Genomic DNA, 45,227 nt, shown 5'->3' with positions numbered 1-45,227 from the left:
TAGCGGTGGTTACCGCAAACACTACTTTGCCTGACACACCGCCATCGCGGGGCAAGCCCGCTCCCACAGGTTTTGTGTTGGCAAAGTCCTGAGGACAATTCATGAGCCTACTGACACGCCTGCTGGCGCGCGGCACTGTCGTGCTCGCCAATTCGGCATCCAAGCTGCAATCGCTGCAAATGCGCCTCACCGCCGGTGAAGTGAACGACGACATGGAGCACTTCGAACCCTACGGCTTCACCAGCCATCCGCTGGCCGGTGCCGAAGGTGTCGTCACGTTTCTCGGCGGTGACCGTTCTCACGCCATCGCTCTGGTGGTCGCCGACCGCCGTTACCGCCTGCAATCGCTGGCGGCCGGCGAGGTGGCGATCTACACCGACGAGGGCGACAAGATTCACTTCAAGCGCGGGCGGATCATCGACATCGAAACCGCCACGCTCAATATCCGCGCCAGCACCGCCGTGAACTTCGAGACGCCGGTGATCAACCAGACCGGCAAGATCGTTTCCAAGGGCGATCAAGTGGCCGGCGGTATCAGCCAGATCAAGCACGTGCACGTTGGCGTGCAGGCGGGCAGTGGCCAGACCGGCGCGCCGGCGGGAGGTCAGTGATGCTCTTCAGTCAGAACCTCCACGCCGCGCTGACCCGTGCGGTGCTGATCAGCCTGTTCACCTGGCGCCGTGCCGCCGACGACGATGCCCTCGACGACGAGGAGCGTTTCGGCTGGTGGGGCGACACCTTTCCCACCGTGGCCGACGATCGCATCGGCTCACGACTGTGGCTGTTGCGCCGGGTCAAGCTGACCCGCCAGACGCAGATGGACGCCGAGTTCTATGCCCGCGAAGCCTTGCAGTGGCTGATCGATGACGGCCATTGCCGCGCCATCGACATCATCAGCGAACGCCTCGACGCCCAGCGCCTGAACCTGCGCACGGTCCTGACCCTGGCCGACGGCGAACGCCTGGACATCAACCCCGATAACAGTTGGCAGGTGATCTATGCCGTTTGAAACCCCTTCGCTGCCGGTGCTGATCAAGCGCACCCAAAGCGACCTGGCCGGCGATTCGCTGCGCCAGTCCGATGCGCAAGTCCTGGCCCGTACACTCGGTGGTGCCGCTTACGGTTTGTATGGCTACCTTGACTGGATTGCCGAGCAGATCCTGCCCGACACCGCCGATGAATCGACCCTGGAACGCATCGCCGCACTGCGCCTGAACCAACCGCGCAAACCGGCGCAGGTTGCCACCGGTACGGTCAGCTTCAACGCCACGGCGGGCGCTGTGCTGGACGCCGATACGTTGCTGCAGGCGAGTGACGGTCGCACCTTCAAAGTCACTGCCGCGCGCACCACCGTCAATGGCGTCAACAGCACCAGCATCGCCGCCCTGGATGCCGGCAGTCTGGGTAACGCCGAGGCCGGGCTGGCGTTGACGCCGGTGCAGCCGATCGCCGGTGTGGTCAGCAACAGTTTTGTGGTGTTGGCGCCGGGGCTCAATGGCGGCGTGGCGCGGGAAAGCCTGGAGTCATTGCGCTCGCGGGTGATCCGCTCCTATCGCGTGATCCCCCACGGCGGTTCGGCCAGCGACTATGAAACCTGGGCGCTGGAAGTACCGGGTGTGACCCGCGCGTGGTGCCGTGGCGGCTTCCTCGGGCCGGGCACCGTCGGCGTGTACATCATGCGCGACGACGATCCGCAACCGGTGCCGAATGCCGATCAACTGGCCGAAGTGCAGGCTTATATCGAGCCGTTGCGCCCGGTGACTGCCGAAGTGCATGTACGCCCGCCGGTGCAGAAGCCGGTGACTTATCAACTGAAGCTGATCCCCGACACCACTGCCGTGCGCGCCGCCGTCGAAACCCAGTTGCGCGATCTGCATAACCGTGAAGCCGACCTGGGCGAGGATCTGTTGATCAGCCATATCCGCGAAGCGATCAGCAGCGCGGCAGGTGAAACCGATCACGTGCTGTCAGCCCCGGTGGCGAACGTGGCCGCGGGTGACAGCGAACTGCTCACCTTCGGGGGGTGCGTATGGCTGCCATAAGAACCGCCGCGCAATACCAGGCGCAACTGCGCGCCTTGCTGCCGAGCGGTCCGGCATGGGATCCGGAGCGCGTGCCGGAGCTTGAGGAAGTGCTGCAAGGCGTCGCCGTCGAACTGGCGCGCCTCGACGCTCGCGCCGCCGACCTGCTCAACGAGATGGACCCGGCCGGCGTCAGCGAACTGGTGCCGGACTGGGAACAGGTGATGAACCTGCCCGACCCGTGCCTCGGCGCCACGCCGCTGTTCGACGACCGTCGCCTCGCCGTGCGCCGCCGCTTGCTCGCAGTCGGCAGCCAGGCCGTCGGCTATTACCTGGAAATCGCCAAAAGCCAGGGTTACCCCAACGCCACCATCACCGAACTCGAAGCCCCGCGTATGGGCCGTTCGCGTTTCGGCGCAGCGCACTGGGGCACCTGGGAAGCGCAGTTCATGTGGACGCTCAATACCGGCGGCCGCTTGCTGCTCGGCCGGCGTTTTGGCGCGAGCTACTGGGGCGAGCGCTTCGGCGTGAATCCGGGCTCGGCGCTGGAATGCCTGATCCACCGGGCGGCACCGGCGCATACCAAGGTGCATATCAACTATGACTAGGGAATAACGCAATGGATTATCCGAAGAGTGTCCCCAGCGTCGGCCTGGTCGATGGCCGGTTCGTCGATGAAAATCCGGTGGCCGGAACGCCCGGCTCCTTGATTCCGGCGGTGTGGGGCAACAGCGTTACACAAGAGATTCTCAACGTGATTACTGGCGCCGGGCTGGCAGCCGCCGAGGCCGATACCGGTCAGTTGCTCAGAGCCATTCAATCGATTGTCGGCAATGCCAGTCCTATGCGCTCAGTGGTGACACGGCTGACGGCTTCCAAGGCGCTGACCGACCCGGAGCTGGGCCTGGTGCTGATCGATGGCGGATCCAGTGCCGTGACGGTGACGTTGCCGCCGGCAAACGCAGCGCTGGGTGTGCGCGATGTAATTGTTCGGCGCATGGATAACAGCGGCAACCGTCTGATCGTTCAGGCGTCAGGTTCCGACCGCATTCGTTTTCATACGCACCTGTCACCCAGCGGTTATCCGTTTCTGGTGTTGATGGGCGGCGGGGATTGGTGGCAGTTGCGCAGCGATGCTGCGGGTAGCTGGTGGCCAGTCGGTCGGTTCGACAACACTCCACTCGGCCGACCGTTTTTTGAAACGACCATCCTGCTCAGTCCCGGTGGCTACGGTGCGCTCAACGGTACAGTCATGAAGCGTGCCGAGTGGCCCTGGTTGTGGGACCACGCGCAGCTATCCGGAATGTTGGGTACCGAAGCCGCGCGTGCGGGCAACGAAGGTAAATGGACGTCGGGTGACGGTGCCGCAACCTTCCGAGGCCCTGAAGGGCGCGGTGAGTTTCTGCGAGTGCTGGACGAGGGGCGGGGCGTGGATGCGGCACGTGCGATGGGTTCTTTTCAGGTGGGCTCGACGCATTCGTATGCCATGGGCGCCAATGGTGCCGGAGCGGTCGGCGCGTGGTGGTCGGACAGCCTGACGAGTTTCGGTGCCGATACTCGTGAAGAACCGCAATACGTGTCCGGGCTGTACAACGGTGGCCCGGTCTTCCCTGCCGGTACGAGTTATCAGCGGGATGCCGCCAACGCCCTGCTGCTGGCGTTCAAGTCCCGCCCTCGCAACATCGCCTATCCCGGCCGTATCAAGCTCATCTGAGGTGCCTATGTTCAACTATCTGTTTGACGGCTCGGGCGCCTTGTCCGGGCCTGTCGAGTTTTTTGTGACCCCGGGCATCGGTATTCAACTGCCCAGCAATGCGGTGGAGTTGTCCTTCGAGTTGCCCGCGCCAGAAGCCGGTCGTACCTGGGCCCTGATCAACGGTGTACCGCGAGAGGTGATTGACCGGCGCGGTCCGGTTTTCCGCAAGGATGGCGGCGGGCAGCAGATCTGGAGTGAGTTGGGGGAGTTGCCCGATACCCTCACAACGCAGCCCTGGCCGGGGGAATTTCATGTGTGGCGCGGCGACGCCTGGCAAGTGGATGAACAGGCCCGATTGCTCAGCATCAGCCAGCAGATGCTGGAACAGCGCGACACGCTGCTGCGCGATGCCGTCCTGCGCATCGCCCCCCTGCAATACGCCGAAGACATCGGCGACGCCAGCCACGAAGAGCAACTGCAATTGCTCGAATGGAAGCTCTATAGCGTGGAGCTGAATCGCATAGAAAAGCAGGCCGGTTTCCCCACTGAAATCACTTGGCCGGCAGTGCCCGGCGCAAGCGTAACCAACTGACCGCAGCACAGGGAACCGTGCAATGGATTATCCAAACAGCATCCCCGGCGTCGGCCTGGTCAACGGCGGTTTTGTCGATGAAAACCCGGTTGCCGGCACGCCCGGATCATTGATCCCCGCCGCCTGGGGCAACAGTGTCACGCAAGAAATTCTCAACGCCATCAAGGCCGCCGGACTGACGCCGGACGAGAGCAAGACCAATCAGTTGGCAACGGCCATTGGCGCTCTCGTCGACTTCACCAAAATGAAAAACACCCCGACCACGCTGGCGGGCTACGGCATCACCGATGCGGTGGGGCGGTTGTTGGCGGTCAGGCAGATCGAGACGGTCGGGATCACGGTTTACCGCCCCAACCCCAATGCGAAAAGGATTCGCGTCCGGCTGGTCGGCGCGGGAGGTTCTGGGGGGGGATGTGCACCTGTCGAGGTGAGCACTCTGCGAATTGGCGGAGGCGGTGGCGCCGGTGCCTATGCGGAAGGTCTGTACGACGTGACAACGGACATGCTCGCCGGCGTGCCGGTCACGCTGGGCGCCGGTGGCGCGTCCCGCACTGTGGCTGGCTTGGCGGGGGGCGGCGCTTCGTTCGGTTCTTTGATGAGTGCTGCCGGTGGCGCTGGCGGATCGGTTCTGGCTGTCGCCGTGGGACCCACGGCGAACGGCTTCGTCCAGGGCGGTCCGGGTGGTCAGGTGGTCACGGGCGGCAATCTGACCAACGCCCGCGGCATGAGCGGTGGGTTCGCGATGTTCAACAACAATTGGGGCGTGCTTTCCGGTACCGGAGGGGCCAGCCCGTTTGATGGCGGTGCGTCGTCCACCGGTATCAACGGCAATGGCTATGCGGGGGTTCGTGGTTCCGGAGGTGGAGGTACCTGCTCCAACAACACGTCTGTGTCGTTTCTGAGCGGTGCCGGCGGCAACGCTTTCTGTGAAATCTGGGAGTACGCGTAATGGTCATGTATGCACGCATTGAAAACGGTGTCGCGGTCGAAGTGATCGACACCGGTGACTACGCGATCGACCAACTCTTCGCGCCTGCTTTTGTCGCTGCGATGGTGCAGGTGCCCGAGGGTGTGAGCGTCGAAATCGGCGCGCCGATGGCCGATGCGACTCCCGCGATCGAACCTTCGTGCGAACCGCAAATTCCTGTCATCGCTCAGGTCGCAATGGTCGACGACAACGAGCCTCTGGCAGCAGAGCGCGCCTGGCGCCAGTCCGCACTCGCAGCCACCGAATGGCAAGTCACCCGCCACCGCGACGAGCAGGAACTGGGACGCGGAACAACGCTCAAGGCCCAGCAATATCTGGAGCTGCTCGAGTACCGCCAGGCCTTGCGCGACTGGCCAGGTGCCGGCGCATTTTCGTCCTCCGTTTTACGGCCGTCAGCGCCCCAATGGCTGGCTACGGACATTGGCTGAAGCCCTCACACAACCCATGAATTCAGATAAGGAGATAAACCGTGGACTACCCCAATAGTGTTCCCAGCGCAGGTCTGGTGAACGGCAAGTTTGTCGATGAAGACCCGGTCACCGGCAAGCCGGGATCCTTGATCCCGGCCAGCTGGGGCAACGGCATCACTCAGGAGCTGCTGACCGTCATCCAGACCGCTGGCCTCACCCCGTCCGAGACTCGAACCGACCAAGTGCTGACGGCATTGCGCAGCAACAAACTGTTTGCGACCGCGCCGCAGTTCGACAACAGTCAGTCGGTCGCCACTACCGCTTTCGTGAGCCGCAGCGGTCTGCAGTTTTCCGGTTTCGCCTCCTATCCCACGAGTACGACTTTGACAGCGGCCAGCGTGGGCGGCGTGGCCAGTTTTTCCAGCGCCACGCCGATTACGGCGACCCTGCCTTCCGTTGCCAATATTCCTCATGCCGGGACTCTGCATATCCTCAACGCCGGGAATGGCGTTCTGACGATCAGTCCCACCGGCAATGAAGCCATTGAAACCTGCAACGGCACGTTCGGGGCTCTCAGTCTCGGTCTCGGTGATTCGGCACAACTGGTCAAACTGAGCGGGCAATGGCGCCTGTATGGGGGCTCGATCAGTGACCGATATGCGGCTGCTCATTCCGGCGTCTATGGCAATGTCGGCTACCAGCGCTTTCCCAGTGGCAACATCGATCAATGGGGAGTAGGCACGACCGATGCCAACGGTGATGTTTACGTCACCTTTCCCATCGCATTCCCGACAACATTTTCATCGATTGTCGCCATGCATTCGGGGGGCGATGCAGCCATGGTCATTCAGTACGCAGGATCTGGAAGCAGAACCGGATGCCGTTTGAGGGTCCGTAGCTACAACGGAGCCGTCTCGCCAAACTGGGGCATCAATTATTTTGCAAAGGGCTACTGAATGAACCCGTTCAATGTGTTTTTCAGCGCAACTACCCGGGCCGTTTATGTACCCGGTATCAACACCTCGGACATTCCCGAGGATGTGATCGAAATTCCTCAGGCGTACTGGATCTCCCTGTTGCAGCAATTGGCCGTCTCGCCAAAGGTGATTGGCGTCAACAACGACAACGGGTTTCCGATTCTGGTGGATCCGCCGCCACCGAGTCCCGAAGAAGCAGCCGATATCGAACGCCATTGGCGCACGGCGCAACTGGCCGCGACCGATGGCCTGGTGGCGCGTGATCGCGATGAGCTGGAGGACGGCGGCGGCACCACGCTGACCACCGAGCAATATGCCGAACTGCAAACCTATCGGCGCGAGTTGCGCGGCTGGCCCCAGGCGTCGTTTTTCCCGTTCAGCGAGCATCGTCCGGTAGCGCCGCGCTGGTTGGCTTCGGCGCTCTAGCAGATAAAGGAAACGGAAATGGATTACCCGAAAAGCGTTCCCGGCATCGGGCTGGTGAACGGCAAGTTCGTCAATGAAGACGTCGTCGGTGGATTGCCGGGATCGTTGATTCCCGCGACCTGGGGCAACGGTGTCACCGATGAGTTGTTGAATGTCGTCAAGTCTGCGGGCCTTGAGCCGAGCGAAAACGATGCGACGCAGTTGCTCCTGGCAATCAAAAAGATAAGCCAGGTCGGTGAAGATAAACACGCCGCGGATATCGGCGCTGCCAATCTGTACATGGCCAACTACGTGCCGGCCATCACGACGTTGAAGGACGGGCTGGCGCTGCGCTTCATGGCAGGCAATGCCAATACCGGAGCGAGTACCTTTGCGCCGAATGGCTTGCTGCCCAAGCCGCTCTTGAGTCTGGCGCAGAGTGCATTGCGCCCAGCGGAGATTGTCGCAGGCAGTGTTTGCTCTGTGGTTTACAGCGCTTTGCTGGACTGTTGGCTGCTGGTTTACGCCAGTGGCGGCAACGCCAACAGCGGTCGATTGCTGGGGATCAAGACGTTCACCTCGTCGGGAATTTATGTACCGACGACGGGGATGAAAAATGTGCTGGTCAAGGTGCTGGGTGGCGGCGGTGGCAGTGGTGGAATAGCCGCGACCAACGGCAGCCAGGTTTCACTTGCCGGTGGCGGTGCTTCCGGAAGCTATGCCGAAGCATGGATTTCTTCAGCCGTCATAGGTGCGAACCAAGTCATTACCGTGGGTGCAAAAGGTGCGGCCGGAGCTGTTGCAGCAAGTGCCGGTCCAGGTGGGACCAGCTCCTTCGGCTCCTTGGTGTCTGCACCGGGCGGCGGCGGATCTCCCTCTCTCGGAGTCATCAATGTCACCGATTTTGGCTTGTTCGTCGGTGGCTTTCCGAGCACGAGCGCTACCGGCGGCAATATTGTTAGCAGTTCGGGTGCGGCCGGCAGTCCGGGGATCAACGTCACTGGCTCAATTCTGGCCGGGCATGGCGGGAACTCTCCGTTGGGTGGCGGTGGCTCTGGTAGCAGCGTGGCCCTGAGTCTTGCAGCACCAGGAACCGGCTACGGGGCAGGCGCCGGCGGCATTGCCAACGCCCTCAACCAACCGGGCAGACCCGGCGGTTCTGGCGCCCCCGGCGTCGTGATCATTTACGAGTACGCCTGATGAAAACCTACGCACGCGTTGTTGAAAACACGGTGGTCGAGCTGTTCTCGACCGATGGAAACATGGTCGAGATGTTTCACCCGGATCTGCTCTGGGTCGACATCACCGATATCACGCCCGCGCCGCAAATCGACTGGTCGGCAAACTTCGGCACCCTTGGCTGGGTGTTTTCGTCGCCGGAGGAAAGTGCCCCGGAGGGAACCCTGAAAACCCTGGCAAAGAAATGGCTGACGGGTCTCGGCCGCCAGTCGTGATTCAATCGGAGCATCCAGGGAGGAACGAGCATCATGCAAATCACTGAAGACAATCTACTCACCATCATGCCCAACGCCCGCCGCCAAGCGGGCGTTTTTGTTTCACCGCTCAACGATGCGATGGGGCGCCATCGCATCGACACGCCCAAACGCATTGCCGCGTTTCTCGCCCAGATCGGACACGAGTCGGGGCAGTTGCAGTACGTGCGCGAACTGGGCAACAACCAATACCTGAGCAAATACGACACCGGTACGCTGGCCTTGCGTCTGGGCAACACGCCGGAGGCCGATGGCGACGGGCAGAAGTATCGCGGGCGCGGGCTGATCCAGATTACCGGCCGCACCAACTATCGACAGTGCAGCCTTGGGCTGTTCGGCGATGAGCGACTGCTGGCGTTGCCGGAGCTGCTGGAGCAACCGCAATGGGCGGCCGAATCCGCGGCGTGGTTCTGGGCGCAGAACGGCCTGAACGCGCTGGCCGACCGTGATGAGTTCAACAGCATTACCCGGCGGATCAACGGCGGGTTGAACGGCTTGCAGGATCGCCTGGAACTCTGGGGGCGGGCGAGGGCGGTGTTATGCCAGCCTTCAGTCTGAGCGTCTGGCGGCTGATTGGCCTGGTGCTGTTGGCCGCAGGATCGGCGGCGCTGGCCTGGCAGTTTCAGGACTGGCGCTACGGTCGTCAATTGGCCGAACAGGCCCGGCTGCAGGCCGAGACCCTCAATCAACTGACTTCGGCCGCTGCCGCCGCGCAACAGGCCGAGCAGGACAAGCGTCTGGCCCTGGAGCAAAGGCTCGCGGCCGGCGAACAAACCCATTACCGAGCACTGAACGATGCCCAACGTGATCAGGATCGCCTGCGCGATCGCCTTGCCACTGCTGATCTGCGCCTGTCAGTCCTCATCGACGCAGGCGACGCTGCCCAAGGCTGTGGTGTGCCAGCCGCCTCCGGCGCCGGCGGCGTGGATCATGCAGCCGTACGCGCCCGACTTGACCCGGCGCATGCTCGACGAATTGTCGCCATCACCGGTGAAGGCGACCGCGGACTGATCGCCTTGCAGGCTTGTCAGGCCTATATCAGAGCGCTGGCGCCTGCACATTTTGAATAAGCTTGTGTATTGAAAGCGCAACCGGCTCGTGTACGGTGGTACCCATTCCATCCGATCCGGAGCGCGCCGTGAAAGAAATCACCCAACTGGCGGCCGAACTTGGCCGACGTCTGCAATTGCTCAATTCTCACGTCACTACGGCCGAGTCCTGTACCGGTGGCGGGATTGCCGAAGCCATCACCCGCATTCCGGGAAGTTCGGCATGGTTCGAGGCGGGTTACGTGACCTACTCCAACCGCCAGAAAACCCAGCAGCTGAATGTACCGACCGAGCTGTTCGGCACCGTGGGTGCGGTCAGTCGCGAGGTGGTCGAGGCCATGGTGCGCGGCGCCCAGGAAAAAAGCCTGGCGCGGTTTGCCGTGGCGGTCAGCGGCGTGGCCGGGCCGGACGGTGGTTCGCCGAACAAACCGGTGGGCACCGTATGGCTGGCGTGGGGCGTAGGCGACCAGATTTCCAGTGAGGTCCAGCACTTCGCCGGCAACCGCGACGAAGTCCGCCGACAAACGGTGAAGGCCGCGCTAGAGGGCTTGCTGCGACTAGCGGCACGAGAAATCGAAAATCAGGGGTAGGCGATCCGTGAACGCTGTGGAATAATACTGGCTACTTATACAGGTGTTGGCCGTCAGGCCTTATTGATTACGTGAGGACTTTAATGGACGACAACAAGAAGAAAGCCTTGGCTGCGGCCCTGGGTCAGATCGAACGTCAATTCGGCAAGGGTGCCGTAATGCGTATGGGCGATCAGGACCGTCAGGCGATCCCGGCCATTTCCACCGGCTCTCTGGGTCTGGACATCGCACTCGGCATCGGCGGCCTGCCAAAAGGCCGTATCGTTGAAATCTACGGTCCTGAATCTTCCGGTAAAACCACACTGACGCTGTCCGTGATCGCCCAGGCTCAAAAAGCCGGTGCGACCTGCGCCTTCGTCGACGCCGAACACGCCCTCGACCCAGAGTACGCCGGCAAGCTGGGCGTCAACGTCGACGACCTGCTGGTTTCCCAGCCGGACACCGGCGAACAGGCCCTGGAAATCACCGACATGCTGGTGCGCTCCAACGCCGTTGACGTGATCATCGTCGACTCCGTGGCCGCTCTGGTACCGAAGGCAGAAATCGAAGGCGAAATGGGTGACATGCACGTGGGCCTGCAAGCCCGTCTGATGTCTCAGGCGCTGCGTAAAATCACCGGTAACATCAAGAACGCCAACTGCCTGGTGATCTTCATCAACCAGATCCGCATGAAGATCGGCGTGATGTTCGGCAGCCCGGAAACCACCACCGGTGGTAACGCGCTGAAGTTCTACGCCTCGGTTCGTCTCGACATCCGCCGTACCGGCGCGGTGAAGGAAGGCGACGAAGTGGTCGGCAGCGAAACCCGCGTCAAGGTTGTGAAGAACAAGGTGGCTTCGCCGTTCCGTCAGGCCGAGTTCCAGATTCTCTACGGCAAGGGTATCTACCTGAACGGCGAGATGATCGACCTGGGCGTACTGCACGGTTTCGTCGAGAAGTCCGGCGCCTGGTATGCCTATGAAGGCACCAAGATCGGTCAGGGCAAGGCCAACTCGGCCAAGTTCCTGGCGGACAACCCGGAAGTCGCGGCCAAGCTCGAGAAGCAACTGCGTGACAAACTGCTGTCGCCAGCTGTGATTGCTGATTCCAAGGCTTCTGCGGTCAAAGAGACCGAAGACGACCTGGCTGACGCTGATATCTGATTGCACCGATGACAACCGCCGTACTCGATACCCTCGTCGCGGTGCGGCGAACCGCCATGGACCTGCTCGCACGCCGCGAGCACGGTCGAATCGAGCTGACGCGCAAACTGCGTCAGCGTGGCGCTCCCCCCGAGATGATCGAAACAGCCCTCGACCGTTTGACGGAAGAAGGGCTGCTTTCCGAAGCCCGTTATCTTGAAAGCTTTGTTTCCTATCGCGCCCGCTCCGGTTACGGCCCTCTGCGGATTCGCGAAGAACTGAGCCAGCGCGGTTTGCAACGCGCCGATATCGAACTCGCCTTGCGTGAGAGCGGTATCAACTGGCAGGAGCAGCTAACGGACACGTGGCAACGGAAGTTCTCCGGACAGCTTCCCGGCGATGCCAAGGAACGCGCCAGACAAGGTCGATTCCTGGCGTACCGGGGATTCTCGATGGAGATGATCAACCGCTTGTTCAGCGGCAGAGGGATGGACGATTAAATCGCTCCAGCCCAACGGAAAAATCAAAAACGGCCCGCTATTTCGATAGCGGGCCGTTTTTTTTGCCTTCACGTAACCTTCGACGGTTCGCGGGTGCGTTGCGCGGTCTGGGGTTTTGACTGGGCCCAGTTTTCCGGCAGGTTGATGTAGTCCACCAGTTCCCGCAGACGCCCGTGGTTTCGGGCATTGAACGCGAATGCCAGGCGCGTCAGGTGACTGAATTGAGCCTCGTCGTGTTCTTCGCCAGCGTAGGCGTGTTGATGGAACTGATCGCTCAGGCACAGATCGGCAAAAGCCTCCTGCATATGGTCGAGGGCCTGATCGCTAAGTTTGTGATTCATGCGAATGACAAACTGGCGCTTGAGCCAGCGGCTGGAGTGGAAGTTGCCATAGAACTGGTTGATCTGCTCCACCGCCTCTTCAACGTTGTAGACCAGGCGCATCAGCTTCATGTCGGTCGGCAGGATGTAGCGGTTTTCCTCCAGTTGCTGGCGGATGAAGTCCAGCGCGCCTTGCCAGAAAGTCCCTCCCGGTGCGTCCAGCAGCACCACCGGCACCAGAGGGCTTTTGCCGGTCTGGATCAGCGTGAGCACTTCCAGCGCTTCGTCCAGGGTGCCGAACCCGCCTGGGCACAAGACCAGCGCATCGGCTTCCTTGACGAAGAACAGCTTGCGGGTGAAGAAGAAATGGAACGGCAGCAGGTTATTGGTGCCGTCCACGGTGGGGTTGGCATGTTGTTCGAAGGGCAGGGTGATGTTGAAGCCCAGGCTGTGATCGCGACCGGCCCCTTCATGGGCGGCGGCCATGATTCCGCCGCCGGCACCGGTGATGACCATCATGTTCGAGCGGGCCAGTGACGCCCCGAGTTCCCGAGCCATGGCGTAAAGGGGATGTTCGACCGGGGTTCGAGCCGAACCGAATACCGTGACCTTGCGTCGCCCCTTGAACTGTTCAAGGGTGCGAAAGGCCTGCTCCAGTTCGCGCAGGGCTTGCAGGGTGATCTTGGCGTTCCAGCGGTTGTGGTCTTCCTGGGCCATGCGCAGCACGGTCAGGATCATGTCTCGGTAAATGGGGGAATTCGGGCTGTTGGGTGACACCAGGTTGAGTTGTTCTTCGACCTTGCTGATGAGGTCGTGGCCGCTTTCCTGAAAATGACGGCTGAGCAGGTCATTCGGTTGGTAAGGCATGCAACTTCTCCTTCTGCACAGAGCTTCCGGCCCTGACGTGCGGCGTCAGTGCCGCGCTGCAAGAAAACAAACAGCCGGCAGCTCCTTTCCTGCCGTTAATAAAAGATCGGGAATACGTTGAATCTAGACCCTCAATGCATTTTTCGCTCATTGAACATCGCGCCGCAAAGTCTTTCCTGGCAACTGGTTATTGCCGCTTTTCGAAGTGTTTTCACCGCTCGTCCGATGCCACGTCGAGGGCTGAATGCTCTGATTTACTAGGTTAAAGGCACCGTGCGACAACTTTGCGTCAACGAGCGTACGCCAGGTGCACGCTATTCAAGGATTTGCGGGTGGCAAGGAGGCGGGACACATGACCAGAGTCATTCTGGAGATCGATGCGCAGCTGTATCGATTGTTGAAAGCATCAGCCGAGACCAATCATGTGAGTCTCGAAGAGGAGTGCTGCCGACGCCTGGCGGGAGGGGAGCGCCGCTCGCGTTACTTGCAGGCCTTGCTGGCCGAACTGCGCGCCGAGGATGAACAGCGGCGCGCCACGTCGAGATGATTACTTCTTCTTCGCTGGAGCCGCTTTCGGGCAATCCGATTCCTGGTAGCTGGCGGAGCCGATCGCCTTGTTGGTTTTCACTTCGGTGAATTCATAACGCATGATCGCGCCCTTGGCCATCAGCTTACGGTACGACGGGTTGTTGCAGACCGAGGCGCCCAGCTGGAAATACACGGCTTTGGGATCGGCGCGCATTTTGTCGGCGTGGCTCTTTTGCACGCTCAGGTGATTGACCAGCGTGGTGCCTTCGACGGTGTAGCCCTGATCAAGAATGTCTTCGTTGATCGCCCGTGGCGTGCCGACGCTGCTTTGTGCGGCGACATTGCGCAGCTCTCGGTTCAGATTCTGCTCACTCAGGGATGCAGCCTGAGCGCTGAAGGACGAGGCCAGCAGAATGGCAGCGGTGGGAACGATAAGGCGCAGCATGAAACTCTCCTGGTTCAGTGACTGGTGGTTCGACCAGCCACGTGACTGTGCGTTCAGTGGCGGCGAATTATAGGGGAGCCGGTCGGGAGGGTACAGGCTTGTGCCCGTCGCTCTGGTAAACTGCCGGCCTTTATTGCCCTGCCGAGTGTCGTTCGTGTCGAGTTTCCCTGCCTGCCGGTGCCGTCTGCGATGAATCATGCCCCCAACGCCGTGGCCCGCCTGCGCGATCAGCGCGAGGACGAAGGCATCAAGCCGATCCAGGCCCGTGGTTTTCGCTCCCCGCGCTGCCGCGATTGCCGCGTGATCATCAGCCATTGCCTGTGCGCCTGGCGGCCGACCGTCGATACGCGTTCGGGTGTTTGCCTGATCATGACCGGCAAGGAAGTGTTCAAACCCAGCAATACCGGCTGGTTGATCGCAGACATCGTGCGCGACAATCATGCTTTCATCTGGTCGCGGACCGAGCCCGACGAGCAACTGCTGGCGCTGCTGAACGACCCGCAATGGCAGCCGTATCTGGTGTTCCCCGGCGAGTACGTCGAACCCTCGCGGGTGACCAATACCGTGGATCTCGATAGCAGCAAGCGTCCGCTGTTCATCCTGCTGGACGCGACCTGGACCGAAGCCCGGAAGATTTTCCGCAAGAGCCCGTATTTCGACCGTTTGCCGATCCTCAGCCTGTTGCCCGACAAGCTGTCGCGCTATCGCCTGCGCCGCTCGACCCGCAGCGAGCACCTGTGCACCGCCGAAGTGGCGGCGCTGTGCCTGGAACTGGCCGGCGATTCGGACGCCGCGTCGGCGCTGGATGCCTATTTCGATGTGTTCAGCCAGCATTACCTGGGCGCCAAGCAGCAACTGGACGTCAATGTGTCGACGCCGGCCCACGCTGAATTGCTGCCCTATATCCGAAACGCGGCGCCATTACCGGCCTGATCCTGGCCCATACTGCTAAAGCAGTGGCCGCGTGGCTTGACCACCCCGGCCTGGCTGGTCATGCTTGGCGCCGATTGGGGTGCGGCCAAGGTTTGAAACGCCGTTTTTTGTTCGTGATTGGCGTTGAACGTGCCCCTGTGGATACCGCCGCCGGGCGGTGTCTCGAGTTGCTTTGGCAAGGCCCGAATGCCCGGGCCCGCCATCAAAAACAGGATCATTTGAAAAATGGCCACATACGACATCCTGATTGCCGATGATCACCCTCTCTTTCGTAGCGCGCTGCATCAAGCAGTCACGATGGGCCTTGGCCCGGATGTACGCATGGTGGAGGTGGCGAGCATCGCCGAGCTGGAAACCCGCCTGACCGAGAAGGCTGACTGGGATCTGGTGCTGCTGGACCTGAACATGCCGGGCGCTTTCGGATTTTCCGGGCTGGTGATGCTGCGCGGTCAGTACCCGCAGATTCCGGTGGTGATGGTTTCGGCCCAGGAAGAAGCCTCGGTGATGGTCAAGTCCCGGGAATTCGGTGCCAGTGGTTTCATTCCCAAGTCCAGCGACCTGAGCGTGATTCAGGAAGCGGTGCGTAAAGTGTTGGACGGGGACGTGTTCTGGCCACCCCAGGCGTTCGAAGCGGTCAGCGTTTCGGATGAAGCCAAGGCTGCCAGCGATGGCCTCGCCAGCCTGACGCCACAGCAGTTCCGGGTGTTGACCATGGTCTGCGAGGGTTTGCTGAACAAGCAGATTGCCTACGAGCTGAATGTGTCCGAAGCGACCATCAAGGCCCACGTCACGGCGATTTTTCGCAAGTTGAACGTGCGGACCCGGACCCAGGCCGCTTTACTGCTGCAACAACTTGAGTCAATTCCGAGCCAGTAAGTACTGGCGTCTTCACGCTTTTTTGACTTTCGTTGATCTAGCTTCCCCACTTCCTTTCGGTCGGTTATCTACTTTATGTCACCTTTCAAGGGCCAGACGGGCCTGAAACGCATCCTCAACGCTTCCGGATACTCGCTGGACGGCTTGCGCGCCGCCTTCACCGGCGAAGCGGCTTTCCGCCAATTGGTGCTGCTTAACGTGGTTCTGATTCCACTGACGTTTTTCCTCAATGTCAGCCGGGTCGAGCAGGCGCTGCTGATCGCCGTGTGCCTGCTGGCGCTGATCGTCGAGCTGTTGAATTCGGCGGTGGAGGCGGCCATCGACCGCATCTCGCTGGAGTTGCACCCGCTGTCCAAGAACGCCAAGGACATGGGCAGTGCCGCGCAATTCGTGGCACTGAGCATGATCGCCCTGGTGTGGGCGGTGATTCTGCTTTAAGCGATGCTCGGCAGAACGATCTCGTCGCTGCGCTGGACCCCGGCGGTGAAGGCGCGGCACAGATCGAGGAATTCACGCATGGCGGAGGTCTGGTACTTCTGTTTGTGCCAGATGAAATAGAACTGCCGCGCCAGATCCAGATCCGGCGTCTCCACCGGCACCAGGCTGCCGCGCCGGAAGGCGTCCCGCAGCGCCAGCCGCGAAATGCAGCCAATACCCAGACCTGATTCCACGGCGCGCTTGATCGCTTCGGTGTGTTCCAGCTCGAGCCGGATGTTCAGCGCGCTGCGGTGATGCCGCATCGCCTGATCGAAGGTCAGGCGCGTGCCCGAACCCTGTTCCCGCAGAATCCACGCTTCATGGGTCAGTTCCTCCATGGTCGCGCTGCCGCGTTTGGCCAACGGATGCTGCGGGGCGCAGAACACCACCAGTTCATCCTCGACCCAGCTCTGCACTTCGATATCCGGATGGCTGCAATCGCCTTCGATTAGACCCAGATCAATTTCGTAGTGAGCAACCTGTTGCACGATATTGGCAGTGTTCTGCACGTGCAGCTTCACCTGGCTTTCCGGGTGGCGCTGCATGAAACCGCCGATCAGCAGCGTCGCCAGGTAATTGCCGATGGTCAAGGTCGCGCCCACCGACAGCGAGCCGAAACCGGATTTGCCGTTGAGCAGGTCTTCGATTTCCTTGGCCTGATCGAGCAGGGCCACCGCTTGCGGCAACAATTGTTTGCCGAGGGCGTTGAGGCTCAGGCGTTTGCCGGCGCGATCGAACAGCTGGCAGCTGGACTGGCGCTCCAGTTCAGTGATGGAAGTGCTGGCGGCCGATTGCGACAGGTTGAGCAGCCCCGCAGCTCGGGACACGCTTTCCTGCTGGGCGACGGCGACGAAGACTTGCAGTTGACGAAGAGTAAATCGCATATCGATATAACCGATAACCCTTATCTTAATAATCCAGTTAACAGATATTGTCGGCGCTATTAGAATGCGATGCAATTGCGCACCGTCGGCATTCTTCAACACGAGCCGGGCAGGCGCAGATCAATCTCCAGGAGTCCCACGTACATGAGCAACATGAACCACGAGCGTGTCCTCAGTGTTCATCACTGGAACGACACTCTGTTCAGCTTCAAGTGCACCCGCGATCCGGGCCTGCGCTTCGAGAACGGTCAGTTCGTGATGATCGGCCTGCAACAGCCCAACGGCCGCCCGCTTATGCGCGCTTACTCGATCGCCAGCCCGAACTGGGAAGAGCATCTCGAGTTCTTCAGCATCAAGGTGCCGGACGGTCCGCTGACCTCCCAGTTGCAGCACCTGAAGGAAGGCGACGAGATCATCATCTCGAAAAAACCGACCGGCACCCTGGTGCTGGACGACCTGAATCCGGGCAAGCACCTGTACCTGCTGAGCACCGGCACCGGTCTGGCGCCGTTCATGAGCGTGATCCAGGACCCGGAAACCTACGAGCGCTTCGAGAAAGTGATCCTGGTTCACGGTGTTCGTTACGTCAACGAAGTCGCCTACCGCGAGTTCATCACCGAGCACCTGCCGCAGAACGAATTCTTCGGCGAAGCGCTGCGTGACAAGCTGATCTACTACCCGACCGTGACTCGCGAACCGTTCGAGAATCAGGGTCGCCTGACCGACCTGATGCGCAGCGGCAAGCTGTTCAGCGACATCGGCCTGCCACCGATCAACCCGCAAGACGACCGCGCGATGATCTGCGGCAGCCCGAGCATGCTCGACGAGACCAGCGAAGTGCTCGACAGCTTCGGCCTGAAGATCTCGGCGCGGATGCGCGAGCCGGGTGACTACCTGATCGAGCGCGCATTCGTCGAGAAGTAAGCTGTTTATAGGTGACGCAGAGCGTCACTGGATGCATTACCACGCAGAGCGTGGGAACGATCAGCCCGCGTTGCCTGAGAAGGCAGCGCGGGCTTTTTCGTTTTCGCGATTCAGTCAGCGGCGGGAATCACTTCCAGGACGCGGATCTGCTCAGGCACAGGGTAATGCCAGCGCACATCCAGATCCCAGAACTGCGCGCCGTATTCGCGCTCTGGCGCGGGCGTCTGGTACGCCGGGCGCGGATCCTGGGCCAGGCATTGCTCGATCAGCTCGACCAGCGGCTCGGCCAGGCGCTGAGCGTGCGTGTGCGCCTGTTGCAGCGCCGTGTCCGTCCACTGCACGTCGATCAGGTGCGGCGCGGCACTGGCGATGCTGTTGGAGGCGTCAGTGATGATGTCGGCGTAGGGCACGTAGGGTTTGATGTCGAGAATCGGCGTGCCGTCCAGCAGGTCGATACCGGAGATGAACAGGCGATTGGCCTCGACCTTGTCCAGCTTCACCACCGACTGACCAATGCCGTTCGGCCGATGGGTGGCTCGGGTGGCGAACACGCCCATGGACTTGTTGCCACCCAGGCGCGGAGGGCGGACCTTGAGGCGCGGCTTGTCTTCCAGGGCCAGATGGAACAGGAACAGCAGCCAGACATGACTGACCTGCTCCAGCCCCTGCACCGCATCGCCCTGATCGAACGGCGCCACCAGCTCCAGCACGCCGCGGGCGGCAGGGGCCAGTTGCGGCTGGCGCGGGATGGCGAACTTCTCCTTGAAGCAGGAGCGGACAAAGCCGATGGGGGAGACGCTGTAAGTCATGGTTTGCATTCGAAGCGGAGCAGGGCGGGCATGATAACCCGGCAGGCTTCAAGTCTGGTGCTGACAGGGCTGACGCTATCGCTGCGATGCGGCGGGCCGACAAGCCAGCTCCCACAGGTTTTGTGGTGTACACAAATCCTGCTGACACTCGAGATCTCTGTGGGAGCTGGCTTGCCAGCGATAGCCGCACCGCCGATATCAGAGGCTGAACCCACCATCCAGCGGAATGATATTCCCGGTCATGTAGGCCCCGGCTGTACTCGCCAGGCTGATCGCCAGCGCCGCCATCTCTTCCTCGCGGCCCCAGCGTTTCATCGGAATCAGCGCGGTGTCTTCGGCAAGCGCCTGTTGATCACTGCCGATGTGCTGGGTCATCTTGCTCGGAAAGCGCCCCGGTGCGATGACGTTGACGTTGATGTGCTGGCTCACCAGTTCCCGGGCGAGGATCCGCGACAGCTGATGAAGGGCGGCCTTGCTCGGCCCGTAGGCGTAGGCCTGTTCACCAAAGGAAGAAATCCCCGCCACCGAACCGATGTTGATGATCCGCGCCGGATTGGCCGCCGACCCGGATTTGCGCAGCAACGGCAGAAACTGCTGGATGCAGCTGAACACCGACGTCACGTTGAGTTGCATGACCTTTTCCCAGCCCTTGACCGGGTAACTCTCCAGCGGCGCGCCCCAGGTGGTGCCGGCGTTGTTCACCAGAATGTCCAGATGAGTGATCTGTTCGCCCAGTCGCTCGGCCAGCTCTTTCACGCCTTCTTCGGTCGCCAGGTTCGCCGCCATGCCCAGACAAGTGCCCAGAGCACTGAGTTCTTCAGCGGTTTGATGACAGGCTTCCGCGTCACGGGAACAGACGTACACGCGGGCGCCGGCCTCGACAAAGGCCTTGGCGATCATTTTGCCGATACCACGGGTGCCGCCGGTCACCAGGGCGGTGCGGCCTTGCAGGGAGAAATACGGGTGCATGGCGATTCCTGAGGGCTAGGGTTCAGTACACCCTAGTCGCCGGCCGCAAAAAGCGGAGCCACTATTTTTCGAGGGAATGGGAGGCCATAGGGCCAGCTTCAAGTTGCGAGCGTCGAGCTACGAGTAAAAGCTTGCAGCTCGACGCTTGTCGCTGCTTTACGCTCTCACGCGGAGCGTGAGCCCCTTGAGGAAATTGCGCAGCAACTGATCGCCACACGGGCGGTAGTTGGTGTGGCCGACCTTGCGGAACAGCGCACTCAGCTCAGGCTTGGACACCGGGAAGTCGGCAGCCTTGAGGATCGCGTGCATGTCGTCTTCCTTCAATTCGAAGGCCACGCGCAGCTTTTTCAGGATGATGTTGTTGGTCACCGGCACTTCGATCGGCAGCGGCGGACGACTTTCGTCCTTGCCGCGCTTGAAGATCACCAGACCGTCGAGGAAGTGCGCGATGACTTCGTCCGGGCAGCGCACGAAGCCTTCTTCGTCTTCTTCTTTTTTGTCGAGCCAGGTGATCACGTCGGCGAGCGTTACATCCATGCCGCCGAGTTTGATGATCTCGACCACTTTCTTGTCGCTGATGTCGAGCATGTAGCGCACGCTGCGCAGAACGTCGTTGTGAACCATGTGTGCAATCCTGATTGTTCGCTGTGGGCACCGAGCGGGGCGCGATGCCGGAAATATTGGGTGGCTTGCGAGCCTTAGAATTTCTCTTTGCCGGACAGGTAGCGCCATTGGCCGACCGGCACCTTGCCGATGGACACGCCGCCGATGCGGATCCGGCGTATGCCGATGACCTTCAGGCCGACCGCTTCGCAGAACTGGGCGATGATCCCCGGCTGCGGGTTCTTCATGGCGAAGCGCAGGCGGTTTTCGTTCTGCCAGCTGGCCTTGACCGGCGGCAGCTCCTTGCCCTTGTGGGTGAGGCCGTGCTGCAGGCGATTGAGGCCGTGGGCAACCATGTCGCCTTCGACTTCGACCACGTATTCCTGCTCGATCTTGGCCGCGTCGGCGGTGAGCTTGCGCAACACCTTCCAGTCCTGGGTGAACACCAGCAGGCCGCTGGCCTTGGGTTGCAGGTCGGCGCTGGCGGTCAGGCGCAGGAAGTGTCCGCGCAGCGGACGTTTGCCGTAGCGGTGTTCTTCGCTGAGGGTTTCGGCGTTCAGCGACTGCATGGCGCTGTCGACATCCATGCCCGCCGGCACGTTGAGCAGGATAGTCACCGGCTCCGGCGCGGTGGCCTTGGCGTCCTTGTCGAGCTCGACTTTCTGGTCGCCGACCTTGAACTGCGGCTCGTCGATGACTTCGCCGTCCACGGTGACCCAGCCGCCCTCGATGAACAGCTCGGCCTCCCGGCGGGAGCAACCGACCAGCTCGATGAGGCGTTTGGAGAGGCGAATCGGGTCAGTCATGACAGGGGCCGTAACAAAAAAGGGGTGGGCATTGTACCTGCCTGGGGCCGGTTAAGCCCGATTGCATTTACAGAGTGTTCGCTTGACCTGTGGGAGCTGGCTTGCCAGCGATGTTATCACCGCGGTGTTCTGTCAGACCGAGGCGCCTGCATCGCTGGCAAGTCGAAACGTCGCACCGAAGCTCCCACAGGGTTCTATGCTTGATCAGGCATGGTTCGAGCGTTGCTGATTCTGGCGCAGACGCATATGCAACAACGGATACGGCTGGCCCATGCCATCGACCTCCGAGCGGCCGATCACCTCGAACCCTTGCTTGAAGTAAAACCCCAGCGCCTGCGGGTTCTGTTCGTTGACGTCCAGTTCGTCGGCGTTCAGGTGTTCCATGGCGTACTTCAGCAGTTTCTTGCCAAGGCCCTGGCCGCGATGGGCCGGGTCGATGAACAGCATTTCGATCTTGCCCGCCGCGACCCCGGCAAACCCGGTGATGCGCTGGTGGCTGTCGCGGGTGCAGATCAGCATCACCGCATCGAGGTAGCGGGTCAGCACCAGATTCTTCAGCAGCTCGATGTAGGATTCCGGCAGGAAATCGTGGGTCGCGCGGACCGAGGCCTCCCAGACCCGGGTCAGTTCCTGATAATCGCTGAGTTTCGGCGTGTGGATGACCGAATGCTGACGCATGCCCGATAGCCTCTTTGTCATGGATGAGGGAGTCCTTCCCCTCACAAACTCTAGCCGTAAAAAAGCCCCGCATCTCGTAAAAGAGAGCGGGGCTTTCTGTATTTTTCGCGCTTAGATCTGTTCGGCCCAGAGGTCGTATTCGTCGGCGTCGGTCACCTTGCACCAGACCTTGTCGCCCGGCTTCAGGTTGCTGCCGTTGTCGATGAACACGTTGCCGTCGATTTCCGGGGCATCGAAGAAGCAGCGGCCGACCGCGCCCTGCTCGTCGACTTCGTCCACCAGCACTTCGATTTCACGGCCGATGCGCAGTTGCAGGCGCGCCGAACTGATGGCCTGCTGGTGCGCCATGAAGCGTTCCCAGCGGTCTTGCTTGACGTCGTCCGGAACCACTTCCAGATCCAGATCGTTGGCTGGAGCGCCTTCGACCGGCGAATACTGGAAGCAGCCGACGCGGTCGAGCTGGGCTTCGGTCAGCCAGTCCAGCAGGTACTGAAAGTCTTCTTCGGTTTCGCCGGGGAAGCCGACGATGAAGGTCGAACGGATGATCAGGTCCGGGCAGATCTCGCGCCAGTTCTTGATCCGCGCCAGGGTCTTGTCTTCGAACGCCGGGCGTTTCATCGACTTCAGGACTTTCGGGCTGGCGTGCTGGAACGGGATGTCCAGGTACGGCAGGATCTTGCCGGCGGCCATCAGCGGGATCAGTTCGTCGACGTGCGGGTACGGGTAAACGTAGTGCAGACGGACCCAGACGCCGAGGGTGCTCAGCGCTTCGCACAGTTCGGTCATGCGGGTTTTCACCGGCGCGCCGTTCCAGAAACCGGTTCGGTACTTGACGTCAACGCCGTAGGCGCTGGTGTCCTGGGAAATCACCAGCAGTTCCTTCACGCCGGATTTGACCAGACGCTGGGCTTCGTCGAGCACGTCGCCGACCGGACGGCTGACCAGTTTGCCGCGCATCGACGGGATGATGCAGAAACTGCAGCTGTGGTTGCAGCCTTCGGAAATCTTCAGGTACGCGTAGTGGCGCGGGGTCAGCTTGATGCCTTGCGGCGGCACCAGGTCGATCAGCGGGTTGTGATCCTGCTTCGGCGGCACGACTTCGTGCACGGCGTTGACCACTTGCTCGTACTGCTGCGGACCGGTGACGGCCAGCACGCTCGGGTGCACGTCACGGATATTGCCTTCTTCCACGCCCATGCAGCCGGTCACGATGACCTTGCCGTTTTCCTTGATCGCTTCGCCGATGACTTCCAGCGATTCGGCCTTGGCCGAGTCGATGAAGCCGCAGGTGTTGACCACGACCACGTCGGCGTCCTGATAGGTGGACACCACGTCATAGCCTTCCATGCGCAGCTGGGTCAGGATGCGCTCGGAGTCGACCAGTGCTTTCGGGCAACCCAGAGAAACGAAGCCAACCTTTGGATTGGCCGGCGCAGGAGTGGTGGACATGTCTAACCTCGGTGTTTTGTGACGTCGCTGGCCTGATTCAGGAACCGACGGATGGGCGCTTAAGGCGCGCCTCTGATCAAAAAGTGCGCAATTCTAGCGGTGAGCAACGCACTTGACCAGCTTTATGCAGGGAAATACGACGAGTGCTGCGCTATGCTTCGCGCCGTTGCGCTTTACTGAATTTTTACAGTCAACAAAACGTCTGTTACAGGGCGTAAAAACGCGCATGCTGCACACAAAGCATAGTGCTTCATATAAGAAGCCGGTCTGGGAATCAGGAGTGTTGGATGGGTCAGGCAAGTAGTCACGCGGCAGGCGCCGAAGGTTCGGCCACCAAGCCGCTGAGCATGCTGGTCGCGGCGGTCGGGGTAGTTTACGGCGACATCGGCACGAGCCCGTTGTACACCCTCAAAGAAGTGTTTTCCGGCGCTTATGGCGTTCCGGTGAACCACGACGGGGTGCTGGGCATTCTGTCGTTGATCTTCTGGTCGCTGATCTGGGTCGTGTCGATCAAATACATGATGTTCGTGCTGCGTGCCGACAACCAGGGCGAGGGCGGCATCATGGCGCTCACCGCGCTGGCACGGCGGGCAGCGGGGGAACGCAGGAAATTGCGTTCGCTGCTGGTGGTCTGCGGCTTGATCGGCGCAGCGCTGTTCTATGGCGACAGCATGATCACCCCGGCGATCTCTGTGCTGTCGGCCATCGAAGGTCTGGGCCTGGCATTTGACGGGATCGACCATTGGGTCGTGCCGTTGTCGTTGGTGGTGCTGGTCGGGTTGTTTCTGATCCAGAGCCATGGCACAGCACGGATCGGCATTCTCTTCGGGCCGATCATGGTCACCTGGTTCCTCGTTCTCGGCGCTCTCGGCGTGTACGGCATCAGCCATTCCCCGGAAGTGCTGAAGGCGCTGAACCCGATCTGGGCCGTGCGCTTTTTCATGGTGCATACCGGCATGGGCGTGGCGATCCTCGGCGCCGTGGTGCTGGCGTTGACCGGTGCCGAAGCGCTGTACGCTGACATGGGCCACTTCGGTCGCAAGCCGATTGCCCGCGCGTGGTTCCTGCTGGTGCTGCCGGCGCTGGTGCTCAACTACTTCGGTCAGGGCGCCTTGTTGCTGGACAACCCGGAAGCGGCGCGCAACCCGTTCTACCTGCTGGCGCCGAGCTGGGCACTGATTCCGCTGGTCGGTCTGTCGACCCTGGCCACGGTGATTGCGTCCCAAGCGGTGATTTCCGGCGCGTTCTCCCTGACTCGTCAGGCGATTCAGCTTGGTTACATTCCGCGTATGTACATCCAGCACACGTCCAGCGACGAGCAGGGCCAGATTTATATTGGCGCGGTGAACTGGGCGCTGATGGTCGGCGTTGTCTTGTTGGTGCTGGGCTTCGAATCCTCCGGCGCACTGGCCTCGGCCTATGGTGTGGCGGTAACCGGCACTATGCTGATGACCACGATTCTGGTGTCGGCAGTCATGCTGCTGCTATGGAAATGGCCACCGATTCTGGCGGTGCCGGTACTGATCGGCTTCCTGCTGGTGGACGGCCTGTACTTCGCCGCCAACGTGCCGAAGATCGTCCAGGGTGGCGCCTTCCCGGTGATCGCCGGTATCGCGCTGTTCGTGCTGATGACCACCTGGAAACGCGGCAAGCAACTGCTGGTCGAGCGCCTCGACGAAGGCGCGCTGCCGCTGCCGATCTTTATCAGCAGCATCCGCGTCCAGCCACCACACCGCGTGCAGGGCACCGCCGTGTTCCTCACCGCCCGTTCCGACGCGGTGCCGCACGCGCTGTTGCACAACCTGCTGCACAACCAGGTGCTGCACGAGCAAGTGGTGCTGCTGACCGTGGTCTACGAAGACATCCCGCGCGTCCCGCCATCCCGGCGCTTCGAAGTCGAAGCCCACGGCGAAGGCTTCTTCCGGGTGATCCTGCACTTCGGCTTCACCGACGAACCGGACGTGCCGCAGGCGCTGAAGCTGTGCCACCTGGATGATCTGGACTTCAGCCCGATGCGCACCACCTACTTCCTCAGCCGCGAAACGGTCATCGCCTCGAAACTCGAAGGCATGGCCCGTTGGCGAGAGGCGCTGTTTGCATTCATGTTGAAGAATGCCAACGGCAACCTGCGATTCTTCAATCTGCCGCTGAACCGGGTGATTGAGTTGGGGACGCAGGTGGAGATGTAGGCCTCGTCGCAACTGAAAAGCCCCCGTCAGCTTTGCGGCTGGCGGGGGCTTTTTTGTGTTTGTGGACTTATCAGAATCCAGTGGAGATCCCTGTGGGAGCGGGCTTGCCCGCGAATGCGGTGTATCAGTTTACAAATCAGCTGCCTGACCCATCGCCATCGCGGGCAAGCCCGGCTCCCACAAGGATCTCGGGCGTTTGCCAAAACGAAAAAGCCCCCGCAACTGTGAAGTTGCGGGGGCTTTTTTGGGGGGGGCGCTTCAGATCACTCTTCCGCCACCTGCGCCGTGTTCTGGCGCTTCTCGATCAAGTCCACCAAACGCTTGGCCAGTGCCGGGTAGTTCTCGTCGAAGTGGTGGCCGCCAGGCAGCTTCACTGCTTCGCCCACCGCGGTCTTGTCGGTGCAGCCGCTTTCGTCGGTTTCTTCTTCACCGTAGATGCACACGACCTTGGCCGGTGGCAGCTTGGCCATTTCCGGGCCGGTGGCGGCTTCTTTGCCGGCGTTGCCGAGCCAGCCTTCGACTTCGATTTCGAAGCTGCCGGTGCGGGCGAAGGCCAGCAGGATGATTGCGTCGACGCGTTGCTGCTCGGTTTCCGGCAGGCGGTTGTAGATGGCCGGCAGAACGTCGGCGCCGAACGAGTAACCGGTCAGGATGAAGCGTTTGGTGCCCCACTTCTGGCGGTAGTGCTGCATCAGTTCGGTCAGGTCCAGGGCGCTTTGTTCCGGGCTCTTGTGCTGCCAGTAGTAGCGCAGGGTGTCGATGCCGACCACCGGGTAGCCGATCTTGGCCATTTCGCCGGCCACGTCGCGGTCCAGATCGCGCCAGCCGCCGTCACCGGACAGGAACAGGGTCACGGTGTCCTTGGCCTGGCCGGCCGGGACTTCCACCACCGGGATCTGCAGGCCACCGTTGGCCTTGTCGCCGCCGACGAGGATCTTGCGCAGTTCGTTGTTCAGCACTTGCGGCAGGTTGATGTCGTAGTCGCTGATGCTGGTTTCGGCGTTCGGTTGATCGCGCACGAAACCGGCGCTGGTGTCGTCCGGGTTGTCGTTCCACGCCACCAGCCAGTGGCCGTGGGCGGCGGCTTTTGGCAGCAGGTGGGTGCAGCCGGGTTTTTCCAGGGCCAGGTCGACCGATACGGCTTGAGCCTTGTCGTCCTTCTGCTCGGACAGCCAGCGCCACGCCAGCACGGCGCCGGGGCCGATGCCGCTGACCAGCGTCGCCGGGCCGTTCAGTTCACGCAGGCCGGCCTGCAGGGCGCGGCTTTGCAGCAGGCAGTCCTTGGGCAGGATCACCTGGACAATTTGAGCCGAGGCGCTGCGGCTCAGGGTGCTCAGTTGTTTGTCGCTGAGTTTCTGGTCGTCGTTGACCGCCACCAGCACCTGCGCCTTGGGCTTGGTGCCGGGGATGACCCGGGTCATGGCAGCACCGTCGGCCGGGTTGAGCTGTTCGAGGGTCGGTTCCGGTGCCGGGCGTTTGAGGTACCAGAAACCGCCACCGGCAATCGCGGCCAGCACCAGCAGTGCCACCAGGATGTACTTCAGGGAGCGTTGAATCATCAGCGTTTCACCAATCCAGTCAAGCCGCCCGCGATCAGGGCAGCAGTGTCGGCCAGCGCCACCAGCGGATCGAGTCCGGCGGGCACGGCCATATAACGGGGTTCCCAGTCAGGCTGGAACTTGTCTTTGAAGCGGCGCAAGCCTTGGAAGTTGTACAACTGCTCACCACGGCGGAAAACCATCGAGCCCAGTCGCTGGGTCAGCGGTGCCCCGCGCCGGGGTTGCAACCCCGACAGCGGCACCATGCCCAGGCTGAAGCGCGCGTATCCGTGACTCTTATAGTGTTGAATCAGACCGACCATCATGAATTCCATGGTCAGCTTGGGGGCGTCCGGGTGCGCGCGCATCAGATCGAGACTGGCCAGGTCATGGCTGTAGGTCTCGAGCAGGTTGGCGAACGCCACCGGGCGGCCTTCGAAGCGAATCACCGCGATGCGGAAATGCTTCAGGTAATCGTCGCTGAAACGGCCGAGGGAGAAGCCTTTCTCGCGCACGTTCTTGCCGGTCAGCCAGGCATCGGAAATCACCTTGAGCTCATCCATCGGCGCCTGGCCTGGCTCATGGATTTCCAGCGAAAGGCCGTCGCGGGTGCCACGGTTCCAGGTGTAGCGCAGGTCCTTCATCTCCTTGCCCTTGGCTTCCAGGTCAAAGCGATGCAGATCGACCCGGGCTTCTTCGCCGAGCTTGATCGCGGTCAGGCCGATGTCCATGTAGTACGGCAGGTTCTCGGCGCGCACCTGATAGAACACCGGGCGGGCGTGATGGATGTCGCACAGGTCGCGGAACTGCCAGATCATTTCGGCCCGTTGCTGGCCGGGGCCGATCGGGTCGTACAGGGCCACGAGGCTGCGGCCGCGACGGGCGTACATCAGGAAGGCTTCGTCGTTGGGATGAAACAGCAGCGCCTTGTCACCGGTCAGGGCCAGGCCACCGTCCGGTTGCGAGGAGGCCATCAGAATTTTCGAGGCGCGTTCCAGCTCATCGGGTGTCGGCAGGTGAATCACCGGGCGAGCAGTGCGCAGCAGCCAGGTCAGGGCAATCACCAGCAGCAACACGGCGGCGCCGAGCAGCGAGCGCAAGCCGCGCGGGGCGTCGGCGTCGAGGGTGAACTGCCACCACAGTTGATGGCTGTAAGGGACGTCCTGATAAGCGAACAGCAAAAGCCAGGTCGAAGCACCGAGTACGCACAGGCTGGCGACCAGATACAGCGGCGAGAACGGCAGTTCGGTCAGACGGCTCGGGCGATAGAACGAACGACGGAAAACCCCCAGCAGCGCGGCGGTGAGGGTCATCAGGGTCGCTTCTTCCCAGTCGAAACCCTTGAGCAGCGAGAGCAGGGCGCCCACCAGCAACAGAATGGTGGTCAGCATCCACGCCGCCGATAACCGGCGACGCAGGCCTTGAGCGAGCATCAGGCACAGCACGCCGATCAGGCTGGCGCCAAAGTGCGAGGCGTCGACCAGACGGTGAGGAATCAGAAAGCCGATATGTTCCAGGCGGGTGTCGATCTCTGGCGTCGCGCCGGAAAACAGCAGCACCACGCCGGACAGGAACACCAGCACCGCGAGAATCGGTGCCGCCAGACCGGAGGCTGCACGCATGGTCTGCGACTGAAACAGGCGCTGGCCTTCATTGAGCAGCAGCAGCACGCAGGCCACCAGCAACGGTAGCACCACATAAATCAGGCGATACAGGAGCAGGGCAGCGGCCAGTGGCGCGGCGCCGAGCTTGTCGGCGAACGCGGCCAGCAGAATCGCTTCGAAGACCCCCACACCGCCCGGAACGTGACTGAGTACGCCGGCGGCCAGGGCCAGCAAGTAAACCAGCAGGAACGCGCCGAAGGGCGGCGCTTCCGGTAGCAGCAGATAAAGGACGGTCGCAGCGGCAGCCACGTCGAGGGCGGTGATGACCAGTTGCAGGAACGTCAGGCGACGACCCGGCAGACGCAGGGTGCGACGACCGGCCCGGACCAGCAGGTTGTCCGGGTAAGGCTGCTCCGGCAGGCGACGGCGATAGATGCCGATGGCCAGGATCGCGCCGAGCAGCAGCACCACGCCGGCAATCGTGCCCAGCAAGGTCTCGGACAGCCCCAGTGCCTGTGACGCGGCGGGCAGGTTGCTCAGGGTCGCAAGCGCGGCCAGCGGCGGCAGGGCGCAGCCCAGCGACAGGCTGGCGAACAGGGTCATGTGCGCGACTTCGGAAGCGCCCAGGCCATGTCGTGCATATAAACGGTAACGCACCGACCCACCGGACAGCATCGACAGGCCGATGGCGTTGCCGATGGCAAACGCGGTGAAACCGCCCAGCGCCAGTACTTTCGGCGCCAGCGTCACGCGGGCATAACGACTGGCCGACCATTCATAGCCGAGCAGGATAATGAAGCCGACGACCGTCGCACCGAGGGCACCGAGCAGGGCCGGTTTCGGCACGTCGAGAATCGAGTCGTGCAAGGCGTCGAGATCGAGTTCGCTGAGCAGATGGCGACAGGCAATCAGCGCAATGGCGAACAGCAGCAAAGTGACCGCCAGACCGATCGGTTGCCGGTATTTGCTGATCCGATCCAGCAGGCGCAAACGCTCAGGTTTGATCGGTGGGTTTGCTGTGACGGTGTCTTGTGAATCAGACGAGTTGGCGCGCATCAATCACCTCTTGGATTGTGCGCGACAGGATGGAGGTATCCAGCCAAGTTACCAATCCCTGTAGAAAAAAATAATCACAAAATACTACGCCTCTCACCGGGTATCGGCGAGGGCAGCTCCTGGATTGCAGACGCCTTGCCCGCGACTTCAAGCATAGTCGCAACTTGGCGGGTCTTCAGATCCTGAACGGTACTGCACAGTGACAGATCATTGTTGCGAAAGGACTTTTTCCACAGATACAAAAAAGGCCACTCTTTCGAGTAGCCTTTTTTGATGTTTGGTTGCGGGAGCCGGATTTGAACCGACGACCTTCGGGTTATGAGCCCGACGAGCTACCAGACTGCTCCATCCCGCGTCTGTGTGGCGGCATTCTACAGGCGAACGACGGGGTGTCAACCGATAATCCCGAGAAGGGTCAAATAAGTGTGCAATCGCGGCAAACGGTCGCAGGGCAAGCGCTAAGTTTCGGAATCGGAACGATTTCCGCTTGGCGCGACTGGATCCGAAAAACAGACACGCACAAAAAAGGCCAATCTTTCGATTGGCCTTTTTTGATGTTTGGTTGCGGGAGCCGGATTTGAACCGACGACCTTCGGGTTATGAGCCCGACGAGCTACCAGACTGCTCCATCCCGCGTCTGTGTGGCGGCATTCTACAGAGGAACGCGGGGGTGTCAACCTTCAATTCGGATAAAACCTGTTCAGCTTCAATCGGTTAGCGCTGACGGACGGTCTTTTCAGAGGCTGCAGGTCAGGCAGGGCAAGGGTTTCAGCTCTATTGGAGGTTGGTTTTCGATTGAGGAAATAAATTCAAACTCCCTTTCCTACAAACTGAAAAGAACATTCGTACCACTGGTGCTATATACAGGTGTCAGTGAGATACTGCCGGTCCGGCTCGCCATGTTTCCTTTTCTGTCATGACTCAGCGAAAAATCATCCACGTCGACTGTGACTGTTTCTACGCTGCCATCGAGATGCGGGATGACCCGAGCCTCGCCGGCAAGCCGTTGGCGGTGGGTGGCTCGGCGGATCGGCGCGGAGTGATTGCCACCTGCAACTATGAGGCGCGGGCTTACGGGGTTCGCTCGGCGATGTCGTCCGGACACGCCCTGAAGCTGTGCCCGGACCTGACCATCGTCAAGCCGCGAATGGACGCCTATCGCGAGGCGTCGAAGGAAATTCACACGATCTTTCGCGATTACACTGACCTGATCGAACCGCTTTCTCTGGACGAAGCTTATCTCGACGTCTCGGACAGCGCGCATTTTGCCGGCAGCGCCACGCGGATCGCCCAGGACATTCGCCGCCGGGTTTCCAATCAGTTGCACATCACTGTCTCCGCCGGCGTGGCGCCCAACAAGTTTCTGGCCAAGATCGCCAGCGACTGGAAAAAGCCGAACGGCTTGTTCGTGATTACCCCCGATCAAGTCGAAGACTTCGTCAGTGGCCTGCCGGTGAGCAAGTTGCACGGGGTGGGCAAGGTCACGGCCGATAAGCTGGGCAAGCTGGGTATCAATGACTGCCTGCAATTGCGCGAGTGGGACAAGCTGGCGCTGGTGCGGGAATTCGGCAGTTTCGGCGAGCGCTTGTGGAGTCTGGCCCGTGGGATCGATGAGCGGTTGGTGCACAACGACAGTCGTCGTCAGTCGATCAGCGTCGAAAACACCTACGACGTCGATCTGCCGGATCTGCGCAGCTGCCTCGACAAGCTTCCGGAACTACTGGAAACCCTGAAAACCCGCATGGCGCGGATCGACAGCAGCTACCGGCCGGGCAAGCCGTTCGTCAAAGTGAAGTTTCACGATTTCACCCAGACCACACTTGAGCAGGCCGGGGCAGGGCGGGATCTGGGCAGTTACCAGTTGATGCTGACGCAGGCGTTCAATCGCGGTGGCAAACCGGTGCGGCTATTGGGAGTGGGCGTGCGGCTGGAGGATTTACGCGGCGGGTTCGAACAAATGGAGTTGTTCGAGCGATAGACGGACAAAAAAATGCCCGAAGCAGGTTCGGGCAATTTTTCAGGGGATTCAGTTCGGCCCCGGATCCGCCACCAGACGCCCCGCATCCCGGGTCAGGGACTTGAGGAATTCAGCTTGCAACTCGGGATCGTTGCGGGTCAGTTCGATCAGGCTTTGTTCCAGCTCACTGGCTTCCTCTTCCAGACCCAGTTCCGACAGACGCTTGACCCGGTGCACCCACTGGCTCACTTCGTCGTCTTCCAGATCGTCGTAGATCAGCCCGTGAGCCTCCAGCAGCTTGCCGCGCAGGTGAGTGCTGATCGCCAGGGACGAATCGGAATGCACGTCATCTTTGCCGTCTTCGACGCTGATCTGCAGTTTGCCCACATGATTGAGGTCGTTTTCGGCGAACGGGCTGTCCAGCAGGTTCAGACGCAGCACGCCGTTGCGATCGGTGGTCATGTCGAAGGTCTGTTTACCAGCCTTGACCTGAACCGGACGCTCGCTCCAGGGCAGGCTCGAATACTCCGTGCGCTTGTCGCGCTGGACTTCATCGATGCCGGCCAGGTTCTGCTGCGCGCGACCGTTGGATTGCACGTTCATGAACGGGTTGAGCCCGGCGAAACCGTAGCTGAGCCAGTCCCGTGTCACGCTGTCGGGCAGATTGCCGAGGGCAAACACGTTGACCACGTTCGCGCCGATGCCGCCGACCACCGCCACCGCGCCCAGCGGGATCTCGTAGATCTCCCGCCATGGCTGGTAAGGCGTGTAACGGTCGTAATGGCGGGTGACCTCGAACTCGGTGACTTCGAAAGTCTTCTGTTCGTTGATCTTCACGCGCCGTTGCGGCAGCTCAAGCACCTTGGGCTCGCCGACATCGATCTGCAGGCTGTGATCGAGCAGTTTGCGCTCGACACGTTCCTCGTGCTCGCTGCGTTGTGACATGTGATTGGCACAGCCGCTGACCAGCAGGGTGCCGCACAGGGCGGCACCACCGAGGCCTAAGGTGTTTCGCTTGAACATGACGTCTCTATCTGGTTTCAGCGGCGGATACGGGCCTGAAGGAAGGACAGCACGTCGGCAACCGGCAGCGCTTGCGCCTGGCCTTCGGTACGGCTCTTGTATTCCAGGTTGCCTTCGGCGAGGCCGCGGTCGCTGACCACGATCCGGTGTGGAATGCCGATCAGCTCCATGTCCGCGAACTTGATGCCCGGGCTGGTTTTCTTGTCGCGGTCGTCCAGCAGCACTTCGAAGCCGGCCGCGGTCAGTTCCGCGTACAGCTTGTCGGTGGCTTCACGCACCAGCTCGGTTTCATAGCGCAGTGGCACCAGAGCGATCTGGAACGGTGCCAGGGCGTCGCTCCAGATGATGCCGTTCTCGTCGTTGTTCTGCTCGATGGCGGCAGCCACCACGCGGGACACGCCAATGCCGTAGCAACCCATTTCCAGGGTCACCGGCTTGCCGTTCTCGCCCAGCACTTCGCACTTCATCGCCTTGCTGTACTTGTTGCCCAGCTGGAAGATGTGTCCGACTTCGATGCCGCGCTTGATTTCCAGGGTGCCCTTGCCGTCCGGGCTCGGGTCGCCGGCCACCACGTTGCGCAGGTCGGCCACGGTCGGAACCGGCAGATCACGCTCCCAGTTCACGCCGAAGTAGTGCTTGTCGTCGATGTTGGCACCGATGGCGAAGTCGCTCATCAGTTCGACCGAACGGTCGATGATGATCGGCAGCGGCAGGTTCAGCGGGCCGAGGGAACCGGCGCCGGCGCCAATGGCGTCACGCAGTTCGGCATCGGAAGCCATGACCAGCGGGCTGGCAACGCCTGGCTGATTGGCAGCCTTGATTTCGTTCAGTTCGTGGTCGCCACGGATGATCAGAGCGATCAGCTTGCCTTCTTCTTCGGCATGCACGATCAGGGTCTTGATGGTCTTTTCAATCGGCAGATTGAATTTCTCCACCAGGGCCGCGATGGTCTTGGTGTCTGGTGTGTCGACCAGGCGCAGCTCTTCGCCTGGCGCGGCGCGCGAGGTTTCACGCGGCACGGCTTCGGCCTTCTCGATGTTCGCGGCGTAGTCGGAACCGTTGCTGAAGACGATATCGTCTTCGCCGGACTCGGCCAGCACGTGGAATTCGTGGGAACCGGCGCCACCGATCGAACCGTTGTCGGCTTCCACCGGACGGAATTTCAGGCCCAGGCGGGTGAAGATGTTGCAGTACGCATCGTGCATGCGGTCATAAGTGATCTGCAGCGACGCCTGATCCGCATGGAACGAGTAGGAGTCCTTCATGATGAATTCGCGACCGCGCATCAGGCCGAAGCGTGGACGGATTTCGTCACGGAATTTGGTCTGGATCTGGTACAGGTTGATCGGCAACTGTTTATAGCTGCTCAACTCGTTGCGCATCAGATCGGTGATCACTTCTTCGTGGGTCGGGCCCGCGCAGAAATCACGACCGTGGCGGTCTTTGATGCGCAGCAGTTCTGGGCCGTATTCTTCCCAGCGCCCCGATTCCTGCCACAGCTCGGCCGGTTGGGTGCTCGGCATCAACACTTCCAGAGAGCCGGCGGCGTCCATTTCTTCGCGAACGATGGCTTCCACCTTGCGCATCACTCGCAAGCCCATCGGCAGCCAGGTGTACAGGCCCGAGGCGAGTTTGCGGATCATGCCGGCGCGCAGCATCAGCTGGTGGCTGATCACGACCGCGTCGGAAGGCGTTTCTTTCTGTGTGGCGAGCAAAAATTGACTGGTGCGCATGGTTGGCCGTTGTCGGTTGCTATGACTGGAAATGACGGAGCAGTGTAACGGCGAGATCCGCCGACGTACAGAAGTGCAGCCCCGGCGCGAACCCTCTCGCCGGGTGCGAGATGTCTTACGATTCTTCCACGACGGAGGTCGGTGCGGGTTCCGGCGTCGGCGTCGGGCCTTCTCGGCGGCTTTCCTGGAACCAGTGCAGGGCGATCAGCACCAGGGTCGGAACGCCGAGCAGCGCGGTGATCAGGAAGAAGTTGTGATAGCCGAATTTTTCCACCATCACCCCGGAGTAGCCGCCGATCAGGCGCGGTAGCAGGAGCATGATCGAGCTCAGCAGGGCGTACTGGGTGGCGGAGAACTTCAGGTTGGTCAGGCTCGACAGGTAGGCGACGAACGCCGAGGTGGCCAGGCCGGAGCTGAAGTTGTCGAGGGAGATCGTCACCACCAGCATCTGCAGGTTCGGGCCCATGTCGGCGAGCATCAGGAACAGCAGATTGGTACCCGCCGACGCGGCACCGCCGATGAACAGGATCGGCAGGATGCCGAAGCGCACGATCAGCAGACCGCCCATGCCGGCGCCAACGAGGGTCATGATCAGGCCGAAGATCTTGCTGACGCTGGCGATCTGGTCCTTGGTAAAGCCCTGGTCGATGTAGAACACGTTGGCCATCACGCCCATCACCGTGTCGGACATTCGATAGGTGGCGATCAGGCCGAGCAGCAGCAACGCCTGCCAGCGGTAGCGCAGGATGAAGTCGTTGACCGGTGTCAGTACCGGCGCCAGACCGCGACGGCCCATGGCCGAGAGGCACAGGCAGGTCAGCGTGGTGTAGAGGATCGCACGCAGGAACGCCCGGTCTTCCAGCAGCAGGTCCAGCGGACTCATGTCACCAAACAGCACGCTGGCGAAATCGGTGTTGTAGAGCTGGGTAAACATCGCCGGCACAGATACCAGCAAAATGATCAGCACGAACACTGACATCAACTGATGCATGAAGGTGTAGCGCCCGGCCTGCAACTGGGTGCGCAACGGCACCGGCGGCTCGCGCATCAGCAAGGTGGTAAGCAGGGCCGGCACCATCAGGGCGCCGAACAGCACGTAAGTGCCGGTCCAGGCGGAGTGCTGGTAGTTGAAACCGGTGGAACCGAAGCCCTCGGCGAAGAACAGTGCACCGGCAGTCGCCAGCAGCGCTGCAACCCGATAACCGGACATGTAACTGGCGGCGAGCGCGGCCTGACGGCTGTCTTCGGCGATTTCCAGGCGATAGGCGTCGACGGCGATATCCTGGGTGGCGGAGGCGAATGCAACCACCACTGCGATAGCGATCAGCCAGGACAGGTGTTTCTGCGGGTCACAAAAACCCATGCCGATCAGGCCGAGGATTACCAGCGTCTGTGAGAGCACCAGCCACGAACGGCGACGTCCCAGCTTGCCCAGCAACGGCAGGCGCCATTGGTCGAGCAGGGGCGACCAGACCCATTTGAAGGCGTAGGCCAGACCGATCAGGCTGGCGTAGCCGATCGTCTCACGGGCCACACCGGCTTCACGCAGCCAGACCGAAAGTGTCGAGAACACCAGCATGTACGGCAGGCCGGCGGCGAAACCCAGCAACAACAGCACGAGCGTCGAAGGACTGGCATAGGCGGCGAGCGCGGCGCGCCAGGTTTTACGGGGCATGGGCTGAAGTCTGCCTCAAGATTGCGAAAACAAAGCGCGCACTCTAACCGCTGTGCTCTACCGGACGCCAGCCATGGCGCCGAATATCCACACGATTGTTCAGGACGGTGATGCCCTCCATGCGCAATCGCGCACGCTGTTCGTCCCCGGACGGGCTGCCCACCGGCAGGCTGATCCGACCGCCGGCGCCGAGTACGCGGTGCCAGGGCAGTTTGGTGTCGCCGGGCAATTGGCTCAGGGTCCGGCCGACCCAGCGGGCGGCGCGCCCCAACCCCGCCAGTTCGGCCAACTGACCATAGCTGACGACTTTGCCTTCAGGCACTTGGGCGAGGGTGGAATAGAGTGCCGTGCGTCGGATTTGCGGATCGTTTTCGCAGGCATGCATCGGGTCTGTCACGTGCGCGGTTCCTGAACTTGATCGCGTTATGTGCTTAAGCGTAATCGGTGGAGGGTCAATTGAGAAATGAACTCAACAGAATTAGCCGGGTCACTCCTTGTCAGGGAATTATTCCTACGGATAATGCCGACCCTTTTTTCGCAAACTTGAGTCTTCGATTCGCTTATGTTGTCCAGAACCCTGCTGTGCCTTGCTGTTTTCAGTGCGTCCACACCCTTGCTTGCCGACACCGTCTGGTTGAAGAACGGTGACAAGCTGAGCGGCAAAATCACGCTGTTCGACGGCGGCAAGTTGCTGGTCCAGACCCAGTACGCCGGTGCCGTCACCATCGACTGGAAGCAGGTCAAGACCCTGGAAAGTGATCAGGAGTTGCTGGTCAAACAGGACGCCTACAATGGCGAGAAGGCCAAGTCGCTGAGCGCCGCCGAAGACGGCAAGGTCACCCTGGCCAACGGCGAAGCGCCGAAAACCGTGGAACTGGCGAGCATTCAGCAGATTCTCAAGCCCAAACCGGTGGTCGAGGATCTGGTGTGGAAGGGCAACGTCGACCTGGCGCTCGACTACCAGCGTGCCGAGAAAGATACCGATGATTACGATGTCGGCTTCAAGACCACTGCTCGTCACGGCCGCTGGCGCCATACCGCCGAGGGCGAATACAACCGCGAAGTGCAGGACGACGTGACCACCACCGATAACTGGCGCGCCGAGTACTCGCTCGACCGCTTCCTCACTGATCAATGGTTCTGGCAGGGCCGCCTGAACTACAAGCGTGATCACATTGAAGAGCTGGCCCGCCAGCGCGTGGTCGGTACCGGTCCGGGTTACCAGTTCTGGGACGATGAACTGGGAGCGTTCTCCCTGGGTTCGCTGCTCAACCGAACCGATTACGAGTACCGCGATGGCAGCAAGGACAACTTCTATTCGGTCGCCATGAAGTGGGACTACAACCGCTACCTGATCGGCAAGAAGGTCGAGTTCTTCACCAATGGCGAGGTCGGCAAGCCGTTGTCCGGCGTGGCCGACTACGCGCTGGATGCGGAAATGGGCCTGCGCTACAAAGTTACCGACTGGGCCTCGCTCAACCTCAAGGCCGAACGCGACATCATCAGCGGCACCGAGGACGCGGATCTGAGCAAAACCCGCTACACCGCCGGCTTCGGCGTCGCCTGGTAAACAACAAAAAAGATCGCAGCCTACGAAGGCTGCGATTTTTTTTGCGCCCGGAAAAACGGACGCCCACAAAAAAGCCCCGCTTTTGAGGGCGGGGCCTTTTTCTAAAGAAGCTACAAGTTAGATAACTTGTACTTCTTCAGCTTGCATGCCTTTCTGACCGCGGGTAGCGATGAAAGAAACCTGTTGGCCTTCTTTCAGGCTTTTGAAGCCGTCGGATTGGATAGCTTTGAAGTGAACGAACAGGTCGTCACCGGATTGTGGGGTGATGAAGCCGAAGCCTTTTTCATCGTTGAACCACTTAACGGTACCGGTTTGGCGATTAGACATGGTGTAACTCCTTGAACAAAGATAACTGCGACTCAGGAAGAACCCTGGCCGAGACTGAGTGCAAAGAGCAGGAAAAATTCTTGTAGATGGTTGGATCGAAATTCAACATATCGTGTAGAGATTCTCAGTGACACAAGCAGCACAGTGGCGCCACCTTAACCCTTTTTCCGGAACGTGCCAATGCTTCTTGCGAAGGTTTCTCTGTTTTAGGGATCGACGGTGTGACGGTTCGTCGCCAGGCCGCGTAATTCCTGCACGTTCGCCGAGATTTGCAGCGCGGACTTTGAACCCGGCGGCGCGCCCGGTAAGATGCCGGACAGATTTTTTCCACCTCGCTATTCAGGACACCCGCCATGAGCATCAAATCGGACAAGTGGATTCGCCGCATGGCGCAGGAACACGGCATGATCGAGCCGTTCGTCGAGCGCCAGGTACGTGGCAGCGACGACAGCCGTGTGATCTCCTACGGTGTGTCGAGCTACGGCTACGATGTGCGTTGCACCAATCATTTCAAGGTGTTCACCAACATCAATTCGGCCATCGTCGATCCGAAAAACTTCGACGCCGGCAGTTTTGTCGACGTCCACAGCGACGTCTGCATCATTCCGCCGAACTCCTTCGCCCTGGCCACGACCGTTGAATACTTCCGTATTCCACGCAACGTCCTGACCATCTGCCTGGGCAAGAGCACTTACGCCCGTTGCGGCATCATCGTCAACGTCACCCCGCTCGAGCCCGAGTGGGAAGGCCAGGTGACCCTGGAGTTCTCCAACACCACCAACCTGCCGGCGAAGATCTACGCCAACGAAGGCGTGGCGCAGATGCTGTTCCTCGAATCCGACGAGGAATGCGAAGTCTCCTACAAGGATCGCGCCGGCAAGTACCAGGGCCAGCGTGGCGTGACCCTGCCGCGTACCTGATCCGTCCATCCGGCAGTTACCGGGAATTCTTCGGCGGGTAGACACTCTATGAGGTGTACTGCCCGTTTCGCGAACAGCGGGACGGGCCTTCGCCGAGGAGTGCTCCATGAAGATCGATCCGCAAATCACTGCCGAACTGGCAAGGCTCGAGCCCAATCAGGTTGGCGTAATGGCCTGGTCGTTGCTGGCACACCCACCCATCACCACGGCCGGCGGAATCCCTCACCAGCCCGATCCCGATACCCCCAACGAAGAACCGACCGAGCCCGGCGAACCGACGTTGCCGGACAAACCGCCACCCGCGCCCGTCGCCTGATTGAACGTATGGTTCGTCGGCTGAATCCTGAACAGGACTTCAGCCGACGGGCCATATTTCGTTGTCGCCAATGACAAAGATCCGACAGCTGTCTTCCTTCTCCACCGGGTAACCTCCGGTAAAGGCGCCGAAGGCCGGCAGCAGGCTGATGCGTTCTCCTAGCCTGAAACACGCCAGCCGCAAACGCTGACGCCCCTTGCCGATCAATCGATAAACCGGGTGTACGTGCCCTGCGAGGACGTGCCGCTCAGGGTGCGGATCCGGCTCGTGTTGCAACGCGAAGGGCCCTAGCAGCAACGGCTCTGGCACCACCCGGATGTTCAGCGCTAGCGGCGGATCGCCCGCCCGCTTGTCGTGATTGCCGCGAATCAGCGTCATCGGCAGGTCGGCATGACGCGCCCGCCACTGCGCCAAAGCCTGCAACGTGTCGGGGGCGTGGGAGCCAGGTCCGTGCAGAAAGTCCCCCAGAAAGATCAGTTGCCGACACGGCAGCTTCGCCAGCAATTGCTCGATCACCGCGATGTTGCTCGTCGTAGTGCCCTGCGGCACCGGTTGGCCAAGTCGACGATAAGCGGCCGCCTTGCCGAAATGCACGTCGGCAATCAGCAGCGCCTGTTGCGCCGGCCAGTACAGCGCCTTTTCCGGCAGCAACCAGAGTTCTTCGCCTGCCAGACGCACGGGGTAGGGCGCGTTCATCAGGATCGGCCTGTGTCGGCGGTTTTCTCCAGATCGCCGACCATGCGCCGGATCCGGTCGGCAAGTTTTTCCGAACTCATGCTTTCGCGCATGCGCTCCACCAGCAATGGAAAGCCGAGCGGTGTCGGACGTTTGATCAGGTGCATGTCCAGTTTCATCCGGTTGATTCGCTCCAGTGTCTGTTCCAGTCGTCGTATATCCAGTTCTTCCCGCAGGACTTCTTCCCCGGCCTGGGCCAGTAGCAGGTTGTCGGCGTCGTATTGTTTGAACACTTCAAAAAACAGCCCACTGGAGGCCTGCACCTGACGGGTGCTTTTCGGTGCACCGGGGTAACCGGCGAACACCAGGCCGGCTATCCGCGCGATTTCCCGAAACCTGCGCAGCGCCAGTTCGCCCGCGTTGAGGCTGGCCAGCACATCCCTCAACAAACCTTCGGGACTGAGCAGGGCCTGATTCAGCTGTACAGACCAGTCAACGGGCGTGGCGCTGAGCAGTTCCAGTCCGTAATCGTTGACCGCAATCGAGAAGGTCACAGGCAAGCGCTGACTGACCCGCCACGCCAGCAGGCTGGCCAGCCCCAGATGCACCTGGCGTCCGGCAAACGGGTAGAGGAAAAGGTGCCAGCCTTCGCGGGATTTCAGCACTTCGGCCAGTAGGTTGTTGTCTGTCGGCAGGCCCGACCAGCGCATCTGTGTTTCCAGCAGCGGGCGCAAGGCGTGCATTTCCGGGCCGGCAAACTCACCGTGTGCCGCCGCGCTGAAGCGGCTGACCACGGCTTCGGCCAATTCATTGGAGAGCGGCATGCGTCCGCCATTCCAGCGCGGTACGGCGGCTTTTTTTGCGGTGCTGCGTTTGACGTAGGCGGTCATGTTTTCCACCCGCACCAGTTCCAGCAAGCGTCCGGCGAACAGAAAACCATCACCGGGTTTCAGGCGTGCGATGAAGCTTTCTTCCACGCTGCCCAGTTGTTTGCCGCCACCGCCCTTGCTCCAGAATTTCAGGTGAATGCTGGCATCGCTGACGATGGTGCCGATGCTCATGCGATGGCGGCGCGCCAGTCGCGCATCGGGAACGCGCCAGATTCCGTGCTCATCCGGCTCGACCCGGCGGTAATCCGGGTACGCCGTCAGCGACATCCCGCCGTGGCGTACGAACGCCAGCGCCCAGGCCCAGTCTGCTGGTGTCAGGTCGCGATAGGCCCAGGCACCACGGACTTCTTCGTACAGCTCATCGGGAACAAAGCCACCGCCCAGGGCCATGCTGACCAGATGTTGCACCAGCACATCCAGCGGTTTGTGCGGTGACAGTCGCGGTTCGATCCGCCGCTGTGCCACGGCATCGCCAGCGGCCGCAGCTTCGATCAGCTCCAGGCTGTGGGTCGGCACCAGGGTGACCCGCGACGTTCTGCCGGGCGCATGCCCCGAACGCCCGGCACGCTGCATCAGTCGCGCCACGCCTTTGGCCGAGCCAATCTGCAGCACCCGCTCCACCGGCAGGAAATCCACCCCCAGATCCAGGCTTGAAGTGCAGACCACGGCTTTGAGTTGACCGTTCTTCAGCGCCTGCTCGACCCAGTCGCGGGTGTCGCGGGACAGAGAGCTGTGGTGCAGGGCAATCAAACCGGCCCAGTCCGGCCGCGCTTCCAGCAAGGCCTGATACCAGATTTCCGATTGCGCCCGGGTGTTGGTGAACACCAGGCTGCTGGCGCAGACGTCCAGTTCGGCGACCACCTGCGGCAACATCTTCAGACCGATGTGCCCGGCCCAGGGAAATCGTTCGATGGCCGGCGGGAGCAGGGTATCGACCTTGAGCGACTTTTCGCTTTGCCCCTGAATACTCACGCCACCGCCCTGTGGGATCAGCACCTGTTCGGCGTGGGACTGATTGCCGAGCGTCGCGGAAACGCCCCAGACGATCAGCCCCGGCTGCCAGCGCCGTAGCCGGGCGAGGGCCAGTTGCAATTGCACGCCGCGCTTGTTGCCGAGCAATTCGTGCCACTCATCCACCACGACCATACGCAGCGTCGACAGGGCCGTTTGCGCGTCGGCCCGGGCGAGCATCAGGGTCAGGCTTTCCGGGGTGGTGATCAGCGTGGTGGGCAGGCGCCGGTTCTGCCGGGCGCGTTCGCTGCTGCCGGTGTCGCCGGTGCGCAGGCCGACGCTCCAGGGAATCTGCAGATCGTCCAGCGGCGCTTGCAGGGCGCGCGCGGTGTCGGCAGCCAGCGCGCGCATGGGGGTGATCCACAAGACTGTCAGCGGTTCGGCCGGCGGTGGGCGTTTGCGGGTGGTTTCAGCAGCAGGCCTGGAGCGGGCAAACCGATTGAGCGCGGCAAACCACACCGCGTAGGTTTTACCGGCGCCGGTACTGGCGTGCAGCAGGCCGGATTCGCCACGCTTGACCGCGGCCCACACCTGTTTTTGAAAGGCGAAAGGCTTCCAGTCGCGGGCGCTGAACCAGTATTTGGCGAAGTCGGTGGAAGTGCCCATGCCGGCGACGTGTGCTCTGAAGGTGTTCCTTCAATGACCGCGCCGGCCGGGCAATAGTTTTACTTGAGATTGCCGCTGAGGAATTGCTTCAGGCGTTCGCTTTTCGGATTGCCCAGCACTTCTTCGGGTGCGCCTTCTTCTTCCACCAGCCCCTGATGCAGGAACAGCACCTGGCTCGAGACCTTGCGCGCAAAGCTCATTTCATGGGTGACCATGATCATGGTCCGGCCTTCTTCGGCCAGGCCCTGAATCACCTTGAGCACTTCGCCGACCAGCTCCGGGTCGAGTGCCGACGTCGGTTCGTCGAACAGCATGACTTCCGGCTCCATGGCCAATGCCCGGGCAATGGCCACCCGCTGTTGCTGGCCGCCGGAGAGAAACGCCGGGTACTGATCGGCCACCCGTGCCGGCAGGCCGACCTTTTCCAGATAACGCCGGGCGCGGTCGTCGGCTTCCTGTTTGCTGCAGCCCAGCACCCGGCGCGGGGCCATGGTGATGTTTTCCAGCACGGTCATGTGGCTCCACAGGTTGAAGTGCTGGAACACCATCGCCAGCCGGGTGCGCAGGCGTTGCAGTTCATTGGGGTCGGCGACGTGCATGCCGTGGCGGTCGGTAACCATGCGGATCGCCTGGCCGTCGAGGCTCATTGCGCCGTCGTTGGGTTGTTCGAGAAAGTTGATGCAGCGCAAAAAGGTGCTTTTGCCCGAGCCGCTGGCGCCGATCAGGCTGATCACGTCACCGGTCCTGGCCTTGAGCGAGACGCCTTTGAGCACCTGATGGTCGCCATAGCTTTTGTGCAGGCCTTCAACGGTCAATTTGTACATGGGACAGGCATCCTCAAGGCGAAAGTAGATAGCCGCTGCGATAGGCTTCGGCGCCCGCGACGTGGGCGATCACCATCCCGGCGGTGGCCATGCGCCGCAACGAGCGGGCATAGAGCAGACCGGAAGCGGTGCAATGGACTGGTGTGACCCGGTCGCTGATCGGGTCGATGATTTCGGCGATTTTCTGCCCGGCTTCCAGAAGCTGGCCGGGTGTGGCGGTGTAGACGAGCAGGCCGCCGACGGGAGTGGCCACCGGTTCTACGCCGGCCAAAGGTGTGGCGGGATGTGGCAGGGCCGGCAAGGCTTTGGGCTCGCCGACGATGGCGCCGAAATGAATCAGGTAATCGATCAGCGCCTGGCAATCGCTACTGGCCAGCGGATGGGTGACATCCCCCTGGCCACGCAACTCGACGGTGACCGAAAAGCTGCCGAGCGGAATCTCGAAGTGTTCGCCGAAGCGCTCCTTCAATTGCCACCACAGCAGGGTGAAGCACTCGTCGAACGACTGGCCGCCGGAGTCGGTGGCCAACAGGCTCGCCTGGGATTCGATGTAGCGCGCCAGCGGCTCGACCTGCGGCCAGGCCTCGGGCGTTGTGTAGAGGTGAACCACGGATTCGAAATCGCAATGCAGGTCGAGCACCATGTCCGCATCGCAGGCCAGCCGTTGCAGGGTCAGGCGCTGGGATTGCAGTTGGGTGCTGGCGGTCTGGCGGGCGAGGGCATTGCGCAGGCTGGCGCGGATCAGCTCAAGGTTGCGCTGCGGGTCGTCGCACAGCTGTGTTTCGATCTCGTTGCCGATTTCCTCGCTGAGGTCGACAAACCAGCGGTTGAAGTTCTGCCCGCTCTCCAATTCGTAGCGGCCCAGCGGCACATCCATCAGCACCTGTTCGAGGCCGACCGGGTTGGCCACCGGCACCAGCACGATTTCGCTACGCAGGCGGCCGGCGGCTTCCAGCTCCGCCAGGCGCTGCTTGAGGTGCCAGGCCACGAGCATGCCGGGCAGTTCGTCGGCGTGCAGCGAAGACTGGATGTAGATCTTGCCTCGGGCCTTGTCCGGGCCAAAGTGAAAACTGTGGATCTGTCGTGCGGTCCCCGGCAGCGGGGCCAGCAGGTCGTGTATCTGATGACGCATCTCTAATGGGTCCTAGTGGGTCGGGCCGAGGAAGGCCAGCCATCGGCGTTCGGCAAGGCGGAACAGGCCGACCAGCGCAAAGGTGATGGTCAGGTAGATCAGCGCGGCGATGCCGAACGACTGAAAGGTCAGGAAGGTCGCCGAGTTGGCGTCCCGCGCGACTTTCAGGATGTCGGGGATGGTCGCGGTGAAGGCCACGGTGGTCGAGTGCAGCATCAGGATCACTTCGTTGCTGTAGTACGGCAACGAACGGCGCAGCGCCGACGGCATGATCACGTAGGCATACAGCTTCCAGCCGGTCAGCCCGTAGGCCTTGGCCGCTTCGACTTCACCGTGGTTCATGCTGCGGATCGCCCCGGCGAAAATCTCCGTGGTGTAGGCGCAAGTGTTGAGGGCGAAGGCCAGGATCGTGCAGTTCATCGCATCGCGAAAGAAACTGTCGAGCAGCGGCTGCGCGCGCACGGCGGCCAGGCTGTAGATCCCGGTGTAGCAGATCAGCAGCTGGATATAGAGCGGCGTGCCACGGAACAGGTAGGTGTAGAACTGCACCGGCCAGCGAATGTAGAAGTGCGGCGAGACCCGGGCGATCGACAGCGGAATCGACACGATGAAGCCGAAGAAGATCGAGGCGCTGAGCAGCCACATCGTCATCGCCAGGCCAGTGATGTTCTGGCCGTCGGTATAAAGGAAGGCTTTCCAGTATTCCTGCAGGAGTTCGATCATCGTACGGCCTCCCGTGCACCGGCGGCGTAGCGACGTTCGAGCCAGCGC

General features: G+C 61.4%; 50 protein-coding genes and 2 tRNA genes (1 of these 52 running past the window's edge). 27 read left to right on the top strand and 25 right to left on the bottom strand.

What is annotated here, in order from left to right:
• Positions 1 to 101: 101 nt before the first annotated feature.
• The 17 genes from ACTJK7_RS09955 to recX all read left to right on the top strand — a co-directional run bounded on the left by ACTJK7_RS09955 (position 102) and on the right by recX (position 11,842).
• The gene (locus tag ACTJK7_RS09955) at positions 102 to 611 is read left to right on the top strand and encodes a phage baseplate assembly protein V (protein ID WP_011332728.1); all 510 of its coding nucleotides are present in this window, start codon (positions 102 to 104) and stop codon (positions 609 to 611) included.
• Positions 611 to 1,009 (top strand): phage GP46 family protein, encoded by a 399-nt coding sequence (locus ACTJK7_RS09950; protein WP_108559863.1) that lies wholly within the window; start codon positions 611 to 613, stop codon positions 1,007 to 1,009. The genes ACTJK7_RS09955 and ACTJK7_RS09950 overlap by 1 nt, the downstream gene beginning before the upstream one ends.
• A complete protein-coding gene (locus ACTJK7_RS09945; protein ID WP_323150768.1) occupies positions 999 to 2,042 on the top strand; it encodes a baseplate J/gp47 family protein in 1,044 nt (347 codons plus the stop codon). Before ACTJK7_RS09950 ends, ACTJK7_RS09945 begins: the two co-directional genes overlap by 11 nt.
• Positions 2,030 to 2,629, top strand: coding sequence for a YmfQ family protein (locus ACTJK7_RS09940; protein WP_085697370.1), 600 nt, complete (start codon positions 2,030 to 2,032; stop codon positions 2,627 to 2,629). The genes ACTJK7_RS09945 and ACTJK7_RS09940 overlap by 13 nt, the downstream gene beginning before the upstream one ends.
• Positions 2,630 to 2,640: 11 nt before the next feature.
• Positions 2,641 to 3,735 (top strand): phage tail protein, encoded by a 1,095-nt coding sequence (locus ACTJK7_RS09935; RefSeq protein ID WP_108559867.1) that lies wholly within the window; start codon positions 2,641 to 2,643, stop codon positions 3,733 to 3,735.
• Positions 3,736 to 3,742: 7 nt separating this feature from the next.
• Entirely contained in the window at positions 3,743 to 4,309 is a 567-nt protein-coding gene (locus tag ACTJK7_RS09930; RefSeq protein WP_236196167.1) for a tail fiber assembly protein, read from the top strand.
• A gap of 22 nt (positions 4,310 to 4,331) precedes the next feature.
• Positions 4,332 to 5,258, top strand: coding sequence for a hypothetical protein (locus tag ACTJK7_RS09925; RefSeq protein WP_440780710.1), 927 nt, complete (start codon positions 4,332 to 4,334; stop codon positions 5,256 to 5,258).
• The gene (locus ACTJK7_RS09920; protein WP_108559871.1) at positions 5,258 to 5,725 is read left to right on the top strand and encodes a phage tail assembly chaperone; all 468 of its coding nucleotides are present in this window, start codon (positions 5,258 to 5,260) and stop codon (positions 5,723 to 5,725) included. The genes ACTJK7_RS09925 and ACTJK7_RS09920 overlap by 1 nt, the downstream gene beginning before the upstream one ends.
• 41 nt (positions 5,726 to 5,766) lie before the next feature.
• Positions 5,767 to 6,663 carry a gp53-like domain-containing protein gene (locus ACTJK7_RS09915; protein ID WP_108559873.1) on the top strand — a complete coding sequence of 299 codons (897 nt, stop codon included), beginning with the start codon at positions 5,767 to 5,769 and terminating at the stop codon, positions 6,661 to 6,663.
• Positions 6,664 to 7,110: a hypothetical protein gene (locus ACTJK7_RS09910; RefSeq protein WP_064379053.1), complete on the top strand. Its 447-nt coding sequence runs from the start codon at positions 6,664 to 6,666 to the stop codon at positions 7,108 to 7,110.
• An 18-nt stretch (positions 7,111 to 7,128) separates the two neighbouring features.
• Entirely contained in the window at positions 7,129 to 8,289 is a 1,161-nt protein-coding gene (locus tag ACTJK7_RS09905; protein WP_108559875.1) for a hypothetical protein, read from the top strand.
• A complete protein-coding gene (locus ACTJK7_RS09900; protein WP_440780711.1) occupies positions 8,289 to 8,543 on the top strand; it encodes a hypothetical protein in 255 nt (84 codons plus the stop codon). Before ACTJK7_RS09905 ends, ACTJK7_RS09900 begins: the two co-directional genes overlap by 1 nt.
• A 33-nt stretch (positions 8,544 to 8,576) precedes the next feature.
• Entirely contained in the window at positions 8,577 to 9,140 is a 564-nt protein-coding gene (locus ACTJK7_RS09895) for a glycoside hydrolase family 19 protein (RefSeq protein ID WP_440780712.1), read from the top strand.
• Positions 9,122 to 9,652: a lysis system i-spanin subunit Rz gene (locus tag ACTJK7_RS09890; protein ID WP_108559877.1), complete on the top strand. Its 531-nt coding sequence runs from the start codon at positions 9,122 to 9,124 to the stop codon at positions 9,650 to 9,652. The genes ACTJK7_RS09895 and ACTJK7_RS09890 overlap by 19 nt, the downstream gene beginning before the upstream one ends.
• Before the next feature lie 68 nt (positions 9,653 to 9,720).
• Positions 9,721 to 10,221: a CinA family protein gene (locus ACTJK7_RS09885; protein WP_108559879.1), complete on the top strand. Its 501-nt coding sequence runs from the start codon at positions 9,721 to 9,723 to the stop codon at positions 10,219 to 10,221.
• 83 nt (positions 10,222 to 10,304) lie between these two features.
• A complete protein-coding gene (gene recA, locus ACTJK7_RS09880) occupies positions 10,305 to 11,363 on the top strand; it encodes a recombinase RecA (RefSeq protein ID WP_003222269.1) in 1,059 nt (352 codons plus the stop codon).
• 8 nt (positions 11,364 to 11,371) lie between these two features.
• Positions 11,372 to 11,842 carry a recombination regulator RecX gene (gene recX, locus ACTJK7_RS09875; protein ID WP_108559881.1) on the top strand — a complete coding sequence of 157 codons (471 nt, stop codon included), beginning with the start codon at positions 11,372 to 11,374 and terminating at the stop codon, positions 11,840 to 11,842.
• A gap of 68 nt (positions 11,843 to 11,910) precedes the next feature.
• Here recX and ACTJK7_RS09870 read toward each other — a convergent pair whose 3' ends face one another.
• Positions 11,911 to 13,029 carry a TIGR00730 family Rossman fold protein gene (locus ACTJK7_RS09870; RefSeq protein ID WP_085612334.1) on the bottom strand — a complete coding sequence of 373 codons (1,119 nt, stop codon included), beginning with the start codon at positions 13,027 to 13,029 and terminating at the stop codon, positions 11,911 to 11,913.
• A gap of 352 nt (positions 13,030 to 13,381) precedes the next feature.
• Between ACTJK7_RS09870 and ACTJK7_RS09865 the strand changes: the two genes are divergently transcribed.
• On the top strand, positions 13,382 to 13,576 hold the full coding sequence (locus tag ACTJK7_RS09865; protein ID WP_011332745.1) for a hypothetical protein: 195 nt from the start codon (positions 13,382 to 13,384) through the stop codon (positions 13,574 to 13,576).
• Here ACTJK7_RS09865 and ACTJK7_RS09860 read toward each other — a convergent pair whose 3' ends face one another.
• On the bottom strand, positions 13,577 to 14,002 hold the full coding sequence (locus tag ACTJK7_RS09860; protein WP_064379061.1) for a PA3611 family quorum-sensing-regulated virulence factor: 426 nt from the start codon (positions 14,000 to 14,002) through the stop codon (positions 13,577 to 13,579).
• A gap of 189 nt (positions 14,003 to 14,191) precedes the next feature.
• Here ACTJK7_RS09860 and ACTJK7_RS09855 point away from each other — a divergent pair, with 189 nt between their 5' ends.
• On the top strand, positions 14,192 to 14,935 hold the full coding sequence (locus ACTJK7_RS09855) for a tRNA-uridine aminocarboxypropyltransferase (protein WP_085655601.1): 744 nt from the start codon (positions 14,192 to 14,194) through the stop codon (positions 14,933 to 14,935).
• Here the strand turns inward: ACTJK7_RS09855 and ACTJK7_RS09850 are convergent.
• Positions 14,902 to 15,168 carry a hypothetical protein gene (locus ACTJK7_RS09850; RefSeq protein ID WP_139831636.1) on the bottom strand — a complete coding sequence of 89 codons (267 nt, stop codon included), beginning with the start codon at positions 15,166 to 15,168 and terminating at the stop codon, positions 14,902 to 14,904. The genes ACTJK7_RS09855 and ACTJK7_RS09850 overlap by 34 nt on opposite strands.
• Here ACTJK7_RS09850 and erdR point away from each other — a divergent pair.
• Together erdR and ACTJK7_RS09840 are read left to right on the top strand one after the other, a co-directional pair.
• Positions 15,161 to 15,811, top strand: a complete 651-nt coding sequence (gene erdR, locus ACTJK7_RS09845; protein WP_064379063.1) for a response regulator transcription factor ErdR — start codon at positions 15,161 to 15,163, stop codon at positions 15,809 to 15,811. The genes ACTJK7_RS09850 and erdR overlap by 8 nt on opposite strands.
• Positions 15,812 to 15,886: 75 nt before the next feature.
• A complete protein-coding gene (locus tag ACTJK7_RS09840) occupies positions 15,887 to 16,249 on the top strand; it encodes a diacylglycerol kinase (protein ID WP_003222276.1) in 363 nt (120 codons plus the stop codon).
• Here ACTJK7_RS09840 and ACTJK7_RS09835 read toward each other — a convergent pair.
• A complete protein-coding gene (locus tag ACTJK7_RS09835) occupies positions 16,246 to 17,172 on the bottom strand; it encodes a LysR family transcriptional regulator (protein ID WP_011332748.1) in 927 nt (308 codons plus the stop codon). The genes ACTJK7_RS09840 and ACTJK7_RS09835 overlap by 4 nt on opposite strands.
• 144 nt (positions 17,173 to 17,316) lie before the next feature.
• Here ACTJK7_RS09835 and fpr point away from each other — a divergent pair, with 144 nt between their 5' ends.
• Positions 17,317 to 18,096, top strand: coding sequence for a ferredoxin-NADP reductase (fpr, locus tag ACTJK7_RS09830; RefSeq protein WP_003222277.1), 780 nt, complete (start codon positions 17,317 to 17,319; stop codon positions 18,094 to 18,096).
• Between the two features lie 110 nt (positions 18,097 to 18,206).
• On the opposite strand, the gene tsaA is transcribed toward fpr, so the two are convergent.
• The 6 genes from tsaA to rimO form a co-directional block, all read right to left on the bottom strand.
• The gene (gene tsaA, locus ACTJK7_RS09825) at positions 18,207 to 18,905 is read right to left on the bottom strand and encodes a tRNA (N6-threonylcarbamoyladenosine(37)-N6)-methyltransferase TrmO (protein WP_170929000.1); all 699 of its coding nucleotides are present in this window, start codon (positions 18,903 to 18,905) and stop codon (positions 18,207 to 18,209) included.
• A 198-nt stretch (positions 18,906 to 19,103) separates the two neighbouring features.
• Positions 19,104 to 19,874: an SDR family oxidoreductase gene (locus tag ACTJK7_RS09820; protein ID WP_085655598.1), complete on the bottom strand. Its 771-nt coding sequence runs from the start codon at positions 19,872 to 19,874 to the stop codon at positions 19,104 to 19,106.
• 156 nt (positions 19,875 to 20,030) lie between these two features.
• Positions 20,031 to 20,498 (bottom strand): DUF1456 family protein, encoded by a 468-nt coding sequence (locus ACTJK7_RS09815; protein WP_108559885.1) that lies wholly within the window; start codon positions 20,496 to 20,498, stop codon positions 20,031 to 20,033.
• A 74-nt stretch (positions 20,499 to 20,572) separates the two neighbouring features.
• Complete coding sequence (locus ACTJK7_RS09810) at positions 20,573 to 21,283, bottom strand: rRNA pseudouridine synthase (protein WP_011332751.1); 711 nt, start codon at positions 21,281 to 21,283, stop codon at positions 20,573 to 20,575.
• A 204-nt stretch (positions 21,284 to 21,487) separates the two neighbouring features.
• Positions 21,488 to 21,961: a GNAT family N-acetyltransferase gene (locus tag ACTJK7_RS09805; RefSeq protein WP_064379067.1), complete on the bottom strand. Its 474-nt coding sequence runs from the start codon at positions 21,959 to 21,961 to the stop codon at positions 21,488 to 21,490.
• 111 nt (positions 21,962 to 22,072) lie between these two features.
• A complete protein-coding gene (gene rimO, locus ACTJK7_RS09800) occupies positions 22,073 to 23,410 on the bottom strand; it encodes a 30S ribosomal protein S12 methylthiotransferase RimO (RefSeq protein ID WP_011332753.1) in 1,338 nt (445 codons plus the stop codon).
• A 347-nt stretch (positions 23,411 to 23,757) separates the two neighbouring features.
• Between rimO and ACTJK7_RS09795 the strand changes: the two genes are divergently transcribed.
• The gene (locus tag ACTJK7_RS09795) at positions 23,758 to 25,599 is read left to right on the top strand and encodes a potassium transporter Kup (RefSeq protein WP_371915551.1); all 1,842 of its coding nucleotides are present in this window, start codon (positions 23,758 to 23,760) and stop codon (positions 25,597 to 25,599) included.
• Between the two features lie 263 nt (positions 25,600 to 25,862).
• Here the strand turns inward: ACTJK7_RS09795 and ACTJK7_RS09790 are convergent, their stop codons facing one another.
• The 4 genes from ACTJK7_RS09790 to ACTJK7_RS09775 form a co-directional block, all read right to left on the bottom strand.
• On the bottom strand, positions 25,863 to 27,158 hold the full coding sequence (locus ACTJK7_RS09790) for a virulence factor family protein (protein ID WP_108559887.1): 1,296 nt from the start codon (positions 27,156 to 27,158) through the stop codon (positions 25,863 to 25,865).
• On the bottom strand, positions 27,158 to 29,797 hold the full coding sequence (gene mprF, locus ACTJK7_RS09785; protein WP_085655596.1) for a bifunctional lysylphosphatidylglycerol flippase/synthetase MprF: 2,640 nt from the start codon (positions 29,795 to 29,797) through the stop codon (positions 27,158 to 27,160). The genes ACTJK7_RS09790 and mprF overlap by 1 nt, the downstream gene beginning before the upstream one ends.
• Before the next feature lie 278 nt (positions 29,798 to 30,075).
• A tRNA-Met gene (locus ACTJK7_RS09780) sits at positions 30,076 to 30,152 on the bottom strand.
• A gap of 204 nt (positions 30,153 to 30,356) precedes the next feature.
• A tRNA-Met gene (locus tag ACTJK7_RS09775) sits at positions 30,357 to 30,433 on the bottom strand.
• Positions 30,434 to 30,713: 280 nt separating this feature from the next.
• Here ACTJK7_RS09775 and dinB point away from each other — a divergent pair.
• Positions 30,714 to 31,775 carry a DNA polymerase IV gene (dinB, locus tag ACTJK7_RS09770; protein ID WP_064379074.1) on the top strand — a complete coding sequence of 354 codons (1,062 nt, stop codon included), beginning with the start codon at positions 30,714 to 30,716 and terminating at the stop codon, positions 31,773 to 31,775.
• A 48-nt stretch (positions 31,776 to 31,823) separates the two neighbouring features.
• Here dinB and ACTJK7_RS09765 read toward each other — a convergent pair whose 3' ends face one another.
• The 4 genes from ACTJK7_RS09765 to ACTJK7_RS09750 all read right to left on the bottom strand — a co-directional run bounded on the left by ACTJK7_RS09765 (position 31,824) and on the right by ACTJK7_RS09750 (position 36,570).
• On the bottom strand, positions 31,824 to 32,777 hold the full coding sequence (locus tag ACTJK7_RS09765; RefSeq protein WP_011332758.1) for a hypothetical protein: 954 nt from the start codon (positions 32,775 to 32,777) through the stop codon (positions 31,824 to 31,826).
• A 17-nt stretch (positions 32,778 to 32,794) separates the two neighbouring features.
• Positions 32,795 to 34,510, bottom strand: a complete 1,716-nt coding sequence (locus tag ACTJK7_RS09760; protein WP_108559889.1) for a proline--tRNA ligase — start codon at positions 34,508 to 34,510, stop codon at positions 32,795 to 32,797.
• A 115-nt stretch (positions 34,511 to 34,625) separates the two neighbouring features.
• Positions 34,626 to 36,185: an AmpG family muropeptide MFS transporter gene (locus ACTJK7_RS09755; RefSeq protein ID WP_064379072.1), complete on the bottom strand. Its 1,560-nt coding sequence runs from the start codon at positions 36,183 to 36,185 to the stop codon at positions 34,626 to 34,628.
• Between the two features lie 43 nt (positions 36,186 to 36,228).
• On the bottom strand, positions 36,229 to 36,570 hold the full coding sequence (locus ACTJK7_RS09750) for an MGMT family protein (protein WP_234420624.1): 342 nt from the start codon (positions 36,568 to 36,570) through the stop codon (positions 36,229 to 36,231).
• Positions 36,571 to 36,747: 177 nt separating this feature from the next.
• Between ACTJK7_RS09750 and ACTJK7_RS09745 the strand changes: the two genes are divergently transcribed.
• Complete coding sequence (locus ACTJK7_RS09745; protein ID WP_011332762.1) at positions 36,748 to 37,755, top strand: DUF481 domain-containing protein; 1,008 nt, start codon at positions 36,748 to 36,750, stop codon at positions 37,753 to 37,755.
• Positions 37,756 to 37,872: 117 nt separating this feature from the next.
• On the opposite strand, the gene ACTJK7_RS09740 is transcribed toward ACTJK7_RS09745, so the two are convergent.
• Positions 37,873 to 38,082, bottom strand: coding sequence for a cold-shock protein (locus ACTJK7_RS09740; RefSeq protein ID WP_002554837.1), 210 nt, complete (start codon positions 38,080 to 38,082; stop codon positions 37,873 to 37,875).
• Positions 38,083 to 38,435: 353 nt separating this feature from the next.
• On the opposite strand from ACTJK7_RS09740, the gene dcd reads away from it, so the two are divergent.
• Both dcd and ACTJK7_RS09730 read left to right on the top strand, forming a co-directional pair.
• Entirely contained in the window at positions 38,436 to 39,002 is a 567-nt protein-coding gene (dcd, locus tag ACTJK7_RS09735) for a dCTP deaminase (protein WP_007954988.1), read from the top strand.
• A 106-nt stretch (positions 39,003 to 39,108) separates the two neighbouring features.
• Positions 39,109 to 39,318 (top strand): hypothetical protein, encoded by a 210-nt coding sequence (locus ACTJK7_RS09730; RefSeq protein ID WP_011332763.1) that lies wholly within the window; start codon positions 39,109 to 39,111, stop codon positions 39,316 to 39,318.
• Positions 39,319 to 39,357: 39 nt separating this feature from the next.
• On the opposite strand, the gene pdeM is transcribed toward ACTJK7_RS09730, so the two are convergent.
• The 6 genes in view from pdeM to ACTJK7_RS09700 are tightly spaced (at most 59 nt apart) and all read right to left on the bottom strand, a layout consistent with a single transcriptional unit that may run on beyond the window.
• A complete protein-coding gene (gene pdeM / locus ACTJK7_RS09725) occupies positions 39,358 to 40,014 on the bottom strand; it encodes a ligase-associated DNA damage response endonuclease PdeM (RefSeq protein ID WP_064382914.1) in 657 nt (218 codons plus the stop codon).
• Positions 40,014 to 42,500 carry a ligase-associated DNA damage response DEXH box helicase gene (locus tag ACTJK7_RS09720; RefSeq protein WP_323150771.1) on the bottom strand — a complete coding sequence of 829 codons (2,487 nt, stop codon included), beginning with the start codon at positions 42,498 to 42,500 and terminating at the stop codon, positions 40,014 to 40,016. Before ACTJK7_RS09720 ends, pdeM begins: the two co-directional genes overlap by 1 nt.
• Positions 42,501 to 42,559: 59 nt before the next feature.
• A complete protein-coding gene (locus tag ACTJK7_RS09715) occupies positions 42,560 to 43,324 on the bottom strand; it encodes an ABC transporter ATP-binding protein (protein WP_064382916.1) in 765 nt (254 codons plus the stop codon).
• A 13-nt stretch (positions 43,325 to 43,337) separates the two neighbouring features.
• The gene (locus tag ACTJK7_RS09710; protein ID WP_323150772.1) at positions 43,338 to 44,456 is read right to left on the bottom strand and encodes a succinylglutamate desuccinylase/aspartoacylase family protein; all 1,119 of its coding nucleotides are present in this window, start codon (positions 44,454 to 44,456) and stop codon (positions 43,338 to 43,340) included.
• Between the two features lie 12 nt (positions 44,457 to 44,468).
• Complete coding sequence (locus ACTJK7_RS09705; protein ID WP_011332767.1) at positions 44,469 to 45,179, bottom strand: ABC transporter permease; 711 nt, start codon at positions 45,177 to 45,179, stop codon at positions 44,469 to 44,471.
• Positions 45,176 to 45,227: the 3' portion of an ABC transporter permease gene (locus ACTJK7_RS09700; protein WP_011332768.1), read on the bottom strand. 677 nt of this gene lie beyond the right edge of the window; the window shows 52 of its 729 coding nt (coding positions 678-729); the start codon falls outside the window, past its right edge; the stop codon is at positions 45,176 to 45,178. Before ACTJK7_RS09700 ends, ACTJK7_RS09705 begins: the two co-directional genes overlap by 4 nt.

Origin of the sequence: Pseudomonas sp. 22085 (genome assembly GCF_052045815.1) — a bacterium.
GTDB classification, from domain to species: domain Bacteria; phylum Pseudomonadota; class Gammaproteobacteria; order Pseudomonadales; family Pseudomonadaceae; genus Aquipseudomonas; species Aquipseudomonas glycinae.
This window is presented reverse-complemented; position numbering and strand designations above follow the sequence as displayed.

What these genes read in the sequence shown, in the direction of transcription:
- dinB (WP_064379074.1), top strand. Translation starts at nt 30,714, where the DNA reads ATGACTCAGCGAAAAATCATCCACGTCGACTGTGACTGTTTCTACGCT.
- ACTJK7_RS09910 (WP_064379053.1), top strand. Translation starts at nt 6,664, where the DNA reads ATGAACCCGTTCAATGTGTTTTTCAGCGCAACTACCCGGGCCGTTTAT.
- ACTJK7_RS09840 (WP_003222276.1), top strand. Translation starts at nt 15,887, where the DNA reads ATGTCACCTTTCAAGGGCCAGACGGGCCTGAAACGCATCCTCAACGCT.
- ACTJK7_RS09720 (WP_323150771.1), bottom strand. Translation starts at nt 42,500, where the DNA reads ATGGGCACTTCCACCGACTTCGCCAAATACTGGTTCAGCGCCCGCGAC.
- ACTJK7_RS09895 (WP_440780712.1), top strand. Translation starts at nt 8,577, where the DNA reads ATGCAAATCACTGAAGACAATCTACTCACCATCATGCCCAACGCCCGC.
- ACTJK7_RS09790 (WP_108559887.1), bottom strand. Translation starts at nt 27,158, where the DNA reads ATGATTCAACGCTCCCTGAAGTACATCCTGGTGGCACTGCTGGTGCTG.
- ACTJK7_RS09945 (WP_323150768.1), top strand. Translation starts at nt 999, where the DNA reads ATGCCGTTTGAAACCCCTTCGCTGCCGGTGCTGATCAAGCGCACCCAA.
- mprF (WP_085655596.1), bottom strand. Translation starts at nt 29,797, where the DNA reads ATGCGCGCCAACTCGTCTGATTCACAAGACACCGTCACAGCAAACCCA.
- ACTJK7_RS09715 (WP_064382916.1), bottom strand. Translation starts at nt 43,324, where the DNA reads ATGTACAAATTGACCGTTGAAGGCCTGCACAAAAGCTATGGCGACCAT.
- ACTJK7_RS09890 (WP_108559877.1), top strand. Translation starts at nt 9,122, where the DNA reads ATGCCAGCCTTCAGTCTGAGCGTCTGGCGGCTGATTGGCCTGGTGCTG.
- pdeM (WP_064382914.1), bottom strand. Translation starts at nt 40,014, where the DNA reads ATGAACGCGCCCTACCCCGTGCGTCTGGCAGGCGAAGAACTCTGGTTG.
- ACTJK7_RS09925 (WP_440780710.1), top strand. Translation starts at nt 4,332, where the DNA reads ATGGATTATCCAAACAGCATCCCCGGCGTCGGCCTGGTCAACGGCGGT.
- ACTJK7_RS09820 (WP_085655598.1), bottom strand. Translation starts at nt 19,874, where the DNA reads ATGCACCCGTATTTCTCCCTGCAAGGCCGCACCGCCCTGGTGACCGGC.
- ACTJK7_RS09755 (WP_064379072.1), bottom strand. Translation starts at nt 36,185, where the DNA reads ATGCCCCGTAAAACCTGGCGCGCCGCGCTCGCCGCCTATGCCAGTCCT.
- ACTJK7_RS09905 (WP_108559875.1), top strand. Translation starts at nt 7,129, where the DNA reads ATGGATTACCCGAAAAGCGTTCCCGGCATCGGGCTGGTGAACGGCAAG.
- ACTJK7_RS09815 (WP_108559885.1), bottom strand. Translation starts at nt 20,498, where the DNA reads ATGGTTCACAACGACGTTCTGCGCAGCGTGCGCTACATGCTCGACATC.
- ACTJK7_RS09955 (WP_011332728.1), top strand. Translation starts at nt 102, where the DNA reads ATGAGCCTACTGACACGCCTGCTGGCGCGCGGCACTGTCGTGCTCGCC.
- ACTJK7_RS09705 (WP_011332767.1), bottom strand. Translation starts at nt 45,179, where the DNA reads ATGATCGAACTCCTGCAGGAATACTGGAAAGCCTTCCTTTATACCGAC.
- ACTJK7_RS09900 (WP_440780711.1), top strand. Translation starts at nt 8,289, where the DNA reads ATGAAAACCTACGCACGCGTTGTTGAAAACACGGTGGTCGAGCTGTTC.
- ACTJK7_RS09860 (WP_064379061.1), bottom strand. Translation starts at nt 14,002, where the DNA reads ATGCTGCGCCTTATCGTTCCCACCGCTGCCATTCTGCTGGCCTCGTCC.
- ACTJK7_RS09765 (WP_011332758.1), bottom strand. Translation starts at nt 32,777, where the DNA reads ATGTTCAAGCGAAACACCTTAGGCCTCGGTGGTGCCGCCCTGTGCGGC.
- ACTJK7_RS09865 (WP_011332745.1), top strand. Translation starts at nt 13,382, where the DNA reads ATGACCAGAGTCATTCTGGAGATCGATGCGCAGCTGTATCGATTGTTG.
- ACTJK7_RS09940 (WP_085697370.1), top strand. Translation starts at nt 2,030, where the DNA reads ATGGCTGCCATAAGAACCGCCGCGCAATACCAGGCGCAACTGCGCGCC.
- dcd (WP_007954988.1), top strand. Translation starts at nt 38,436, where the DNA reads ATGAGCATCAAATCGGACAAGTGGATTCGCCGCATGGCGCAGGAACAC.
- ACTJK7_RS09810 (WP_011332751.1), bottom strand. Translation starts at nt 21,283, where the DNA reads ATGACTGACCCGATTCGCCTCTCCAAACGCCTCATCGAGCTGGTCGGT.
- ACTJK7_RS09760 (WP_108559889.1), bottom strand. Translation starts at nt 34,510, where the DNA reads ATGCGCACCAGTCAATTTTTGCTCGCCACACAGAAAGAAACGCCTTCC.
- ACTJK7_RS09710 (WP_323150772.1), bottom strand. Translation starts at nt 44,456, where the DNA reads ATGCGTCATCAGATACACGACCTGCTGGCCCCGCTGCCGGGGACCGCA.
- fpr (WP_003222277.1), top strand. Translation starts at nt 17,317, where the DNA reads ATGAGCAACATGAACCACGAGCGTGTCCTCAGTGTTCATCACTGGAAC.
- ACTJK7_RS09870 (WP_085612334.1), bottom strand. Translation starts at nt 13,029, where the DNA reads ATGCCTTACCAACCGAATGACCTGCTCAGCCGTCATTTTCAGGAAAGC.
- ACTJK7_RS09750 (WP_234420624.1), bottom strand. Translation starts at nt 36,570, where the DNA reads ATGCATGCCTGCGAAAACGATCCGCAAATCCGACGCACGGCACTCTAT.
- ACTJK7_RS09740 (WP_002554837.1), bottom strand. Translation starts at nt 38,082, where the DNA reads ATGTCTAATCGCCAAACCGGTACCGTTAAGTGGTTCAACGATGAAAAA.
- ACTJK7_RS09795 (WP_371915551.1), top strand. Translation starts at nt 23,758, where the DNA reads ATGCTGGTCGCGGCGGTCGGGGTAGTTTACGGCGACATCGGCACGAGC.
- ACTJK7_RS09855 (WP_085655601.1), top strand. Translation starts at nt 14,192, where the DNA reads ATGAATCATGCCCCCAACGCCGTGGCCCGCCTGCGCGATCAGCGCGAG.
- tsaA (WP_170929000.1), bottom strand. Translation starts at nt 18,905, where the DNA reads ATGACTTACAGCGTCTCCCCCATCGGCTTTGTCCGCTCCTGCTTCAAG.
- ACTJK7_RS09835 (WP_011332748.1), bottom strand. Translation starts at nt 17,172, where the DNA reads ATGCGATTTACTCTTCGTCAACTGCAAGTCTTCGTCGCCGTCGCCCAG.
- rimO (WP_011332753.1), bottom strand. Translation starts at nt 23,410, where the DNA reads ATGTCCACCACTCCTGCGCCGGCCAATCCAAAGGTTGGCTTCGTTTCT.
- ACTJK7_RS09950 (WP_108559863.1), top strand. Translation starts at nt 611, where the DNA reads ATGCTCTTCAGTCAGAACCTCCACGCCGCGCTGACCCGTGCGGTGCTG.
- recX (WP_108559881.1), top strand. Translation starts at nt 11,372, where the DNA reads ATGACAACCGCCGTACTCGATACCCTCGTCGCGGTGCGGCGAACCGCC.
- ACTJK7_RS09730 (WP_011332763.1), top strand. Translation starts at nt 39,109, where the DNA reads ATGAAGATCGATCCGCAAATCACTGCCGAACTGGCAAGGCTCGAGCCC.
- ACTJK7_RS09745 (WP_011332762.1), top strand. Translation starts at nt 36,748, where the DNA reads ATGTTGTCCAGAACCCTGCTGTGCCTTGCTGTTTTCAGTGCGTCCACA.
- ACTJK7_RS09930 (WP_236196167.1), top strand. Translation starts at nt 3,743, where the DNA reads ATGTTCAACTATCTGTTTGACGGCTCGGGCGCCTTGTCCGGGCCTGTC.
- recA (WP_003222269.1), top strand. Translation starts at nt 10,305, where the DNA reads ATGGACGACAACAAGAAGAAAGCCTTGGCTGCGGCCCTGGGTCAGATC.
- ACTJK7_RS09805 (WP_064379067.1), bottom strand. Translation starts at nt 21,961, where the DNA reads ATGCGTCAGCATTCGGTCATCCACACGCCGAAACTCAGCGATTATCAG.
- ACTJK7_RS09920 (WP_108559871.1), top strand. Translation starts at nt 5,258, where the DNA reads ATGGTCATGTATGCACGCATTGAAAACGGTGTCGCGGTCGAAGTGATC.
- erdR (WP_064379063.1), top strand. Translation starts at nt 15,161, where the DNA reads ATGGCCACATACGACATCCTGATTGCCGATGATCACCCTCTCTTTCGT.
- ACTJK7_RS09935 (WP_108559867.1), top strand. Translation starts at nt 2,641, where the DNA reads ATGGATTATCCGAAGAGTGTCCCCAGCGTCGGCCTGGTCGATGGCCGG.